Genomic DNA, 57,126 nt, shown 5'->3' with positions numbered 1-57,126 from the left:
AAGAAGGGAAAATGAATTTCGGACTGGTAGCTATCCGTATCGACAATACCGGCGACGATCTCGAATACTCCGTTCGGCCGATTGAGCGGCGGCACGAAAAGGCAACTCCAGCCGGGTGGCGTGCGGATGGTCCAATAGTTGTGAAACTTGCAGGGCGGTAGCGGCTCGCGGGGATTTCCGGCGACCTGATGGCTCGCGTGATTGCTGACCATGGTGCGATCGAAATCCCAGCCGCATTTCACCGTACTGCCGCTATCGGCGATTTCCATCCGCACCGTTGCGGCAAGACCGATCACCCAGCCGGCAGTCATGGCGTCCAGAAACGGCATGCAGCGCTTTACGGTGAGCCCACTGTCATTGGGCGAGACGTGATCTTCGCTGACGGGTGGCAGCTTGCGGAACCAGGTGGGCAGGGCAGTTTTTGCCTGCACGGGCGCAGGGATCACGCCCTCGTCCTCCTTGCGGCAGAGGAAGGTTATCATCGGCTGCGGCTTTTTCAGCAGAGAGAGCTTCATCGCGGTCTCCTCACATGTTCAATGATGAGGGAAACGGCAGGGAGTTGAGATTATTCCCGTGGATATGTAAATTTTCAGCGAAGGGCAGCGAGCGCCGCCCGCTCTTCCTCAGGGGTGAGCGGGGCGCCTGCGTGGATGGAAGAAAGATAGGCGTCGATCGTTTCCTGGGCGGAAGCCGTGGTATAGCCCTCCGCATGCGGAGCAGACAATGCCAGCCGGGTTACCCACGTACCGGCTTCGCGGCATGCAATCGAGACCGTACTTACGCCGTGACGCACGCGTTCGTATTCTCGGCAGAGATCACCATGCTCGTCCCGGAAACTGGCAACCACACGCAGCGTTTCATTTGAGCCGCTGAGCGTCACGTCATTCCCCGAAGTTTCACGGTCGAGCGCAGCGGCAAGTGCAGCATCGGTGCCCGCTCCTGTGACGCCGATTTCTCGCCCGAGCATGAACCCCCCAAAACCTGCAATGACAGCCACCAGCGATGCGGCGATCGGAATGAGCCAGGGACGATGAATGGGCCGCGACGGCGCCGTTTGTTTCTGGCGGAATGCGATGACCTTCCTCTCCAGCCCGTCTTCAACCGGCCCGGCCTTTTCAGCCATGCGCCTGACGGAGGTTAGAAGCGCTTCGGGAACCGGTTCATGAATCAGCGGCTTCAGCGCAGAGGCGACTGTGGCCCGGCTGTCGAGAAAGACAGCAAGGCGGGCAGCGAGGGCTTCATCGGTTTCGAGAGCGGCTTCAAGCCGGGCGGTGGTCTCATCGCCTAGCTCGCCATCGGCATAAGCCATCAATGTCTCGTCGTCGAATTCCGGTTGTTTCATGCTACGCCGCCTTTCATGCCTGACGAACGTTTTCCTTCGATGCTTATTCCCATCAGATCGGCGAGATTCTTGCGGGCTCGCGCAAGGCGACTCATCACCGTACCGATCGGAATTGACAGGACCTCGGCGGTATCGCGATAGCTCAACTCCTCGACGCATACGAGGACCAGAACTTCCCGTTGTTCTTCCGGAAGCTTTTGAAGCGCTTCGGTGACCTCCAGAAGAGCCATGCGGGCATCCGAGGCTGCTTCGCCGGAAGGAGTGGAGACCTCACTCGCCTGGTCGAGATCCTCCTGCGGTCCGGCCGTCTTGGCGCGCCGCAGGTGGTCGATCCAGAGGTTCCGGAGAATTCTGAACAGCCACGCGTCGAAGCGGGTGCCCGCCACGAAAGTGTCCGCCGCGGCAATCGCGCGCTCGCAGGTGGATTGCACCAGATCGTCGGCAAGCTCACGCGAATGGCAGAGCGAAATCGCGAACCGCCGAAGATTCGGCAGAAAGGCGACCAGCCGTTCGGGCACGGTGAGCATATCGTTCGTCATCGGAAATCTTTGGCACGGCGCGGAATATTCTGTCGAGTCATCCGTCTACTCGCAGTAGCATGGAACGCGTTAGCGCCGCATGAATCGACATGATCTCAATCGGAGATGGTGAAATGACCTGTTCGCTTGCAAGCTTTGCCAGCCGGTTGGCCGCACTCCTCTGCCTCATTCTTGCAGGGGAACTGGCGCTGCCTGCTGCCCAACACATCGGCTTTTCCGGCGCCTCCGCCGCCTATGCGGATGACGATGACGATGATGGGGGAGACGATGATGACGGCGGAGACGGCGACCGGGGCGGCGGGTACTACCGCGATGATGACGATGATAGGCGCAGGGACATCCGCTCGCTATGGCGTGCACCTAGGCGTGAATCACGGCCGGCCCCGGTCCGGCGCCGGGTCGTCGTTCCCGATCGAGCCCCGAACGAAATCGCTGCGCTCGGACTGGACGAAGCGTCGATCGCCAGCCTGGTGCAGACCGGCTTTGCGGTGGACGATCGCCAGCAGATTGCGCTTGTCGGGAGCGAACTTGTGCGGCTGACAATCCCACAGGGCATGACGCTCGATGCTGCTCGTCAGATGGTCGCGACGCAGGCTCCTTCAGCGTCGGTGGATTTCAACCATTACTACAGGCCCGAACAGGATGGCTCATCGGCTTGCGGCAAGAGTGGCTGCGCGTTGGTGCGGTACATGGTTGGGTGGCCGGTCGAACCAGGCAAAAGCCATACTTGCGTCGCCCCGCAGCCGATCGGCCTCGTCGATACGGCCATCAACGCGGATCATGCCGCTTTCGACAGCGCCCGCATAGAGGTGATCCGTCTCGGTAAAGAGAGCTTGCCCCGATCGGGCGAGCAGCATGGCACGGCGGTCGCCGCACTTCTCGTCGGCTCGCCCGAAGGCCGAACCCCCGGATTGCTTCCCTCATCCGAACTCATCGCTGTTGATGCCTTTCACCGCTTCGGCAATACGACCGATATCGCCAGCGCATATGATCTCGTGCGAGCGCTGGATCTTCTTGCTCGGCGTGGGGTGAGGGTGGTCAATCTGAGCCTTACGGGCCCGCCGAACCTGCTGCTCGAGCAAGCGGTCCGTACCTCGGTCGGGCAGGGTGCCATCCTGATCGCTGCCGCCGGCAATGATGGCCCCAATGCAAAACCGGTTTATCCTGCAGCCTATGAAGATGTGATTGCTGTCACCGCGGTGGATCGCGCGCGAAACCCCTATCGCCGCGCGGTGCGCGGGCCGCATATCGATATCGCCGCTCCAGGCGTCGGTGTCTGGACAGCGGCTTCGATCTCCGGTGCGCGGCAAAAGAGCGGCACATCATTTGCCGCTCCATTCGTTACCGCGGCTGCTGCGGTCCTGCGGGCCACCCGCCCGGAACTCACCTCGCGGGAGATCGAGACGGAATTGATGCGAAGCGCTGCGGACATGGGAGCGCCAGGCAAGGATGTGATTTATGGATGGGGACTTCTGAGCGCTGCTACTCTGTGCGCGAGATAGCCAAAGCTCGTCTCGACCGGCCGCACGTCGATAATATTGTCTCGGAATTAGGAGGAAACGCGTCTAGATCGTGACCGCGTTGACGAGCAGCCATACCGGAAAGCCCGCAACCATGATTGCGGCCACCCAGGCCATGAGCATCTTGATAAGGTAAGCGTCCCACTCGAAAAACACGGCTCGTCCCCTCGCACGCACTGTCCGCCAATCGATACATGCGGCCTGCGGAGAGTCGAGTGCATACATGCAACATCGCCAGAATTAAAAGTCAGATCTCCGGCCGTTGCTGTCGCCATCGGCTGGAACAACATTGCTGGCTCCCTGTTCGTCTTTCAGTTCCATTGGAAGGAGAACTACATGAAAAAGATCGTTGTCATGGCCGCCATGCTGGCGGCAACATCAGCTCTTGCGCAATCCGCGGCGGAAAAATCCGGCGTGAACACGCTGATGGGCGTGGCTCCCAAGACCGAGGATTTCGTGAAGGAGGCGGCATCGAGCGATATGTTCGAAATTGAATCGAGCAAACTCGCGGCCGAACGTAGTGATGCCGCGACGAAAACTTTCGCGCAGCAGATGATCCAGGATCATCAGAAGACGACGGCCGAGCTCAAGCAATTGGTTGACGGCGAAAAGGTGAATGCGGCCCTACCGACAGCCATGACGACGGCTCACCAGGAATTGCTCGACAAGTTGAACAGTCTGCAGGGCGACGAGTTTACCCAGCAATATCGATCGGACCAGGTCGAGGCGCATGAGGAAGCTGTGGACTTGTTCAAGCGCTACGGCGAAGAAGGTGAAAACGCGGAGCTCAAGTCCTGGGCCGCCAGCAAGGTCTCGGCACTGGAGCACCATCTTCAAATGGCGAAAGAGCTCAATGAATAGCTCGAAAGATATTCGGCAAGCGAAGCCGGGAGAATGACCGGGGCTTTCGCCCCGGTCTTTCAGCTCTTATTTCTTTGCAGCCTGGGCCGCATACATGTAGCTGTCGTAGCTATATTCGGCGACACGGAACCATTCGAAGGATTCATCGCGGAACTTTTTCCAGCCAGGATAGATCTTCGCCCAAGCCGGGTGCTTCTCGGCATATTCGCCGTAGAGTTCGAATGCTGCCTTGTAGGCGGCATCCATCACGTCGCGGGGTAGAGGACGCAACTTCACGCCCTTGCCCACAAGCGATCGGATCGCCGTCGTGTTCTTGACGTCGTAGAGCGCCTGCATGTTGACGTTGGCCGCCTTGCAGGCCGTGTCGAGAGCCGCCTTGTAGGCTTCCGGCAGGCTTTCATACTGCGCCTTGTTGATGAAGAAGTGGATCGTCAACCCGCCTTCCCAATATGCCGGATAGTAGTAGTTCGGGGCGATCTGATAGAAGCCGAGCTTCTCATCGTCATAGGGTCCGATCCATTCGGCCGCATCTATCGTCCCACGCTCCAGCGCCGGGTAGATGTCGCCGCCCGGTAGCTGCTGCGGGACGACGCCGAGGCGCGACATCACCTCGCCGGCGACACCGGCAATACGCATCTTAACGCCCTGGAGGTCGGCCGCGCTCTTGATCTCCTTGCGGAACCAGCCGCCCATCTGAGCGCCCGTGGCACCGCCCGGAATGCCGACGACGCCATAGTCGGCCAGGAACTCGTTATAGGCTTCGTTGCCGCCCCCATGATAGAGCCAGGCGTTCTGCTGACGTCCGTTGAGACCGAAGGGGATTGTGGAGCCGATCGCGAACGTCGGATCCTTTCCGGTGAAATAGTAGCCGCAGGTGTGAGCCAGTTCGACGGTGTTGGCCTTCACTGCATCGATCGCCTGAGCACCGGGAACCAGTTCGCCGGCCTGGAAGACCTGGATCTGGAACTTGCCCTCGGTGATTTTGGAAAGCGCCTCGGCCATGACGACGGCGCCGCCGTAGATCGTGTCGAGGTTGTTGGGAAAGCCGGATGTCAGGCGCCAGCGGAGCGTGGGAAGCTCCTGGGCGATGGCCGGGGCGGCAAGCGAGGCGCCGGCCGCCGTGGCGGCGCCTGCAAGCGCGCCCTTCGTCAGGAAGCCGCGACGGCTTAATGTATCGGTCATGTCTGTCCTCCTCATTTGGGTTGGATCACGGTCAAGTGCCTTGGCCGGATAATGGCCACGCCCGTGATGTCGGGCGCGGATTTGTCGATCAGGGGCTGTTTGCGCCCGACTGGGGTGCTCCGAAACTCGGGGTGGGAGAACCGAAATCCGGTGTGGGCGAGCCGAATGCCGGCGGCGGTATCTCGCCTTCCGAGGGTTCGGCGCCGAAAGGCGGTGCGGGCGTGCCGAACGGGTTGCCTCCGTCTTCGCCCGGCATCGGCACATTGAGCTCGATGGTGGCCGGATCGACGGCAGTTTGACCGGACTTATAGTGCGTCACCAGCTGCGGGAAGGTGATCACCAGGGCCACCATGACGAGCTGTATGGCCAGATAGGGGAGGGCTCCCATGTAGATCTGCCCGGAAGTGACCGGCTGGATGGTCTGGCCGGTCACCCTGTCCTTATAGGCCCGGTTGGGAGCGACAGAGCGCAGGTAGAACAGCGAGAAGCCGAACGGCGGGTGCATGAACGAGGTCTGCATGTTGATCGCCAGCATCACGCCGAACCAGATGAGGTCGATCCCAAGGCTGTCCGCGACCGGGGCCAGTAGCGGAATGATGATGAAGGCGAGCTCGAAATAATCCAGGAAGAAGGCCAGGAAGAAGACGAGCAGGTTGGCGACGATCAGAAAGCCGACTTCGCCGCCGGGGATGGACGTCATCAGGTGCTCTACCCAGATATGGCCGTTCACGCCGTAAAAGGTGAGTGAGAAAACGCGAGCGCCGAGAAGGATGAAGATGACGAAGGAGGAAAGCTTCACGGTCGCGTAGAGCGCCGACTTGATCATGGCAATGGTTAGCCGGCGATTGATCGCAGCAAGCGCCAGCGCGCCGACGGCCCCCATAGCGCCGCCTTCCGTCGGTGTTGCCAGACCGATGAAAATCGTGCCGAGCACCAGGAAGATCAGCACCAGCGGCGGCACGAGGGAAATGATCACGCGCTGAAAGAGCTTCCAGCCCTTGAGTGTCCTCGCTTCCAGCGGAAGTGCCGGCACGCTTGCGGGCTGGATCAGAGACATCAGGATGATGTAGCCGGCATAGGCGGCGACCAGCAGAAGACCGGGAACGAGCGCGCCCTTGTACATGTCGCCGACCGAGCGGCCGAGCTGGTCGGCGAGGATGATCAGGACGAGGCTGGGTGGGATGATCTGCGCGAGCGTTCCGGAAGCGGCGATGGTGCCTGAAGCGACTTTCCGGTCATAGCCGTAGCGGAGCATGATGGGCAGCGAGATCAAACCCATGGAGATGACGGAGGCTGCGACCACGCCCGTCGTTGCGGCAAGAATGGCGCCGACGAAGATGACGGCGAAGGCGAGACCACCTCGAACCGGCCCGAAAAGCTGCCCGATCGTGTCGAGTAGATCCTCGGCCATCCCGCTTCTCTCCAGGATCAGACCCATGAAGGTGAAGAAGGGGATAGCAAGCAGGGTCTCGTTCGACATCTGCCCGAATATCCGGTCCGGGATCGCGCCGAACAGATTGGCCGGCAGGAGGCCCATTTCGATGCCGACGAACCCGAAGACAAAACCCACGAAGGCAAGGGCAAAGGCGACCGGATAGCCGATGAGCAGCACCACGATCAGCGACAGGAACATGATCGGTGCGAGATTTTCCGCGAAGAAAGCAAACATCTATGGAATTCCCTCAAAGGGCCTTGGCTTCGGCATCGGCGAGCGCCACCGAGTCCGGCAGATCGCCCCGCAGGATCGCGATGCGCTTGATGAGTTCGGAAAGGCCCTGCAAGGCGAGAAGACCGAACCCGAGCGGAATCATCGCCCAGACCGGCCAGAGGATAAGGCCCCCTGTATTGTTCGAAACTTCACCGGTCGAAAATTTCTCGATCACCGTCGGCCAGGATAGGTAGATGGTGACCAGACAAAACGGGAAGAGGAAGAAGATCGTACCGAGAATTTCAACCCAAAGCTGTGCCTTGCGTGGCAGATTGCCGTAAACGAGATCCACTCTCACATGCTCGCTGGACAGAAGCGTATAGGCGGCGGCAACCAGGAAGGCGGCGGAGAAGAGGTACCACTGCGCTTCGAGCCAGGCGTTGGAGCTGAGATTGAAAAGCTTGCGTGTGGTGGCGTTTACCGCGCTGATGATAATGGCCAGCAGCAGCAGCCAGGATACGGCCTTGCCAAAAAACGTATTGATCGCGTCGATCGCGCGCGAGAGCGATAACAGCCCTGTCATGAAATATCCTCCCCGATGGCCGCTTGGACGACCGTCGGATTGGACCTACGTGCTGCGGACTTGCCTCACAATATAGCTGCGAAGGCAAAAGGAATGCGGCTACCCACTTCTGGGTATGCCGATCACGCTTCGGCGATCAGGCCTCGCTCCAGCGCGAAACGCGTCAGTCCTGCCGTTGTCGAAATACCCAGTTTCTTCTTGATGCTCTTGCGATGGGTCTCGACCGTAAACGCCGAAATCGCCAAGACCGTCGCGATCTCCTTGTTGCTTTGCCCCGCGGCAAGGAGGATCAGGATTTCCCGCTCGCGCGAGGTGAGGGGAAGGATCGCCGCGTCCTCGGATTCCCGCCGCTGAAGGAGGGCCTCCGGAACACCGGAGGAGAAATAGGTGCCTCCCCCTGCGACAGTCTCGATCGCAGCGACGATCTCTTCGTTCGGTACGTCCTTGAGGACATAGCCCGCAGCGCCCTGGAGGACGGATGCCGAGATGTATTCCCGGCTGTCATGCATCGAGAGCATGAGGATCTTCGCATCGGGAACTTCGCGCTTGAACAGCTCGATCGCGTCTATTCCGTTCAGTTGCGGCATATTGATATCCATCAGCACGACGGTGGGGCGCGTGCGCGCCGCCAGCTCCAATCCCTGCCTGGCGAGATGCGCCGTGCCGACAACCATGATATGCGCGAAGGTCTCCAGCACGGCCTTCAGACCCTCGAGCACGAGCGGGTGGTTGTCTATGAGGAGGACCTTAATCTTTTCGCGCTCGCTCATGCGGCCTCGCGGGAGATGATTTTGCCGAGATTGGCTGATTTTGGAAGCATCGCGGTCAGGACGGTGCCTTCGCCGGTCGATTTCGCCAGCAGCACGCCGCCGAAATGGGCAAGACGCTCCTGCATGTTTCTAAGCCCAAGCCCGACCGATCTCGAACCGTTTCGTCTGGAAGACTCGTCGAAGCCTATTCCGTCGTCCGAGATCGTCATCCTCACACGCCCTTTCGTGCTCCAGATGCTGATTTCCACCTTCGTCGCACCGGAGTGACGCTCGACATTCGTCAGCGCCTCCTGGGCGATACGATAAAGCGCCGTGTTCGCTTCCGGATTCAGCACTTCCCTCGAGGTGGATTCGATCCTCGTTTCTATACCTGTCCGTTCCGTGAACTGCTCTCCGAGCGAGGTGAGCGCGGCGGTCAGTCCCAGGTCGTCCAGCATGCGCGGTCTGAGCTGATGGGAAAGATTACGCACTTCCTTGATTGCCCCGTTCAGGGCCTCGATGCCCCGGTCGATCGCCATGCCAGCTTCCTCGCCCTTGGCGCTGACCTTCCTGCTGGCAAGGTCGAGCACGTAACGGACACCGATGAGGTTTTGGGAAATTCCGTCGTGAAGCTCCCTTGCGAGCCGCATCCGTTCCTCTTCCTGGGCGTCAACGATGCGTTGCGTCAACTGTTTCAGCTTGCCGTCGGCCATCCGGCGCTCGTGAAGGGTGATCCACAGGCCCGTGGCAAAGACGATCAGCACCGAAGGAACGGCGATCAGCATCACGATCAAGAATGTTCGGCGGATGTTGTCGCGCAGGTCGGCCTTCGCCGCCGCTGTCTGCGCGAAGACGTCGTCAAGATAGACCCCGGTGCCGATCATCCACCGCCATTTGTCCAGGCCTACGGCGAATGAAAGCTTGTCCGCCATCTCGCCGGTCGAGGGCTTTTCCCACTTGTACTGGTGGAGCCCACCGCCGGCTTCGGCCTTTTCGATGAGGTTGGCGATTACCCTGTCGCCGTCAGGATCCACGAGATTCAGCCAATTGTGTCCGGGTCGGAACGTCTGGCGGGGATGCACGACATTGTTGCCGTTATAGTCGTAGACGAAGAAATAACCGTCCTGGCCATAATCAAGGGAAGTCAGGATGCGCTGGACTTCCTCTTCGGCCGCATCGTCGTTTTCCCCAGCCGACTGATATACCTCGGCGATCGCGGAAAGTGCGAGATTCGTCAGGTTCAGAAGCTCGGTCTCCTTGGCCTTCAGCATGTTCCGCTCGAACGTGTCTATGCTCGTCTGGACGAGTGTCGCGGACTGCCATGTGATGAAGGCGGTGATCGTCAGGATAGCGATTATCAGCGGAACGATGGCCAGGGCAACGATCTGATGACGCAGGTGCACGGGCGGCTGCCTTCTGTTTCTTGGAAACTGCCCCTTCTTATCTTCGGAAATACTCTCGCGCTCAAGCGCTCCTTACGTCGCCGTCATCCGATGGCGGCCGATTGGCAGCATGATAGGTCGGCCGGAGAGAGGGTCGGCGATGATGCGGCTTTCGAGGCCGAAGACATGGCGCACGTTCTCTTCCGTCAGCACGTCTTCCGGCTTGCCGCAAACATGCAGCCGCCCTCCCGCCATCGTGACGAGGTAATCGGCGTAACGCGCGGCAAGGTTCAGGTCATGCAGAACCATCACGATCGTGGTCCCACGCGTCTGATTGAGGTCGGTGAGCAGATCAAGCACCTCGATCTGATGGCTGATGTCGAGGAATGTCGTCGGCTCGTCCAGCAGCAGAAGATCGGTCCGCTGAGCAAGCGCCATGGCGATCCAGACACGCTGGCGCTGGCCGCCGGATAGTTCATCCACGGGGCGGCTGGCCAATGCCGCGGTCTTGGTTGCCTCCAGGGCGGCCGCCACGGCTTCGTCATCGCCGCGGGTCCAGCGGGACAGCACGCCGTGATGAGGGTGACGCCCGCGGCTGACGAGATCGGCGACAATGATTCCCTCGGGCGCGATAGGGGACTGGGGCAACAGACCCAGCGTGCGCGCCAACTGCCGCGGCGGCATGCGATGGATCGACTTGCCGTCCAGCAGGACATGGCCCTGGCGCGGCGACAAGAGCCGTGACATTGCCCGTAAAAGGGTGGATTTGCCGCAGGCATTGGCGCCGACGATGGTGGTGATCCGGCCGGGCGGCACCTCCAGGTCCAGCCCCTCGAGGATAACCGTGTCGCCATATCCGGCCGAAAGCTGGCTGGCGGTCAGGGTATGGGCGGTCATAGGGAACCTCCGCTTCGGTTGACGCGAATGATGAGGTAGATCAGGTAAGGCGCTCCCAATGCGCCGGTGACGACGCCCACGGGGTAGCGGCTGGGCAGCAGGAACTGGCCGACATAATCTCCGAGCAGCACCAGCAGGGCCCCGACCAAAGCAGAGGGGATCAGCAAAGATCCGTTTCCGCCGATGATGCGGGCGGCGATCGATCCGGAAAGGAAAGCCACGAAGGAGATCGGGCCGGTCACGGCCGTCGCGACCGCGATCATGCCGACCGCAGTGACCATCACGACAATACGGGTGAGGGCGACGTTGGTGCCCAGCGCTGCGGCGGTATCGTCCCCGAGTTTCAAAGTGTCGAGATCGCGGGCGCGGCTTAACAAAAGCCCGCCAAAGACCGCAAGCGACAACAATACCGGGACAGCCTGATCGAGCCGCGCGCCGTTGACGCTGCCGGTCAGCCAGCGCATCGCCTCCTGCAGGTTCCAGGCGGGGGCCTGGGAAAGGGTGTAGGAGATGAAGCTTTCCAAGATGGCAGCCACACCAATCCCAACAAGGATCAGCCGGGTGCCTGCGACGCCATTGCGGAAGGAGAGCGCATAAATCAGGAGCGCTACGCTCAAACCCGCGATTACGGCGAAGACGGACACAGCGGAGCCGTTCAACGACAGCACAACGATGGCAAAGACCGCCGCTGCGCTGGCGCCGAGATTGATGCCGATGATATCCGGGCTGGCAAGCGGGTTGCGCAGCATGATCTGGAATGCAGCTCCCCCGAGCCCGAAACTGAGCCCTGCCAACAGCGACAGGACCGCGCGGGGTAGGCGTAGTTGCCCGACGGTGAAGGCGGCGCCCGGTACGTCCTCACCCAGCAGCACACGCATGACGTCGCCGGGCGGCGTATAGTTCTGGCCGATCACCAGCGTCAGCGCGAAGATTGCTGCAAGCAGGATCAGCAGAAGCGCGATCACCAGACGGCGCCTATGCGCGCGGCTGCGGCGGCCATGGATGACGATATCGACGGGTAGAGACTGTATCATCAAAGGTCACGAACCCGCTGGCGTCTGACGATCCAGATGAAGAACGGTGCGCCGACAAAGGCGGTGACTATGCCAACCTCAAGTTCGTTCGGACGGGCGATGATGCGGCCGACGATATCGGAGGCGAGCAGCAGGCAAGCGCCGGCCAATGCGGAGAACGGCAATAGCCAGCGATGATCGACCCCGACAAGCAGGCGGCAGAGATGCGGCACGATCAGCCCGACGAAACCGATCGGCCCGCAAACCGCGGTGGTCGCGCCGCATAGAAGGATCGCACTGAGTGCTGCCATTGCGCGCGCCAACTCGACACGCTCCCCCAACCCGGCTGCGAGTTCGTCGCCCAGTGCAAGCGTGTTCAGCTTTTGCGCCGACATCAACGCAAGCAGGAAGCCCGCCGCGAGGAAAGGTGATACATGCGAGACGGCATTGAAGGTCGCCCCTCCGACCCCACCGATCTGCCAGGAGCGGATGCCGCCCGCGATATCGGCGCGAGGCAAAACGACGGCAAGGACAAGTGACGAGAAGGCGACAGACGTCGCCACTCCGGCCAGCGCCAGTTTCAGCGGCGTCGCGCCGCCGCGGCCGAGCGAGCCGATGGTATAGACGAAGATGGCCGAGACACCGGCTCCCAGCACCGCCGTCCAGATATAGGCGTTGGCCGAGGCGATATTGAACCAGACGACCCCGATAGCGACGGCCAGCGAGGCGCCAAGATTGACGCCCAAGATCCCGGGATCGGCGAGCGGATTGCGGGTCACCCCCTGCATGATCGCTCCCGCAAGCCCGAGCGCCGCGCCGGCCAGCCCTGCAAGCAGGGTTCGCGGGATGCGCGCGGCCACCGCCGCTTGATCGATGCTGTCGACCTTGCCTTCGAGCGCAGTCATGATGTCGCCCCATCCGACGGAGCGCGTGCCGACTGCGACCGACAGAGCGAGCAGGACGCCGACACTCGCGACCACCGCAAGCAGCCACAGCAGCCTGAGCCCGCTTGCCCGATAGGAAGGGGCCCGTGCCGAGGGTATGGTGCGCACCATCATTCGTTTCTTGCGGCAGCTTTGGCCAGTAGATCCACGTAACCGTTCAAAACCCATGGAATCGACAGTGGCGTCGGATTGGCCGCCGTACCCAGCGGATCGCGGCCGAGCATGACCACCGCGTCATGCTTGACGGCAGGCATCCGCGACATCAGAGGATCGGTGGCCAGCGCGGCGCGCAAATCCTGGCCTCCATAGGTCACGACTATGTCCACATCGTCGAAGGCATCGATCCGTTCGGCGCTGATCGCGCCCGAATATTGTCCCGGCTTCGATGCTTCGATCACGCTCTGCGGCGAGCCAAGTCCCAGATCCTGAAAGAATTTTACCCGCGTGTCGTTGGTCGTGTAGAAATTGACGATGCTAAGGTTGGAAGTGTCCAGATGAGTGATGAACATCGCCGACTTGCCCTTGAGTTCGGGGTGCCTGCCGACAGCTTCGGCGATTTCACCCTCGATCCGCTTGATCAACGCATCGCCCTCGGCCGCCATGCCGAGCCCGGCACTGTTGAAACGGATCATCTCGCGCCAGTCGGTCCCCCAGGCGGATGAGGGATAGGCGACGACCGGAGCGATCTGGCTGAGCGTGTCGTAATCCGATTGGCTCAACCCGGAATAGGAGGCCAGGATCACATCGGGCCGGGTCGCGGCGACCGCCTCGAAATCGATGCCGTCGCCTTCATCGAAAAGCACCGGCTTTCCGCCCCCGAGTTCTGCAAGCTTTTCCGCAACCCATGGCAGAAACCCGTCGCCATCATCGTCGCCGAAGTTGGCTGCGGCGATTCCGACGGGAACGATACCGAGCGCCAGTGGCACTTCGTGGTTCGCCCAGGCGACGGTCGCTACCCGTTGAGGCTTCTTGGTGATGGTCGTCGTACCGAGCGCATGCTTGATGGTGATGGGGTAAGAGGTGGTTTCATCTGCCCATGCCCCGCCGAAGCCCGCAATTATGAGGCATATCGCGGCCAATGGCACGGGAGAACGAAAGAACCGCAGCATCGGCAAGCCCTCCATGGTTTGAAGTGGACTTTCCGTTTCAGGTTTATCATGCAACGTCAACTCCGATGCCCGCGCATCACCTAAAGCGCGGCGAAGTTTCCGTAGATTTGTACAAAAACGGGGAAATCTACAATACTGGACAAATCGTATCAAGTTAGTGGAGAGGCGAGGGGCATGAAATCCATCTGACGGGACCGGCAGTCCAAGGGAGATCTCGGACGTATCGGGCCCGCAGATGCGCGCGGTGATGCTTCCCGGCAAGCCTTTAGACAATGCCGGTGCTCATCATTGCCGAGTGCCTGCGACAGCAACATCAGTTTGGAATTGATCTATGGACATCGAAAAAGCAGGCGGCAAGAACAGGCAGACACTGGCGGGTTGCCGGAGAGCGGTACTTCTCGGCTGCACGGCGCTCGTCGCCTTCGCGCCGGTTTCCTTGCGGGCTCAGGAGGCCGAAGATACGGGTGCCGGCACCGTCCTCGAGACGATTACCGTTGAAGGTGCCGCTCGCGACGACGATGCGAATTCGATTGTCGCGACGCGCAGCACAGGCGCCGGCAAAATGCCCACGGACATCCTTGAAACGCCTGCATCCGTCTCGGTCATCACTTCCAAGGAAATCGAGGAGCGTGGCGCCACCAGCATCGAGCAGGTCGTGCAATATACCGCCGGCGTGGTGACCGACTTCTACGGTTCGGATGATCGTTATGACTATTTCGACATCCGCGGCTTCACCCCTTACACATATCGCGACGGCCTGGCCATCGGCAGGACTTTCGGTGGAGTTCGCGAAGAGCCTTACGCCTATGAGCGCATCGAGGTGCTGAAGGGCACCAGTTCCGCAGGCTTCGGGGCGTCCGAACCCGGCGGCTCGGTGAACTATGTTACAAAGCTGCCAAAGAGCGAACGCTTCGGCGAAGCCTACGTCACCGGCGGCTCCTTCAATCACAAGGAAGTCGGCCTGGATTTCGGTGACAACATCACCGCAGACGACACCCTGTCCTATCGCCTGACCGGCAAGCTTCAGGGCGCGGACGCCGAATACGACTATTCGCGGGATGACGAGAAGTTCATCATGGGCGGCCTGACATGGCGCCCCACCGATGTGACCAGCCTTTCATTCGTCTTCGATCATCTGAACAAGGATGGCGTTCCCGGCAGCGGTGGCCACCCGCTCGGCACGGACTTTGACAGGGATCGCTTCTTCGGAGAGCCGGACTATTATTTCAGAACAACAAACCGCAATTCGTACAGCCTCATGTTCGACCATGATTTCGGCAATGGGTTGAGCTTCGGTTCCAACGCCCGCTACAGCAGGTCACGCGATGCGTTCGGCGGCGCCTATCTCTCCACGACGCGGACCGATGGTTCTAACCTGGCCGACCGTTATTATTTCGGCAGCGACAAGTCGACCGAGCAGTTCATCATCGATGCGAATCTGATTTACGAAACGAGCATCGACAATGTCGACAGCCGCACGCTTGCCGGTATCGAATACAACAATTTCAATTCGCAAAATTACGGCCTTTATATTCCTGGCGCTCCTGCCATCAACTGGGAGAACCCGATTTATTCGGGAGGCCCCATCTCGACGGCGCCTAATTCCGGAACGAGAAACGACCAGAAGACCAAGGCAATCTATCTGCAGCAGGATCTGACCTTCTCCGACAGGCTGACCGCAAGCGTCGGCCTGCGCAATGACTGGCTTGATCTGAGCGAAACGGACCTGTTCTCGGGCGCCACGCAGGCGAATGACCACAGCGAGTTCACCAAGCGGTTCGGTTTGAGCTACAAGATCACCGAGGAACTGGCGGCCTATGCAAGCTATGCCGAATCCGCGGCACCTCCTGGTATCGGGAGCGATCCCACGACCGGCAAGCAGTATGAAGCCGGCATTAAGTATCGGCCGGATGCATTCCCTGCTTTGTTCACCGCTTCCGTCTACGACCTGACGAAGGGGAACATTACCGTCTATGACAGCGTCTCGTATCTGCCGACATCGGTCGAAAAAGTCCGGCATCGCGGCATCGAGCTTGAGGCCAAGGCCGAGCTGTCGGACAATATCAGCCTGATCGCAGCCTATAGCTATATCGATTCCAAGATCGAAGAGCCGGGCGGAGCAAACGATGGCAACCGTCTCATGCGCGTTCCCAAGCAGTTGGCTTCGGTATGGGGCACCTATACGCTGCCAGGCAACGGCATGCGCGGGGACATGACCTTCGGGATCGGGGCTCGTTACACGGATTCCTATTATATGAACATCGGCAACACGACATCTTCGGACAGCGCCGTCGTTTTCGATGCTGCCTTCACCTACAAGATTCAGGAGAACACGACGTTCCAATTGAACGTCAGCAACCTGTTCAACGAGAAGCATGTCGCCAGTCAGGATAGCGGCGGGATCTACTATAATCCCGGTCGCGCGATTTACGCGACGCTGCGCCAGACTTGGTGAGACAATTATTCCGCCCGCAGCATCTGCGGGCGGAATAATCCTTCGTTGTCAGAGAATCCGCTGTAGACGGCGCCAGGCGGCGGGCGTTTCTCCCGCGATCTGCCGGAAGGCCTTCGTCAGGTGGGCCTGATCGGAGAACCCGAGCTGGGCCGCGATATCCGCCACGGTGAGATCGCTTTCCGAAAGCAGCTTTTGCGCAAGCTCGATACGCCTTCCGAGCTGCCACTGCAGCGGCGTCTTGCCTGTCGTTTGCTTGAAGACATTAGCAAACCAGCTCTCGGACAAGCCGACCGTCCCGGCCATCTCGGCGACAGTGAGACGGCAATCGGGGCGGTCGTTGACGCGCGAGATCAGCTTCTTCATCTGCGCCTGCGTCAGCCTGCCGTTTATCTGTTCTGCGCCGCGCTCGGGGATATCGAGAAGACCGGCAACGATGCTGCCGACGAGGCTTTCGGCAAATACTGGATGTTTGGAGGGGTTTGAAACTTCATCGACCACCAGGTTCGCAAGCGTCTCGATGGCCCGAACATCCTGGATTTCCACTGGGCGGCGCAAGGCTGCGAGCGCGGCTGACGTTCCCACCGAAGGTGAGAGGAACCTTAAGAGCCGGTCCTTGTGCAAATGCAGGTCGAGATGCGAGAAGCGATGCGAGGATGTGAAATTCGTCCACAGGGGAACGCCAGCGGGCACGTAGAGCGCGCGGGTCATCGGCCGGTCATGTTCACCGAAACCTCCCTCCCGATTGGACATCCGGATATGGGGCGACACGTCGTTGAAGAAGATCACGATCCGTGGGTCAGGTGACAGGTAGTAGGCCTTTGCCCCGGATTGACCTTCTGCGTCCCAGAAAACGCCCATGACACCGTCGAGCCCACGCCATTTAACTGGAGCGATCGGTCGAATGCCTTCCGTATAGCAGGTCATGGAGTGCCGGTAGTTCACGGTCGCAATCCGTCCGTGCCTGAGGTGGCGGAGGGTATCGATACCGGTAAAACATTGCGATGGAACATGTGGTCAGTTCCTTCAACGGCATTTAGGAGATCATGGCCGTGCATTCGGCCTGCCAGCCATTAAACTTGAGACTGAGTAGCATGTTTGTTTTTTATGGCAAGGCAATTTGCGACCGTGCCGATCCGAATGCCACCAAGGCGCCCCATCAGCCCTCGGCGTTCCCTTCCGCGGAGATGGGAAGAGTGACGTAGCTAAGGACGAATTGCTTTATGTGGTCCAGCCTTTCCAATCGAGCCTCTTCGCTAAGAAGATTTCTCCCGAAGATTGCGGAGAGCGTGTAGTTGTTCGAGAGATAGAAGTACGATAGCGCAGCGATAGAGATGTATAGCTGGATCGGGTCGATATTCTTCTTGAATGTGCCTTCTTCCTCTCCGCGCTTGAGAATAGACCCCAACATCGAGACAAGGGGGGAGTTGAGGTTCCGGATGTTTGGCAGCGTCTGTATGTGCCGTGCCCGATGCAGGTTCTCGCTGTTGAGAAAGGTGATGAATTCTGGATTCTTGACGTAGTAATTCCAGGTGAATTCGGCCAGACGGCATACCGCTTCCGAAGGATCAAGTTCTGTCAAATGGAGTTCGGATTCCGCCTTGCGGATCTTTGCATAGGCATCGGCGAGGACCTCCGTATACAACCGTTCTTTGTTGTCGAAGTAATAGAAGATCAATTTCTTGTCGATGTTCGCCCGCTCGGCAATCCGCGCCATGCGTGCGCCGCCGAGCCCGTGCTCGGCAAACTCAAGCCCGGCCACTTCGAGAATTAGTCTCTTCGATCGATCGGCATCGCGGAATCTCGTGAAGGCGTCCGCCTGCATTGCGTCCTCTGAACCGAATGCGTTCAATTTACCTCGCGCCATTGGGCGTCAGCCTTTCACTAAAATAGAGCCGGTCACGGGATTTTCGTCGGAGCGCGCGATTCCAACCGCAGGCCGCGTCCTCAAATAACTTTCCCAAATCCACTATAGTCCAGACATTGAGGACGACCAGTGAGCAAGTTGCGCGTTCGCGTAGCTCCCGCACGAGCCCTGTTTCGCAGATCAGAATTGCGAAGCAAAGGAAGACTTGGAGAGCGCGTGGATGTTCCGATTGCCGATCGTCCAGATATGGTCCTGCGACATTCCTGCCGTGTCGAATGATCGAAGGGTCTCTCGGACGAGATACGAGCCGCCCTCGGCATCGAACGGGAAATCGGTGGCAAAGACCACATGATCGAGGCCGAAGAAGTCGATGCCGCACCGAAGCGCGCCAGCCGCTCCCGACAGGGAGGTGTCGCCATAGAATGCCTTGAAATACTTCGATACGGGGTGCTTCAGGTCGTTTGGGAGCAGGTGCGCATCGGAAGGGGGCGTTCGTGCTCCCATCTCAAGGCCTAGACCTTGCTCGATGCGTCCGGAGAAGAACGGGATCATGCCGCCCATATGATGGGTGATGATCCTGAGATGGGGATGGCGGTCGAACAGACCCGAAAGCGCGAGCCGTGACATCGCGACGGTCGATTCGTAAGGCCAACCAAAGCACCACCAGATCTCGAACTTGGACTTCTCCTCCGTGGGATAATCGGGCGTCGGCCCCTTGATCGGATGGAGCCAGATCGGCCGACCTGTGGCGGCGAGTGCGGCCCAGATGCCGGAGAACCGTTCATGATCGAGAGCGGTTCCCCTGACATGCGTAGGCAGCTGAAATCCGATCGCCCCGAGCTGGATCGCTCTTTCGATTTCAACGACCGCCGCGTTCTCGTTCGTCATCGCAATTCCTGCAACGAAGTAGGGGAAACGGTCCGGAAAGAGCTGTACCAATTTCGCCAGACCGTCGTTCATGAGCCGGGCCAGGGCTGTCGCCTCCTGGGCATCGGCGATCTCGTCGAAGGCGGGCATCGAGGGGGTCAAGACCTGCTGATAGCCTCCGAATTTGTCCATCAACCTGAACCGTTCATTGAGATCGAACAGAGGCTTCAGACTTACCCAGCGCTTGAGCGGTCCGGATGCGGACGAAACGGACTTGATCTTTTCAAAGTACTCCTCTGGGAAGATATGCGTCCATCCATCGATCAGGCTCGAAACCTCTTTCAGTCCGGGAACCAACGTCACGTCTCCTTGCGGTTTGGCAGCGCGCCGATCGGCTTCATCAATGGGAGCGGACGATCTGACGGCGGTGATGGATGTGGGCTCCGCTAGGGCTGCGACCCTCACAGCGATGAAATCAAATAATTCACCGGATGATGAATTGTCAACTTGCCAAACGCGCTGACGTCTGTAATAGAATTGGCAATTCTCCATTCGGTGAATTAAATTCTAAGGCAACTTTGAAGGACGGGCGTCCGACGAAACGGGGAGGCTAACCGTGGCTAATGACAGGAAGATCGGTATTGTAATGCACGGCGTGACGGGCCGGATGGGGATGAACCAGCATCTCATCCGTTCGGTGTTGGCGATCAGAAACCAGGGCGGGTTGGTTTTATCTGATGGCAGCCGGGTCGTGCCGGATCCGATCATCGTCGGCCGCGACGGCGCGAAGATCGAGCGTCTTGCCAAGGCTCACAATGTGGAGCGCTGGACCACCGACCTCGATAGTGCCCTGGCCGATCCCTATAACGAGATCTTCTTCGACGCTGCTTCCACCAAACTTCGTCCGACGCTTCTGCGCAAGGCCATCGACGCTGGCAAGCATGTCTACTGCGAAAAGCCTATCTCCGAGGGGCTCGAAGAAGCCATCGAGATCGCAAAATACGCGAAGGCAAGGGGTGTGAAAAACGGCATCGTCCACGACAAGCTCGATCTTCCCGGGCTGGTCAAGTTGAAGCGCCTGCGCGACAGCGGTTTTTTCGGCAAGATACTCTCGGTAAAAGGAGAGTTCGGCTACTGGGTGTTCGAAGGCGACTATCTCCCGGCGCAGCGCCCGAGCTGGAACTATCGGGCGGCAGACGGCGGCGGCATGGTCTCCGACATGCTTTGCCACTGGCGCTACGTCCTCGACAACGTCATCGCTCCCGTCAGGTCGGTGAGCTGCACGACGGCAACCCACATCGATAGGCGTTGGGATGAAGCCGGGAAAGAATACAAGGCTACCGCGGACGACGCTGCCTACGCAACGTTCATGCTCGAAGGCGATATCGTCGCTCACATCAATTCGAGCTGGTGCACCCGCGTCCGTCGCGACGATCTTGTGACTTTTCAGATCGACGGCACCCACGGCTCAGCCGTCGCCGGCCTCCACAAGTGCTACAGCCAGCATCGCGTCAACACGCCGAAGCCCGTCTGGAATCCGGACGTTCCGCAGCCGCTCAACTTCTACGAATCCTGGGAGGAGGTTCCGGATAATGTGCCGCTTGATAACGGTTTTAAGGTCCAGTGGGAGCAGTTCCTCCGCCATGTTCTGGAAGGCTCTGAATGGCGCTACACGTTCGCTGAGGGCGCGAAGGGGGTCCAGCTCGCCGAAGCAGGATACAAAAGTGCTCGCGAACGGCGCTGGATCGATCTCGAAGACCTGGGGCTGTGACGATGGCTTCGGTTATCCTTCCTACAAGAGATGGTGGGCTCGAGACTTTTGAGATCGGCGCCGCCGTTGCGGCCGCCCAGGGAGGCGCATGGAACCGCACCGCCTATGCGGCTGCGCATGTGGTCGTCGATCCCTATGCCGACAATGATCCATGGCTGGATTGTGCGGTTGACTGGGATAGGACACTGGCGTTTCGCGAACATCTATGGTCCAAGGGCTTCGGTGTCGCCGAAGCCATGGACACCGCGCAGCGCGGCATGGGCATGGACTGGCCAACCTCGCTCGAACTCATCAAGCGGAGTGTCTCGCTGGCAAAGTCGGGCGGCCATCTGATTGCCTGCGGTGCCGGAACCGATCACTTAGCGCCGTCGGATGCTTCTAGCCTCGACGACGTGATTGGCGCTTATGAAAAGCAATGCGAGGCTGTCGAGGCGGCAGGTGGTCGGATCATCCTCATGGCGTCGCGCGCCCTTGCCAAGGTTGCGAAGTCTCCGGAAGACTACGGCACAGTCTACGGCCGCATACTGGGATCGCTCAAGGAGCCTGCCATCCTCCATTGGCTCGGCGAGATGTTCGACCCCGCGCTCGAAGGTTACTGGGGTGACCGCGACCACATGGCGGCCATGGACACCTGTCTCGGCGTCATCGCCGACAATGCGTCCAAAGTCGACGGTATCAAGATCTCCCTGCTCTCGGCGGAGAAGGAAGTCTCAATGCGCCGTCGGCTCCCAAAGGGCGTACGGATGTATACCGGTGACGACTTCAACTATCCGGAACTGATCGCGGGAGACGAGCAGGGCTACAGCCACGCTCTTCTCGGCATCTTCGATCCAATCGCGACCGCCGCTGCCCAGGCGCTCAGCGCGCTGAACAGGGGTGACATGGCGGCCTATAATTCGGCCTTCGATCCGACGGTTCCGCTCTCCCGGCACATCTTCAAGGCTCCCACCCGCTTCTACAAGACCGGCGTCGTGTTCATGGCATATCTGAACGGGCACCAGGATCACTTCACCATGCTCGGAGGTCAGCAGAGCACGCGATCAGCCCAGCATCTTGCCGACATCGTGCGCCTGGCAAGCAAGGCAGGCCTGTTCGATGTCCCCGATCGCGCGGCCACCCGCGCGGCTCGTGTGTTCGCAACCTATGGGATCGGGATCTGACATGCTCGCGGCACAACATCTTTCCCTCAACACCGCGACCGTCCGGTCGCAGTGGAACCTCCGCCAGGCGATCGAAGGCTGCGCCCGGCACGGCTTCGGCGGCATCTCGCCATGGCGCGACAAGCTTGACGAGCTTGGCGCAGAAACGGCGGCAAGGTTGATCCGCGATGCGGGCCTCTCCGTGTCGGGACTTTGCCGCGGAGGCTGGTACACCATCGCGAACCCGCTCGATCAGAAGGCGATCGACGACAACAAGAAGGCGATCGACGACGCGGCAACCATCGGCGCGGAGTGCTTGGTCATGGTCGTCGGCGGTATGGTCCCCGGATCAAAGGACATCGCTGGAGCCAGGCAGATCGTCGAGGAGGGGCTCGCCAGGTCGCTGGAATATGCCCGTACCTGTGGTGTCAAGATTGCCATCGAGCCTCTGCATCCAATGTATGCCGCAGACCGCGCCTGTGTGAACACCATGCGCCAGGCACTCGATATCTGCGACAGGCTCGGCCCTGGAATCGGAGTGGCCGTCGACGTCTATCACGTCTGGTGGGACCCCGAAGTCGAGGCGCAGATCGACAGGGCAGGGCCCGAGCGCCTCATGGCCTTTCACATCTGCGATTGGCTGGTACCGACCACGGATCTCCTGCTTGACCGCGGCATGATGGGCGACGGGATTATCGATATTCCGAGGCTGAGATCGCGTGTCGAAGCCAACGGCTTCAAGGGCCTCAACGAGGTGGAGATATTCTCCACGAACAACTGGTGGAAGCGAGACGCCGACGAAGTGATGCGCACGATCGTCGATAGGGCAGTCGGCTGCTGACATATGTCTGGAGGGCGATACGAGAATTGGGCGCTACGGATCAGAGAACGGGAACTGATCCCTCGCGCGGATTTCACACCGGATCATTCAAATTGAAGGCGCGACTTATTGACTTTCGATGCAAATTTTTTCATTAATTCCCTAGATGGTGAATTAGTGAATCCGCCGAATTGCTGATCCCATACGGCTTGGCCGCGGCATGCCTGGGTTAGGGGACGCGGTATCTAGAACGCCAGAAAAGACAGAGTTCACAGACCCGACTGGCCGGCACCACAGAGCTCTCTAGAGGAGGAGAATGCGTGATGCGTCGTACCCACCAAACGGAAATCCGGAGGCCACGCTGATGCGTTCGATCAACTCTCCGATCGTGAGACCGGTGCTGCTGGTCCTCTTTCTGGTCCTCGTCTGGGATCTTGCCATTCGTCTATTCGACATCCCCGCCTATCTCATTCCGGCGCCGATCGATGTCGCGGTACAGATGTATGCGCAATGGCCCATGCTGCTGGCAGAGACCATTCCCACGCTGCAGGCGACGATCGGAGGCTTTCTGCTCTCCGTGGTGATCGGTGTGCCGCTCGCAATGCTCATTGCCTATTCCAGGACGATCGAGAGCTATGTCTATCCCCTGCTCGTCTTCTCGCAGAGCATTCCGAAGGTCGCGATCGCACCCCTATTCGTTGTCTGGTTCGGCTTTGGCCTCTTCCCGAAGGTCATCGTGGCATTCCTGCTCGGCTTCTTCCCGATCGTAGTATCCACCGTGCTCGGCTTCAAGTCGCTGGAATCCGACATGATCGATTTGGCCAAGTCCATGGGCAGCACCAAGCTGAAGATGTTCTACAAGATCAGCTTGCCGAACGCGCTGCCGGCGATCTTCGCGAGCATGAAGGTCTCCATCACGCTCGCAGTCGTCGGAGCAGTCGTCGGCGAGTTCGTGGGCTCGAATTCAGGGATCGGCTACGTGCTTCAGCGGGCGAACGGCAACTTCGATCTGCCTCTGATGTTCTCCGCGCTGATCATCCTGTCGCTCATGGGCGTGCTGCTCTTCGTGATTATCGACATCGCCGAGAAGCTGATGCTGCCGTGGCACATTTCCAACCGCTTGGCCACCGCCGGCGCGCATTAGAAGAATTCATCAAGGAGGAGGAAAGTCTGATGAAAATTTCTGCCCTGTTTCTCGGCGCAGCCGTCGCCGTCGCCAGTACCTTGTCACAACCGAATCTGGCCGTTGCGCAGGAGGCCGAGAAGGTCACGTTGATGCTCAACTGGTATGTCACGGGCCTGCATTCGCCAATCATTCTCGGCAAGGAGAAAGGGTTCTTCAAGGAGGAGGGCGTCGACCTTGAGATCCAGGAAGGCCGCGGCTCCGGCCCCACAGTTCAGGCAGTCGCGGCCGGCAACGTCACCATGGGCTTCGCCGACCTGACGACTATGATGGCGCTTGCAGTCAAAGGCGCCCCGGTCATCTCCATCGGCTCGGCGCTTCAGCGCAGCCCGTTCGCCGTCATCAGCCTCAAGGAGAAAGGCATCGATACTCCGGAGAAGGTGAAGGGGCTCACGATCGCCATGACAGCCGGGGACTCTCCGTCCCAATCCTGGCCTCTTTTCCTTGAGAAGAACAATCTCAAGGCGGGTGATTTCAAGACGGTCAACGGTGATGCCAAGACCAAGGTCAACTCCGTCATTACCGGCCAGGCCGATGCCCTTCTCGGCTTCGCGACCGACCAGGGCACGCAGATCGAAGCGGCCACCGGCAAGCCGGTCACGAACATGCTGTTCGCGGACTTCGGCGTCAACAGCATCGGATCATCGTTCATCGTGAACACCGAGACCGTCGAGGAAACCCCCGAGCTCCTTAGGAAGTTCATGCGTGCGGCTACGAAGTCGTTCGAATATGCGTCCGAGCATCCACAGGAAGCCGTTGACGCAGTCCACAAGGCGTATCCGAATTCCGGCACGCCGGAGAGCCTGATGACTGGGTTACAGACCGCCATCCCGCTCTTCAAGGCCAAGGGGACTGAGAACCTGCGGCCGTTGCGCGTTACGAATGCGCAGGTCGAAGAGACCATCGCAACGATGATCGCGGTCGGTACACTCCAGGCATCAGACAAAGCTGTCGGCAAGTACTACACCGATGCCTTCCTTCCGTGAGGTGTCGGCATGAGATCGCTCCGCGCATCCGAGGAAATGATGACAAATAGGTTCCCGAAGCAAGTGGACAGATCGACCCTCATCCAGTTGAACGGGGTCACGAAGAAATTCGGCTCCTTCGAGGCTCTCAAACCCATCGATCTCTCGATCAGGGAAGGGGAGTTCGTGTCGGTCGTAGGCCCGTCGGGCTGCGGCAAGAGCACGCTCCTTAAGCTGGTCGCGGGACTTGCGCCAATTTCTGACGGCGAGCTTCTGCTCGCTGGAAAGAAGATTTCGGGTCCTCAGACCGATGTCGGCATCGTGTTCCAAAGCTCGGTGCTTCTGGCCTGGCGGAACATCATCGACAACATCCTCCTCCAGGCGGAGATGCGCAACATGAACAAGGCGGAGGCGCGTTCACGCGCCGAAGCCCTGATCGCGATGGCTGGCCTGCAGGGCTTCGAGAAGAAGTATCCGTGGCAGCTTTCCGGCGGCATGCAGCAGCGCGCATCGATCTGCCGTGCGCTGCTCCATGACCCGCAGGTGCTCCTCATGGACGAGCCTTTCGGCGCGCTGGACGCGATGACGCGCGAGAAGATGAACGTGGAGCTGCAGCGGATCTGGCTCGAATCGAGAAAGACGGTTCTGCTGATCACGCATAGCATACCCGAAGCCGTGTACCTATCGGACCGGGTGGTCGTCATGAGCGAGCGACCCGGCTCCATCGCAGCGATCTACGACATCGATCTGCCGAGGCCGCGGGACCTGAGCGTCATGGCATCGACGCAGTTCGCCTCGTACACCAAGACAATCCGCCAGCATTTCTACGCTCAGGGCTCCCTCGACGACCACTAGCAGCGGGGCACGGAAGGGCTCCCATCTGCGCCGCAAAGGCAACTCGCTTCGGAACGAGGAGGTTCTATAGACACGATGGAAATGCCTCGCCAGAACGAGGCGCTCAAGTGCGCGACGTCCGGGCTGTGGAAAAGGTCGTCGGTCATGGCCGATGACCGGGAACATCCACTTCCATCCAACTAAAAACTTCGCGGCAGTGCCCCTAGGCGCGTGGGTGGCTTTGTCCTGGCCTGCGGTGAACGAATACCCCAGTGTCAACGGGGTCACCTTTTCAGCAGGCACCTTACGACATCGGGGCCGAGTGCGCGTTCGAGTGCTTTGACACCGTTCATGGGCAGTCTCGACAAGCCGCTAACGATGCCCTCCTTCCACGCGTCCCGCGCTCCCAGGCTTCTTCCCAGGCATCGCCAACTCGTCATTGTGGCGCCTCTCCGTGAGAGCTTCAAAGAGCAAGGCGGCTTGCGTTAGGTCTTTGTCGGCCTTCACACGGTCCAGCGCGTCCGAGTGCAGCGGCTCTCTGGGCGGCAAATTCCGCCACCGCGTTTTCGCAGTGCATCGTCGACGTAAGAAGCTATCTCCTACTCACCTCACCTCGTGGTTATAAGTCTCTGCCAAAACCTTATAACGGAGCGGTAGCGCGCGGACGACCATTCCGCTGGAGGACAGTTCGCCAAGCCTGGTGAAACTTCGGAGAGTCGTGAATCGCATCGATGCGGGTTTCGTCTTCACAGTCTTGACGAAAAGCGTGCGGGATTCTTGGCGCCAATCACCCCTTCAGGTGAATGCCGAACAAGTACGCCCTCATCAGCGCACGGCAGGAAATGTGCCGCTCGTCGAGGTCTGCTGTCGGCACAGCCGTGGCCGACAAGCGTCGTGAGGAAGAGCGTGGAAGGATTGGCAGAACATCATTGCAAAAAGGCTCGAATGACCAGGCCGACCGCTGTGACCGTACCAACGCCAGCCAACCACAGTCCAATGAACCACGCTGTCTTGCGGAAGCTGGTATTCATCAATGATAGCCCTCTCCATGATCAACCTTGCCTCTGAACACCCAGTAGGCGTAACCCGTATAGGCCAGGATCGTCGGCACGAGCACTGCAGCGCCAACCAATAGGAACTTGAGAGAGCTTTCCGGCGCTGCGGCATCCTTGATCGTTAGAACGCCGGGGATCATATATGGATAGAAGCTGATCCCAAGTCCTGTGAAGCTCAATACGAATAAGCCGAGCGCCGCCAGGAAAGGCTGTAGGTGCTTGTCGTGGGTGAGCCCATGCCAGAGCGCAATGGCGCAGACCGCCAGCAGCAGCGGAACGAAGGACGAAAAGAAGGCGGTGGGCCAGCGGAACCAGCGCTCGAAGTACATCTCGTTGATGAACGGCGTCCACAGCGATACGATGCCGATGAGCGCGAGAAGCAGGAGACTCAGAGGCCTAGCAAGCTTGGCAGATCGAGCTTGGATGTCTCCGCTGGTCTTGAGATTGAGCCAGGTAACGCCAAGGAGCGCGTAACCGACAAGAACCGCGACGCCGGTCAACACCGAGAAGGGGGTCAACCAATCCCACCATCCTCCCGCATACTGCCTGCCGCTCACGGTGATTCCCTGTACAAGAGCGCCAAGGGCGATACCCTGCATCAGAGCCGCGACGCTTGAACCTATCCAGAAACCAAAGTCCCACAGGTGGGACTCGTGATGGGTTCGCCAGCGGAACTCGAATGCCACGCCCCGGAAAATCAGGCTGATAAGCATCAGGATGATCGGCATGTAGAGGGCCGGAAGGATAATTGCGTAGGCGAGCGGAAAGACCGCCATCAATCCTCCACCGCCGAGTACCAGCCACGTCTCGTTGCCATCCCAGACGGGCGCGATCGTGTTGGTCATGACGTCCCGATCCCGACGGTTGCGGAAGAAGGGAAAGACGATGCCGATGCCGAGGTCGAAGCCGTCCAGCACGACATACGCCAGTACCGCGAAGGCGATGATGCCGGCCCAGATGAACGAGAGATCAATGTCCATAATGTCCTCCTTACGGATGATCCTGGGCAGGTCCCGGAGTGATGCCCGCAGTGCGGATTGGACCTGCCTCCAACTCGTGGTCTTCAAGCGGAGTCGGCGACCTGCGCATCAGCTTCAGGAGGTAGTAGACGCCTGCGCCGAACACGATGAAGTAGACGAGGATGAAGGTTAGAAGCGACGCGCCTACGGCTGGGGCCGAGACAGGCGACAGGCTCTCGGCTGTTCGCAGGTGGCCGTAGACGGTCCATGGCTGTCGTCCGACTTCAGTCGTGTACCAGCCGGCGAGGACGGCGACGAAGCCCGAACCTCCCATGGCGACCGCCATACGGTGAAGCCACGGCGTGTCGTATAGTTGCCCCTTCCAACGGGCCCAGAGCGACCAAACGCCGATGCCGAGCATCAGGAACCCGATGCCTACCATGATCCTGAACGTGATGAAGGGCATGAGCGCGGGAGGACGCTGGTCACGCGGCCATTCCTTCAGCCCTTTGATCTCCCCATCAAACTCGTGCTTCAGGATCAGCGAGCCAAGCTTCGGGACTTCGAGGGAGTAGTGGGTGGTTTCGGCTTCGTCGTCGGGGATGCCGAACAAGATTAGCGGAGCACCATCTTTATGAGTCTCGTAGTGGCCCTCCATGGCGGCGATCTTGGCGGGCTGGTGCTCCAACGTATTCAAGCCATGCAGGTCGCCGGCGAGTATCTGGATCGGCGTGACAATGGCTGCCATCCACATCGCCATCGAGAACATGATCCGAGCCTGGCGATTCTCGCGATCCCTGAGGAGATGCCATGCGCCCACCGCACCGACTGCGAAGGCGGTAGTCAGGAAGGCTGCCAGCACAGTATGGGTCATCCGGTACGGGAAGGAGGGATTGAAGATGATTTGCCACCAATCTTCCGGGATGAAGACGCCATTGGCGTCGATGCTGAACCCGGCAGGAGTGTGCATCCAGCTATTGGCTGAGGTGATCCATGTGGCCGAGATTAGAGTTCCTATGGCCACCATAGCGACGGCGACCATATGGGCAACATCGCCGACTCGCTTGCGGCCGAACAGGGCGATGCCGAGGAAACCAGCTTCCAGAAAAAAGGCGGTCAGGACCTCGTAGCCCATCAGCGGCCCGATGACTGGACCAGCCTTGTCGGAGAAGGCGGACCAGTTTGTGCCAAACTGGTAGCTCATGACGATGCCGGAGACCACGCCCATGGCGAAGGTAACGGCGAAGATCGTCTTCCAGTATTCGAAGAGCCTGAGGTAGGCTTCATCGCGCTTCCAGAGCCAGAGTGCGTTCAGAACTGCCAGATAACTCGCCGTCCCGATCGAGAAGGCTGGGAAGATGAAATGGAACGAGACGGTGAACGCGAACTGGATTCGCGCAAGCATCTCTGCTTCGAGGCCCATGAAGGTCATGACGGCTCCTTGAAACGACATTGGCTCTAACCACCGCAGTACTGCCGGGGGCAGTGTCTCTGACGAAATTCGGCGGCGCTGTCCCAGAAATAGAGGCGGCTGGATCCCAGCCAACCCTGTCCGATGTCGCGCGGCCGAATGCCACGCTGTTTTGTGATCGATGGCCAGCCTCCAACTCCCTGCGGATGTCCTAGGGATCGAAGTGGGCACGCTTCTCGCTGATCTTGCTATCCTTCAGCGCCAGAAGTTGAGCCCCTACGGGACGGCGGCGTATGTAGTGCAGGATCCAGTTACGATTTTTTTTATTCGCCTGTCGGCACGGGGCGCCGACAGGCGTCCTTGGAGTCGCTACACGATTTCAATGACCGTGAAGAATTAGGAGGCCGAAATGATGAAACTTTACGGGCTGGGCCCGACGCGCTCGCTTCGTGCACGTTGGGCTCTTCAGGAGCTTGATGCGGAGTTCGAGTTCGTGCCGGTCAATATAATGGCTGGCGAGAACCGGCATCCCGACTTCCTGCGCATTAATCCCGCCGGGAAGCTTCCGGTTCTGGTCGACGGCGACTTCGTCCTCACCGAATCCGCTGCGATCGTCATGTATCTGGCCGAGAAGTATGGCGACAAAGGTCTGATGCCTGCCGACCTGAAGGAGAGGGCGCTAGTCTATCGCTGGTCGCTGTTTGGGGTCACCGAGCTCGAGCAGCCGCTATGGCGGATGGCCAAGCATGGCTTCCTGTATCCCGAGGACAAGCGGCTGCCGGAAGACATCGCTCTCGCCAAAGAGGAATTTTTGGAGATGGCGGCTGTGCTTGAGCGCCACATGGACGGGCGTGAATTTATCGTCGGGGACAAGATCACGGTCGCCGATTGTGTTACCGCCTATGTTCTGGATTGGGGCGACGAAAACGGGCTGATCGACGGCTTCCCGAATCTTAAGGCGTATCTTGAGCGAATGTATGCACGCCCCAAAGCTCCGCAGCGGATCGCCGAGGCGTTTGCAAACCTCCAGCCGGTCCCCTGAGGATCCAAATCGTATCCCTGCGCGGCGTCGTTTTGGACAGTTGTCAAAGACGGCGCGCAAAGACACGAGTGCACTCAAAGTGGCAGGATTCAGTGACATCCAACATTCCATTTTGGATAAGCGGTGCTTCATAAGCCTTTGAGCTGCATTATATAATTTATAGTTCCATAAGCTATCTTATGTGATTTTTGGATGTAGAGGCTATTTAGTAATGCGACAGTTGGGCCAGTTAGAGATGCGACACCCTCGCCTCTCGACGTTCTGGTCAATGCCAACGTTGGGAGCAAGGATGACGACCTTCAGCCTGGTGGAGTGCGCCAATCAGACGCTGCAGGATCGCCTCGTGAAGGAATTACGGCTTCGCGGCATAGATACTATCGAGGCAGCCAATATCTATGCGTCAGAATTTATTGCGGATTTCAATTCCCGGTTCGGTAAACCGCCACGCAATCCGAAAGATATGCACCGGCCACTGGCCGATCATGAGAACCTTGACGGCGCCATGTGCCGCAAGGAAGTCCGCACGCTGTCGCAAGCCCTGACGCTGCGCTATGACAAGGTGCTGTTCATTCTCGATCCGACTGATCTTCCAGATCCATGGCGGGTAAGAAGGTCGTCGTTTGCGACTATCCGGATGGCCGTCTGGAGATCATGCACGAGAGCTTTGCCCTGCCCTATAGAACCTTCGACAAGTTGCGATCGGTGCATCGATCCGAAGTCGTTGAGAACAAGCGTTTGGACGACGTGCTGTCGATCGTCGCCGAGATGCAGGCCGGACGCCAACAGCAACGTAGCAAGAGCGGCCCTCGCCGCACTGGCCAGACGGATCATATGTTTGGGATACCGGATGGCAGTAAGAGCAATGGCTATCAGAAGCGCGGTCGCAAGCCCGGTCGGCGGAAGGATTTCATGAATGATCCAGAGGTGATTGCCAAAAGGCAGAAGGCGCTGGCGAGGATGGAAGCGGCGGAATGAACGGGTGTGAACATAGTCTCAAAGCTAAAGCCCAAGGGGCGCGTCCCACTCGCGCCCGACCACGCTTGCAACCCCGACCAGCCGCATGCTCGGGCGCTGATCGGCAGAGCCAGTGTCGCGTTTCTAGCTGGCTGGCGGCGCCGCACCTCTAACCAGCTTTGACATCGGAACTAGCCAGGTGGGTTCAAGGATGAAGTGCGACTTGCGAATGGTACCAATGGTTGTCACTCGCAAGGAAGCCGCAATGAGACACATATACTCCCATGCGGGCGCTCTGTGAACTGAACATCGAGGTCGCCTGCCCTGACGTCCGGCAACACTGCTTTCCGCGGCCTGCACCCGCCCTACTTTATCCCCATGTGCAACGACCACGAACAACACGTCCGCGACCCCGACTATCAGTCGATGATGCAGGACCTCGCACTGAAGATTCCTGATCACCAGACGGAACGTGACCTGCCCGAAAAGGACGACCTCAGGAGAGGAGGCAGCGGCTAAGGCATGGCAGATGAGGTGGCAGACTGCATCGTGATCGGTGGCGGACCGGCTGGACTGACTGCGGCGATCTACCTCGCCCGCTATCATCTGTCAGTCACGGTGTTCGATGACAACACGAGCCGCGCGGCGGTTATTCCTGTCTCCCACAATCATGCAGGATTTCCGGACGGGATCAGCGGCAAGGACCTTCTCGACCGGATGCGGAAGCAGACCATCCACTATGGAGTTGCCATCCACCGCTGGAAAGTTTCAGCTCTTGAGAAGAGCGGCGCCGTGTTCACCGCACATCATGACGGCGGCGCGGTCAGCGCACGGTCCGTCCTGCTGGCAACTGGCGTAATCAACCGCCGGCCGCAAATGCCTCAGGCGCAGCACGACGAAGCTGTGGCACGGGGTCTGATCCGCTACTGCCCCGTCTGCGATGGATTCGAGGTGACCGATCGGGCAATCGGGGTGATCGGCACCGGGACGAAAGGCTACAAGGAAGCGCTGTTCCTACGCAGCTACACCCGCGACGTTACGCTGATCTCACCGGAAGGCTCGCATGAGCTATCTCCGAAGCAGGAGCGGCATCTTGCCGAGTGCGACGTACGCACGGTGTCTGGCCCTGTGGCCAAGCTCGAACTCCAGGAGGAAACGATCAGCACCGATCTAGGTGGGATGAAGCTCTGCTTCGCATCTGTATATCCGGCGCTCGGTTCCGATGTTCGCTCGGAGTTGGTGAAGGGCCTGGGAGCGAGGCGATCTGGTGACGGCTGCGTCATAGTCGATGCCCACCAGCGCTCTACGGTGCCTGGATTGTACGCTGCCGGCGACGTCGTCGTGGGACTCGACCAGATCGGTCATGCCATGGGACAAGCAGGCGTAGCCGCGACCGCGATCCGAAACGACCTGTGCGAGTTGGCCACGCTCTTACGGTGACTTCACTCGTACCTTTGAATGCTGCTACGTCCCGGCAGATCGGACCTAGCATTCCAAACCTGCGTGTTAAACTACCTCGCGCGGGCCAGCCTCATTGCTTTCAGCTTCTCCGTCTTTGCGCGCCGCCGTTCGGTTTCCTCGTCGATTATCGATATGGCGACTTCGTGGGTCCGCTCGAAGCGGCGCCGCCTCTCATCCATCGGGCGAAGTTTCTCTTCTGGGATTGAAGGATTCTCTGTCATGCCAGCTAAATAGCGCCCAAAGTTTCATGAACAAGCTCCAGCGATGGCGTCCCGATGGCTGGTCGGCAAATCGGCGGAAGCCAACCCATTGTAATCCGCAAAGGCGGAAGCTGACTCACAAAGTGGCAGTGATCGTTCCATGTGATGCCGAGTGAATCCGTGACAGCGCAGGGCAAATTTCCAACCTAAGATGACAACCTTCTTGTTCTCGTGACATTTCTGCCGTTACATGCGTTTGGGCTGACCGGTTGTCGCTAGCCCGAAAGGCGAGCACTCGTTTGATCCAGAGTGCTTCACCTCATCTGTCTGTGAGGCCATTCTCCCGCATTGCGGTGGCCTCCAGCACAAGCATGCCTATGAATTGAGAGGCTGCGCCTCTCCTGCGTCGTCACGAATTCACGGTTCTAGGTTTATGTTCAGACAGTGAGGTGTACATGAGGTATCGCCCCGACGTGGATGGCCTGAGAGCCGTCGCCATTCTTCCGGTCCTGCTTTTTCATTCCGGTGTTTCTGGTTTCTCGGGTGGCTTCGTCGGTGTCGACGTCTTCTTCGTTATCTCCGGCTACGTGATTGCCTTGAGCCTGCTCAATGATCTCGAGAATGGAAAATTCTCGATCTTGCGCTTTTACGCCAAGCGCGTCCGGCGCATTTTTCCGGCTCTCTTCGTCACCGTCGCCATCACATGCGTCATCGCCTATCTTTTGTTTATCCCCTCGTACTTTCTTGATTTCTCAAAGAGTCTGCTTGCGACATCGATCTTTATGTCCAACATGTATTTCTGGAAGGCGTCCGGATATTTTGCCGCCGATTCAGTATTCAGTCCGTTGCTGCATACGTGGTCGCTCTCAGTTGAAGAGCAATACTATATATTCATGCCGATCGCGACGTTCATCATCTATCGCTTTTTCGGAAAGCGATGGCTGCTGACCTTGCTGCCTGTGATTCTCGTCAGCTTCGTGCTGAGCGTCTATGCGACCACCACCGCTCCGACCGCCAATTTCTACGTCCTGCCGACCCGGGCCTGGGAGCTGTTGCTCGGAGCAGCGCTCGCCCTGGGCATGATACCCATGGTGAGGTCCCGCTGGCTTGCCGAGGCGATCGGGTTTCTCGGTCTTGGCCTGATCGCCTTTGCGGTCTTCACGTTCGATGAGGCCACGCCGTTTCCGGGCTTGAACGCGCTTTATCCATGCCTCGGCAGCGTGCTTTTGATCTATGTCGGCAAATCGCCTGCCCGGCCCCTGGCGACATCGATCCTGTCGCTGCCTCCGATGGTCGGGATCGGCCTGATCTCCTATTCCCTGTATCTGGTTCACTGGCCAATCGTTTCCTTTTTCCGCTACCAGACCCTCGACCACCCGACCACAATCCAGGCATTCGCCATCGTCGCCGCCAGCTTCATCCTGGCCTACCTGTCATGGCGCTTTGTCGAACAGCCGTTCCGCACACCCAACCCGGCGATCACGCAGCCGCGGCTTCTGGCAGGCGGCGTGGCTGCGATCGTTGTTTTCGCGGCGGCCGGCGCTGTCGGCATCGCTTCCGGAGGCTTTCCCGGGCGCACTCCAGACTTTACCGAGCAGAAGATTGCCGGCCACGAGCAATGGAACCAGGGCAAGTGCTTCCTGTCCAACGACCCGGACTATCGCAAATGGAGTGCCGACGACTGCGCGATCACGCAAAGTGACGGGCCGGTGGCACTTCTGTGGGGCGACTCCTTTGCCGCTCAATACGTTCCGGGGATCGCAGCCAATTCCGCACGGATCCCGATGAAGATCCTCCAGTACACGGCCGCGGGCTGCCCGCCGATCATTTCCTACTATTCCTATGCCCGGCCGCGCTGCACCGAGTTTAATGCCAATGCTTTGAAGATCATCAAGGATCTGAACATCGACACGGTGATCCTCAGCGCCCGTTGGACGGACCTGCAATTGCGCGGGTTGGACCAGCTCGAAAGCACGCTCGCACAACTTAAGCCGCTTGGTACGAAGGTTTACGTCATCGGCCAGTCGCCGCAGTTTTCCACCAGCGTGCAGGTGATCGCCTATGCTAAGGGAAGCCGCGAGCCGGACGCCGTGGACAAATGGAAGATCTTCTTCGACCCGGCCATCAACGCTGAAATCAAGCACTATGCTGGCGCGGCTGCATTCATCGATCCGTTGCCTTCACTTTGCTCCGGCGTGGAATGCCCGTATCGCGAAAAAGGCCAGTATCTGTACGAGGACGCCGAGCATTTCTCGGTCGAGGGCAGCAAGCTGGCAGTAGCTGCCTACTTCCCGCTCGTAGGCCCAGCGCCCTTGCCCGCCGAGCCTTCACCTGCCCCGGTGGCAGCGGAAACCGTGTCAGATCTGCGGTAACCGATGAATGGATCTCGTTTCTTAATAGTTATGCTCAAAATATCATCCAGTTGAACAATCCATCGTTCCACGTCATAACCTGCCGACAGCGAGTGGAAAGATGTGAAATGGACCAGAAATTCGACATCGGCGCCCGCCTGAACGCCATGCGCGTCGCGGCGGGCCTTTCGCAGCGCCAGCTGGCCGAGCGCGCAGGCGTGCCGCATGCTCAGATATCGAACGTCGAGACCAACAAGGTCAGCCCTTCGGTCGCCACCTTGAGGAAAATCCTGAACGGCCTCGGGGTCGGCATGGGCGATTTCTTCGAGCCGGAAAGAAGCCCGCCGAAAGGCCCGTTCTTCTCCGCTCATGAACTGGTCGACCTCACCTCCAAGATAGCAGCCTCCCCGATCTCGGACAGCGACGGCACGCTGATTTTTCGACAAATCGGTGATGCTCGAGCCCATAACCTTCAGATTTTACACGAGATCTACGAGGCCAATGCCGATACGGGCGATACGCTTCTTCAGCATGCGTCTTCCGAAGGCGGCTTTGTCGTCGAAGGCGAGCTGGAGGTAACCGTGGGTGATGAGGTCCGGGTGCTGAAGGCGGGCGAAGCCTATCTCTTCGACAGCCGCGTGCCTCACCGCTTCCGCAATCTTTCCGACCGTCGCACCATCGTCATTTCGGCCTGCTCGCCACCTTATTTATGATTCTGGACGGCATCTATTGCTCAATATAATGAGCAGCATTATAGCTGAGTCATCGACAACAGGGGAGATTGTCATGACCGCCTCAGCAGATCTTCAAACACGCCAGAAATCCGCAGTTGCGGGCGGGGTCGGCACCCGCTCCATCTTTGCGGAGAAGGCGCTGAATGCCGAGCTATGGGATGTGGAGGGGCGCCGCTTTATCGACTTCGCGGCTGGCATCGCCGTCAATAACACCGGTCATCGCCATCCGAAGGTCATGGGCGCGGTCGCAGAGCAGGCCGAGCATTTCACCCATACCTGCTTCCACGTGGCGCCCTATGAGGGCTATATCCGGCTTGCGGAGCGGCTGAACGGGATCGCTCCGACCGGTGCGGAAAACCGTACCATGCTGGTGACGACCGGTGCCGAGGCCGTCGAGAACGCCATCAAGATCGCCCGCGCCTATACTGGCCGCTCCGGCGTGGTCGCCTTTTCCGGCGCCTTCCACGGCCGCACGCTGCTCGGCATGGCGCTCACCGGCAAGGTCATGCCCTACAAGAAGAACTTCGGCCCCTTCCCGGCCGAGGTCTTCCACGCGCCCTTCCCCAATCCCTATCTCGGCGTCTCGACCGATGAAGCAGTCGCCGGACTTGAGTGGTTGTTCGCAGCTGACGTCGACCCTCAGCGGATCGCGGCCTTCATCGTCGAGCCCGTCCAGGGTGAAGGCGGCTTCAACGTCGCGCCGAAGGAATTCCTGGTCCGCCTGCGCGAGATCGCCGACCGGCACGGCATCGTGCTGATCGCCGACGAGGTTCAGGCCGGCATGGCCCGCACCGGCAAAATGTTCGGCTTCGAGCATGCGGGCGTGAAGCCGGACCTCGTCACCATGGCCAAGGGGTTGGCCGGCGGGTTTCCGCTTTCGGCCGTCACCGGCAGAGCGGAGATCATGAACGCGGCGCATCCGGGCGGGCTCGGGGGCACCTATGCGGGCAATCCGCTCGCCGTTGCCGCCGCCAACGCCGTGCTCGACGTCATCGAAGAAGAGAGGCTCTGCGAGCGTGCAGCCGAGATCGGCCGCAGGATCAACGATCGCCTCACGTCCATCGCCGCGCGCCAGGGAATGGAGCGGATCGGCGATGTCCGCGGCCCAGGCGCCATGGTCGCCTTCGAGTTGGTCGAGGATCGCGTCTCCAAGGCTGCAGCACCGGCTATCACCACCCGCATCGTCGCGGAGGCGGAAGCGCGGGGCCTCATTCTTCTGTCTTGCGGAACGCGCCTCAATGTGATCCGCTTGCTGGCACCTCTCACCATTGAATGGGAGGTCTTGGAGGAAGGGCTGGATATCCTAGAGGCCTCGATCGAGGCCGCCTTCTCGGATACCGCGTCCGCAGCGGCCTGATCCTTGCTCTCCGAAAATGGACCGAACCCGGTTCGCTTCGCCACTCCCCTAGAAGAGGAAATGTCCATGAACGGCGCCGATATGCTTTGTGATGTCCTTTTGGTGAATGGCGTCGATGTCTGCTTTGCCAATCCGGGTACATCGGAGATGCACTTCGTCGCCGCGCTCGACAGGAAGCCCGCCATGCGCTGCGTGCTCGGACTTTCCGAAGGTGTAGTGACCGGTGCGGCGGATGGCTATGCCCGCATGGCGGACAAGCCGGCTGCTACCTTGCTGCACCTTGGCCCAGGTCTCGCAAACGGGTTGGCAAACCTTCACAATGCCCGCCGCGCCCGCACGCCGATCCTCAATGTCGTTGGCGATCATGCCTCCTATCACCTGCAATATGACGCGCCACTGACGAGTGATATCGAGAGCCTCGCACGACCGATGTCGCATTGGGTCGGGCGCGCCGCCGGCGCCCAGGACATCCGCCGTTGCACGGAGGAGGGTTTCACGGCCTCCATTGCCCGGCGGGGCGTCTCCTCCATGATCCTGCCCGCGGATGCCGCCTGGGGCGAGGTTTCGCCCGTGCAGCTTTCGCCCGTCGTGGTTCCCTCCCCTTCCTCTATCGATCCCGAAGCGCTCAAGGCTTCCGCCGATGCACTTCGCAGCGGCAAACGTGTCGTCATCCTCCTTGCAGGCCAGGCCATGCGGGAAAAGCCGGTGAATACCGCCGGCCGGATCGCCGCCGCGACCGGTGCGGCTCTCTTCTCCACCTCCTCCGCGAGAAGCGCGCGCGGGGCAGGTCGTGCCCTTGTCAGACCGGTGCCCTACAATATCGAGCTGGCAATCGAGGCGCTGAAGGATTTCGAGGTGGCAATCTGCATTGGCGCCTCGCGGCCGGTGACATTCTTCGCCTATCCGGGAAAGCCGAGCACCACGCTGCCTCCCGGCTGCGATGTTATCCAACTGGCCGGACATGAACACGATCTTGCCGAAGTGCTGGAGCAGTTGGCCGATGAACTCGGCATCGCGCCGAATGCCGCGTTCGTAGAAAATCCGTTCCGGCAGAACGACATCCAGGTTCGCAGAGGCGCCTTGACGCCCGATGCAATCAGCCTGGCCATCGCCCGCCATCTGCCCGAAAACGCGATCGTCATAGACGAAGCGCTGACCTCGATCGGCCAGCACAATGCCCTAGCGCCTTGCCTTCATCCGCATGACCATCTGCCGATCACCGGCGGTTCCATCGGCATCGGCATTCCGCTGGCGACCGGCGCTGCGATCGGCGCCTCGGATCGCAAGGTGATCGCCATGCAGGCAGATGGCAGCGGCATGTATACGGTGCAGGGATTGTGGACGCAGGCGCGCGAACAGCTCGACGTCGTCACCATCGTCTTCGCCAATAGCGCCTACCGCATTCTGCAGGGCGAGATGGTGAATGTCGGGGTCAATTCCTACGGCGTGAACGCTCGCAAAATGCTCGATCTCGACCAGCCTAAGCTTGATTGGTGCTCGCTCGCCAAAGGGCTCGGCGTCGAATCCGGGCGCGCCACGACGACGGAAGAGTTCGTGAAGCTCTATGAGAGGGCGCTCGGATGCAAGGGACCGTTCCTCATAGAAGCCGTGATGGCCTGATCAACCTTGGTCCGGAGGCCATGACATCCGCAGCGGACGACCTCCCTATGCTGCCCTGGTCGCTGCGACCATGATCATCTCGACTTTCATGTCGGGGCTTGCGAGTCGCGCCTCGAAACAGGCGCGCGCCGGCGGGGCGACGTCGGTGACCCATTCGTCCCAGACCTCGTTCATGGCGGCATAGTCGTCCATGTTGGCGAGCATGATGGCACAGAAGATCACGCCCTGCTTGGCCGAGCCGATCTCGGCCAGCCGCCCTTCCGCCTTGGCGAGCAACTGACGGGTCTGTTCGGCCGCACTAAGCGATCCGTCATAAGGCGCTTGCGGCGTGCAGGCGAAATAACCGGTACCCTGGTGAACGACGGCGAGGCTGCCGCGCTTGCCGATGCCGAAGCGGTGGATGATGGAGGAGAAATCTTGCGTCATGAGATAGATCACCTGATTACTTCGTGATGACGAATACGGAATCTGGCGTCCAGCTTATGCAGCATTCCTCGCCTTCCTTGATGATGACGACATCGGCGCCGAGCACACGTACCCGCATGGTGAGATCCCCTGCCCGGCCGATAACGAGTGCATTGTCGCCGTAGTTGACGATCGTCTCGACCGTCATGCGCACGTTCTTGCGGCCTTCGATTGGACTGCGGGAAAGCTTGATATGTTCGGGACGGATCAGCAGCGTCACCGGCTGGCCATCGGAGAGGACCTCCGTGCCCGCATAGTCGAAGGAATCGAGTACCGGGTTCTCGGCTATCCTGGCGCTCGCATTCGTCACCGTTGCGGGAATGAGATTGCTCTCGCCGATGAATGCGGCGACGAATGAGGTTTGCGGGCGATGATAGATGTCGAGTGGCGCTGCAGCCTGCTCGATGCGTCCCTTTTCGAAGACGACGATGCGGTCGGACATGGACATGGCTTCCGACTGGTCGTGGGTCACGAAGATCGTCGTGACCCCAAGGCTGCGCTGGATGCGCTTGATCTCGATCTGCATCTGCTCGCGCAAATTCTTGTCGAGCGCGCCTAGCGGCTCATCGAGGAGGAGCAGCGACGGCTCGAACACCAGTGCACGCGCCAGCGCCACACGCTGCTGCTGGCCGCCTGACAGCTCCTTCGGATGACGGTGGCCGAAACCCTTCAGGCCGACGAGCGAGAGCATGTCCTCCGCCTTTTTCAGCCCCTGGCTGCGGCTGACCCCGCGCATCTGTAGCGGAAAATAAACGTTCTCCACCGCCGTCTTGTGCGGAAAGAGCGCGTAGTTCTGGAAGACGATGCCGATGTTGCGCTCATGCGGTGCAAGCTGCGTGATCGACTGGCCGCCCACCTGAACAAGTCCGGACGTTGCCTTTTCGAATCCGGCGATGATCATCAGTGTCGTCGTCTTGCCTGAGCCGCTTGGGCCCAGGAAGGTCACGAACTCTCCTTTTTCGACCGAAAGATTGACGTCGCTGAGCGCCGTGAAATGCCCGTAGGTCTTGGTGATGCTGGAGAGCTGCAGATAACTGGTCATGGGAATTCCTTGGAAATCACTGTGCGCCGACGGGTTTGCTCGGCTTCGGAGCGCGGCTGCGCAGCGCGCTGATGAAATAGGGAGCCACGATGCCGACGAGGACTATGGCGAACAGAAGCGTGGAGATGACCGCGATCACCGGATCGGCTTCCTGGCGGATGCTGTCGAACATCTTGCGTGGCAGGGTCTCCGCGCCGCGGCCGGAGATGAAGATCGCCACCACGGTTTCGTCGAAGGATTGGACGAAGGCAAAGAGCGCACTGATGATGAGGCCCGGCCTCAGGATCGGCAGCGTCACATGGATGAAGGTTCTTGCCGGGTTGGCGCCGAGGCTTTGAGCCGCCCGCTCAAGGTTCCTGTCGAAGCCCTTCAGATTGGCCGACAACACCAGGAACGCGATCGGGACCGACAGGCAGGTATGGGCCAGGATGACACCGAAATGGGTGTGCACGAGCCGTAGCTGACCGAAATAGGAATAGTAGCCCACCGCCATTACGATGTGCGGCACGGCAAGCGGCATCAGCATCATGAGGTCGGCGAAACCTTTGCCGCGGAAGCGGTGCCGTACCAGGGCAAAGGTGGCCGGCACCACCAGAAGCATGGTGAGGATCATCGTCGCCGTGGCGATCAGGATGCTGTTCCAGGTGGGGATCAGCCAGCTCATGTCCGTGAAGTAGGCCCGGTAATAGCCGAGCCAATAGCCTGGTGGCGGAAACTGTAGCGATCGGGCGTCGGAGAACGACATCGGCACGACGATGACGAGCGGTGCAGCGATGAAAAGAACGACAAGAAAGCCGGCCCAGCGCATGAATGTGTTCATGGACGATCACCCCCAGAGTTTGTCGAGGCCGAAGCGGCGGTGATAGATGGTGAGGATAACGAGGGTGACCGCGAGCAGCACCATGGCCATGGCCGAACCGAGGCCGAAGGCGAGGAACTCTTCGATCTGGTGCCCAATCAGGCCGGCGATCATCTGCTCGCGCGGGCTGCCGAGCAGAACCGGCGTCACGTAAAAGCCGAGGCAGATGACGAAGACAAGCACTGAGCCGTTTGCAATGCCCGGCGCCGTAAGCGGCAGGTAGACGTGCCGGAACAGGGAAAAGCCCTTGGCGCCGAGACTTTCGGCCGAACGAATGAGCGCCGGATCGATCTTTTTCATCACCGAATAGATGTTCATGATCATGTAGGGCGCCAGGATATGGATCATCGCGAGCGTGGAGGAGAAGCGCGTGAAGAGAAGCTGTGGCGGGCTCTCGATGCCGATCATCTGCAGGAAGGCGATCAACGGCCCGTTATTGCCGAGCAACACCATCCAGGAATAGGTGCGCACCAGGAAGCTGGTCCAGAAACTCATGGTCACCAGAAGCAGGATCAGCATCGCGGTGCGAGGCTTGGAATGGGCCATCAGGTAGGCGAGCGGATATCCCACCAGAAGGCAGCATGCAGTGACGAAAGCTGCCGTCAGAAAGGTGTTCAGGAAGACACGCTGGTAAAGCGCTCCGGTCAACACCTTCGTATAGTTGGCGAGCGTGGGGCGCGGCTCCGTAAAGCTCATGATCGCCACGTCGGCGAGCGGAACCACGAAGAAGATGAGCATATAGATGCCCAGCGGCGCCAGGAGAAGCCAGGGCCAGATGTTAGGCTTTTCTGTGAGTTTTGAAAGACTTGTGCCCATTGCCGCTCCCCTTTTCTAGTTTCGGCATGTCGCATGGCATCGCGCGGTGATCCGCGCGATGCTTTTAAATGGATGATGCAGGCGATCTTGAAGAGCGGATCAGCTCGCGATCCATTCTTCGAAGCGCTCGGCAATCTCTGCCGGATCGGCGCCAAAGTTCGCCATGTCCTGCTCGAAGGTCCGGGAATAGTTCTCCGGCGACGTGGGCATGCGCTTGGCTTCCTCCGCGGTGACGAATTCACCGGAAGCGGGGTTCAGTGGCCCATAGTCGGCCGCCTTGCAGAACCCGGCCAGCGGCTTGGCGCTGGTTGCGAATTGGACGAATTTCTTGGCGTTCTCGAGATTCGGCGTGTCCTTGGCCACCACCCAGTAGGAGCGATCGATTTCACCCTGGTCCCAGGTCATGGCGACCGGTGCTCTTGCCTTTTCCGCCTCGAAAAAGCGGCCGTGCCAGATGCCGATCATGTCGACTTCGCCGTCGCGCAGGATCTGGGTCGATTGGGCTCCGGCCGTCCACCAGACCCGGATGTGAGGCTTGATCTTGTCGAGCGAGGCGAAGGCCCGGTCGACGTCAAGCGGATAGAGGTCCTTCACGGCGACACCGTCGGCGAGAAGCGCGATCGGCAGAACACGGGCGGCATAGCGTTGCAGCGAACGCCCACCGGGAAACTTCTGCATGTTCCAGAAGTCCGCCCAGGTCTTCGGCGCCTCCTTGTATTTGTCGGAACGCCAGGCAAGCACCGTGGCAAACGCGTGCGAAGCGATGCCGTTCTCGAACAGGCCGCCCTCATAAGGGGCTTCCAGCTCCTCGATGATGCCCGCGTCGTTGGCGCGCACGAGTTCGCCGGCACCGAGCGTCGTCACGTCGAACTCGTAGATGCCGGTGTTCACCTGCTGGGCGAGCTTGGCAAAGGAGACCGGAGAAACGGTCTTCACCTGAATTCCGGTCTCTGCGGTGAATGGGTCGATCAGATGCGCCTTGGCCGCCTCTTCCCAAGGTCCGCCCCAGGTGTTGACGTAGAGTACGTTTTCCTGGCCGCGCGCGATATAGGGTGCGGCGAGCGAAGCACTCACGGCCGCACCCGCCGTCTTCAGAAACGTGCGCCGATCCGGCATGAGGAAAGCCTTCCTTGCAGGCATGTCTGTTCTCCTCCTATGCTTTTCTGAAAGTGGCCTCATAGAGCCGAAGCCAGTTCTTGTGGGTTATCTTCGCTACCTCTTCTTCCGAGAATCCCACTGTACGGAGACCGTCGGGGATTACCCGGATGTCCTCGACTTTCTGGAACCATTCCGGCGGCGCAGCCTTGAGCGGCTTGCCGGCGGCGCTTGCGCCGTAGTCTTCTCCGCGGGTCCAGCGGCCTTTGCGCATCCAGGCATAGTCGGGCGCGGTAAAATTATGGCTCTTATCCGTGCCGATCGCGACGGAATCGATACCGGCGATATCGACGGTACGAGCGACCATTGTGCACCAAGCCTCGATCGAGGCGCAGAATTCGTCGCCAGTGATGTTGCGATAGGCGGCGCAGCCGATCACGCCACCGGTATCCTTCAGCGCCCGAATGACGTCGTCCGACTTGTTGCGCTTATGGAAAAATAGCGACTGGGCATTGGCATGGGTCACGGCGATCGGCTTTTCGGAAACCTTGATCGCGTCCAGCGTCGTGCGATCGCCCACATGGCTGCAATCGACCAGAATGCCGGCCGCGTTCATCTCGCGCACCACTTCCTTGCCGAAGCGGGCAAGGCCGGAATCCTCCGCTTCGTAGCAGGAACCGCCGAGTTCGTTCTGGTTGTTGTAGGTGAGCTGCACGACGCGCACGCCGAGTTCGGCGAACATTTCGACGAAGCGGATCCGGCCCTCGAACAGATTGCTGTTCTGGAAACCCATGATGATGGCGAGCCTGCCCGTATTGGAAATGCGGGTGATGTCGCTTGCCGTCAACGCGATTTCGGCAATGTCTGAGTTCTCGCGCACCAGGTCCCGCCAGCGGCCGATCGAATCGAGGGATTCCACCGTGCCTTCCCAGAAACCACAGGTGTTTACGACGCCGCCAACCGTTCCCTTGAGCAGGGTTTCAAAGGCGCCGCGATCGAAATGTCCACATTGCAACCCGTCGATGATCATGCCTTGGCGCCTTCCCTTTCGCGTTCGGAGAGCTTGGATGCAAGGAAGCTCACATCCGTTTCGTCGTCATTGTCCTTGCGACCGATAACCGTGCCATCCTCGGTGATGATCATCGGCCCGGCATGGCGGCGGGAAACGACGCTGTCGGTCGCAAGCGCCTTCTTGGCCAGATGGTAGATGCGCCACCAGAGATCGGCTTCGACCTCCACTCCGCCCTCGAACAACGCCCAAAGCAGAGGATCGTCCTGCCGGACGTCCCCGGTAACCGGTGCAGCCACTGCGTTCAGTACATTGCCGGAAACGGTGATCGCGAGGCCCGTGCGCCCCCCGAGACTTGCAGCAACCGCAAGTTCGGCCGGGTCGACGGCATCATTGACGGTCAGCTCCGCCGCATCGAACTTCTGAACGAGTTCTCCGAGGAGATCGATCACTGCCGGAAGCACGAACCAGGCATGCTGCCCGGCGCCAGCAAGCACGATCCGTGCCCCCTCCTCCGAGGTAATCGAAATACGGGACGGATCGGCCGAGCCGAAGCTTTCGAAGCGTTCCTCGAACAGCCGAAAACCGCCGAGCCCAAGCTTCTGCGAATACATCGGGAAATCACCGACGACGAGAAAGAAGCCCTTGGGCAAGCTGGTGAGCGAAAAGATGCGCTCGGACATCATCCGCATCTCGCGGGGCATGACGCGCATCGTGGTCTGGGTCGATGAAGAAGTCATAGGACAGGCTCCGACGGGTAGTACCAGGTGCCGGTATAGCCGGCGCGAAGATCGTCGGGCGTCGGAGCCCCGTGATAGAGCACCCCACGCAGGTTACGGCTGAGGAAGTCGCGGGTCTTGTCGATGCCGTGGATGCCGACATTCATCAGCCGCACCAGATCGATCGGCACGAATTGCTCGGCGTTGATGTTGGCGAGCGGCGTGTGATAGCCGTGCCCGCGCAGGCTCTGGATGCGCGCGACGATGTAGCGGTGCTCGGGATGCCTCATGAGAAAGCGTGCAATAGTGAGCGAGCTTTCAGCCCCGCCGAGATCAGCGGCAAGCGCCTGTATTTCACCGCATGCATCGAAGCCGAGATCGAGCGCATCGGGCACCTCCTCGCGGGCACCGCGCCTCGGCTCCTCGGCAGTTTCCGACTTGTACCACACATATTTATAGGCTTCCGGACCGGACATGTCCGTCTCGAGCGCCCACTGGTATTCCTCGCGCAGAAGGCGGGAGACGTGCTCCACGGTCTCGGCGGGAGAGACGTTGAGTTCGTCGGCTCCTGATATCGCCTCGATAAGCCGGTCGGCGTCTTCCGGCACGAGCTCGATCATCAGGGAAAGGAATGTTTCGTAGGCCTCGGGTGAAAGGTCGCCGTCGAATTCGCAGGCCAGAATGTCGAGCGGTTGGTCGGCCGCGCGGCCGTTGACCGTGCCGTTCGCCTGGAATTCTTCGAGGGCGGTGACCACCTGTTCGAGATCGCCGGCAATCTGGTCGCTGGATGTGAATGTCTCGTAGAGCATCTGGTCCTGTTTGCGGAAGACGATCGCCTGTCGCAGGAGCGCGATGAGGCGGGAAACCCGCCCATCGCCTGCGGCAAGCTTCAGCCCTCTGGCCTTTGCGATCGCCGTCTCGCGGGCACTGAGAAGCGCACTGATCAGCTTCGGGTGCTTATGCACGAAGAAGATGAGACCCAGCGCCGAACCGTTGCCTACACCGATATAGCGGCGGAGTTTCGGATCGAGTTTGACCGCTTTGTCGGATTTCTTGGCGGCAAGATTCTCGACGAGGTCGCAGGAGAATTCCCGCATGAGATAGGCGGTGAGAAGCTGAGCCTGCAGAACCCCGCCGAGCGCATGGCCGGCACCGAGCGAAGGAAAAGAGCGCGTGCCGAACGTGCCGTTGCCGTCGAGTCCGGTATTGCGCATCAGGTAGCAGACCTTGGCAAGGTCGGCGACCTCGGGCTGCCGCCCTTCGGCAAGCGCTTCGAGTGTTTGATTGAAGACCCGCATGGAGCGGTTCGACCGGCACCAGATCAGTGTTCCGGGGGTTGCGCGCCCCATATAGAGCTTTGGGATCTCCCGCCGCGCAGTCTCGACGTCGGCCTCCGTGGCCGCTCCTTCGATCAGGGCGCCCATCATGTCCCAGGCCTGACCTATGATGCGGCCGGTGCGGGCCGTCGAGCTCGGCGGACGCGAAAAGCCGATGAAGGAGAACTCCTGTCCGGGCGTCTTGATGGAATAGACCACCGTACCCTCGGCATTGGCGTCCACATCGAAGAGCAGGTTGGAAATGTCCCAGCGCTCGCGGATCATCTTGTTCATGAGTGCCCGGGTGATGCTCAACCGGCTCGGCTGGATGGCGGCGAGCCGGGAGGTCTTCATCACCTCGTGTCCGGGTCTTGGAAGCGGCATCGCCGCCTGTTCGGAAGTCGCGGTCATGACCGTCAACGTTCTCCCTGCTGCATTTTGGTGATGGTCTTGGCCGCTTCCAGCAGCGGCTCGCGGAACGTCTCTATGTCGAACCGGAACTCCGGCATGACGAGCGAAAGGGTCGCGGTGCACTTGCCGTTGAGATCGAAGATCGGCGCGGCGATCGCGATCACGCCGCTTTTGGTATAGCCGCTGGAAACGGCATAGCCGTCGGCCTGCGTCGCCGTCAGGATGTCTTCGGAAGCGAGCGGTTCACCGCTCTCTTTCAGCTTGCCGAGCGTCATCTCGTCGGCGAACGCGGTCAGTACGCGGCCTGAAGCCGAGCCTTCGAGCGACATCGTCGTGCCGATCTTCTGTTCGGCGCGCAGCACGCTCTCGGATTCGACACGCGATACGATGCAGGGAAGCCCGCGGTCGAGCACCGCCAATGAAGCCGTCTCCTTCACCCGCTGCACCAGCATCTCGATGATCGGCTGGACACGCGTGCCGAGATCGGCCTGCTCCAGGGCCGAGGCCGCGATACGGCAGGCGTGCATGGAGAGACGGTAGCGCATCTCCTTGTCCTGTTCGACCCATCCCGCCTCGATGAGCGTCAGCAGCCGTTGATAAGCGGTCGGCCGGGAGAGCTGCATGGCCGAGGCCACCTCCGGCAGCTTCATCCCCCGTGGGCTTGCCGCCAGCACGTCGAGCACCGCCATCGTCTTCAAAACGGTGGAGAGGGGGCGGACTCCGCTTTCCTCTTGTATTCTATTTGAATATGTCGTATCCATGTAGAATACATTCGCGAAGAAATTGACCGTTGTCAACCGAGTTGACGGCGATCGTGCGTCGTTCGAATGGTCGGGAGGGCAGTGCACCCTTGAAAGCGGGTAGCCGTGTTCGCGAGACTATTTCAAGGCCAGGAAGGCATGGGCGGAGCGATTAATCCTCTAGCTTCCATCATGCCAGCAGGTTTTCGGCCGTCAGCGCGTCGGTTATCAGGCCATTGATCAAACGCCCCCTTAAGGCGCCATAAAGAGCCGCAAGCTTTCTCTCGCCCTTGGCGACACCGATGACCAGCGTCCTGTCGCATGAGGGTATGGGCGCGCTGGCGACCCGATCGTTTGTGATGCCTTTGATGAGCCTTCCGTCTTTGTCGAATGTCCAGCCGACGATCTCCCCGACGGCCCCGGCACTCTGCAGCAACGCCAGCTCATCCTTGGCGATGAAGCCATCTATGAAGAGCGCTGCTTGAGGCCCTACGTCACCGACGCCGACGAAGGCAACGTCGGCCCTGGCCGCAAGCCCCAGCGTCTGACGAATGCCCGGCTGGCTGTGAAGCGTCGCCCGCTCCTGTCGGGAAGAGGCGATGACGGGTACCGGCATCGGAAAACACTTGGCGGTGATGAGATCGGCCATCTTGAAGACGACGTTATAGAACCAGACGGAACCCTCGCGGGTGATATTGCCGGTCAGCGATACGATCTTGTGATGCGGGGCATCCAACGGCACCATCTCCTCAATCGCCGCCTTGAGCGTATGGCCGGTTCCGATCGCGATGACGAGAGGCTTTTCCGATGCCAGCCGGCGTTCGATCTCGGCTGCCGCCGCCTGTGCCAATCCCGCGGTTGCGGTCTGCACCTGGGGGTCGGACGGGATGACCTCCACGAACTTGAGCCCATATCTTGCACCAAGTCTGGCGCCCAGTTCCATGCAATCGCCGACAGCATGGTCGAGCCGGATCTTGATCAATCCCTGTGAAACGGCGCGGGATACAAGCCGCTGCGCCGTCTGACGCGAGACGCCCAGCTTATGAGCGATCTCGTCCTGGCTATTGCCGGCGATATAGTAGAGCCAGCCTGCCTTCGCCGTGAAGTCGAGACGGCTGCTGTTAACATCCCTTTTGACGACCATGGTGATCCCTCCCCTCTTCATCCCGGCATCCAAGCCGGAGGCGTGACCTCGATGCGCGACGTGCGCTGGATCGCGCGATACTGGTCAATTTCCAAGCCCTCCGAGCGAGGTCTGAATCGGTTGGCGCTCGTGGGCGAATTCGCCGAGCAACTTGTGCAGCTCAACGGCACCGAAAGCCACTGCCTGCGCCCCGGCCTCCAGCAGGAGTTTGCGCCTGCCCGGCCGAGGATCGCCAGGCGCGACAAAGCCGATCGCCCTTACGCCTGCCGTCCGAGCAGCGGCGATGCCGGCCGGACTATCGTCGATGAGAAGGCTATTCGTGTCCGCAACGCCCATCTTCGAGAGGCACAGTTGAACGAGATCGGGCGCCGGCTTCGGGGCAGCCACCATTTCCGCGCTGTACACGTGAGGCGCGAAGTCGTCCCATATGTCTAGAAGTCCGAGGCTGGCCTTCAGCCGCGTCACGGAACTGTTCGAGGCGACGCATTTGGCGACATCGAGCGTCCGCAGTACCTCCGCCATGCCGGGCATGACCTTCAGTTCGCGTCTGAAGGCCGAGAATATCTCCGCATGCCAGGTCGAAAAGACGGCTTCAGTGTTTCCCAAGCCCCTCGCTTCGAGAATCGCACGTATTTCAGGCTCGGACTTGCCGGTAAACTCGACAAGGACGTCGTAGGCTGTCATGGGTAGCCCGCCTCGCGTTACGGCCTGTGCCAGGGTGCGCGCCGCAAGCGGTTCGCTATCGATGAGGACACCGTCGCAGTCGAAAATAAGAAGATCAATGCTATTCATGAGCCCGTTGTTCACTTTGAAATCTCTATGGCGGAAATGCCGTCCTTGATCGTGAAAGTTGCGAAGACCTCGATCGTCGCCTCCGGATCGTTCTTGTCTGACACGGCGACGAATTCCACGATGCAGCGATCTTGCGTCAGCGTAGCGAGGGCATAGCCGTGGGCTCCGCCCCTGCCGAAGCGGAGACGCGGATTGGCGCTAAGCGCCTTGTCTAGGGCTGCCTGAGAAGGACCGTTCGAGGTGATGGAGCCGACGACGAATTCTGTCGCCAGCGGTTTTGCGGCCGGCATATCGAACATCTCTGGGATCTGTGCGGCATAATAGGAGTGAAGGTCCCCGCCGAGCAGAACCACATTGCGCAAAGCAGCCTTGTCGATCATGGTCATCAATCGCCTGCGCGCAACCTGATAACCGTCCCACCCATCCAGAATATCCTTTTCGCGGCTGTATCCTCCTACCCGCTCGGAAAGCAGTGTCGGCTGGGCTAGCAGGGTCCACTTCGCATGCGCCTGGCTGAGCCGCTCCTCGAGCCATTTCTCCTGTTCGGATCCGAACATCGTCCGTTGGGGTTGTGCAGCTTCGGCGAGATTAGCCGCGACATGGGAGCGATATTGGCGAGCGTCCAGAAGTAACAGGTCCAGCATCGATCCGAAGGCGAAATGATCGTGGATGCGCAGGTTCCGGAAATCCGGCGCGAGATGCGGTGGCACTGGCATATGCTCGTACCAAGCCTGATAGGCGGCCTGCCGCCGTGTCAGAAAATGTGGCTCGTTCGTAGCGGTGGGAGCCGACGTCGAATGATAGTTGTCGACCACTTCATGGTCATCCCAGATGACAAGCCAGGGAAAAGCCGCATGTGCGGCCTGGAGATCGGCATCCGATTTGTATGTCTTATAACGGGCTCGATACTCGTCCAGCGTCGTCGGGATACCCGCTTCGTGAGAGCGAACCTTGCCGCTTCTGGAGCCACCTTCGTAGATGTAGTCGCCCAGATGGAGCACGAAATCGATCTCACGAGCGGCCATGTCGCGGTAGGCTGCATAGAAACCTTGCTCGAAGTGCTGACAGGAGGCGAATGCGAAACGCACACGCGTCTCGGCATTGGCGGTCGGAGCGGTTTTCGTCCTTCCGATCCTGCTTGCCGCTCCATTACAGGAAAAGCCGTAGTAATAGGTGGTCGCCGGCGTGAGTCGATCAATTTCCACGTGGACGGAGTGGCCGAAATCCGCCGATGCGACAGTGGTCCCGCGCTGCACCACGTCCGTCAGCGCCGCATCCCGTGCAAGGGTCCACTCCACCTCGCAAGGGGCGTATTCTTGCTGCTCTAAAGGAGTAAAGGAGAACGGGTCTGCCGGAGTTTCGGGAAAGACAAGTCGAGTCCACAGGACGATGCTTTCCGGGCGTGGGCAACCGGAGGCCACGCCCAGGGAAAATTCCGGCTGAACCTGCCTGGCGCCTTTTGCCGGAGAAAGCTTCAACACCGCAACTGAAGCCAATCCCCCACCGAGCGCCGTGCGGCGGTTAATGGATGGCATCGAGCGCCTCCGCCCGAACCGACAATGACGCGGCCGGATCGTCGCTGGTGATCCAGCCGACACCGTGCGCAAGCCAGGTCTCGAGCCCCTCGCGGTCGTTCAACACCCAGGCGCACAAGCGCGTTCGGGGAATGATGGCGTTGATTTCCTCGAAGGCGGTCGCGAGCACTGTCTTCTCCACGGCGACGATCTCGACCAGCGCCGCCGCCCTTCTGACCGTTGCCTGGACGCCCAGGGCTTCCGCGGACCTCGCATCGATCGAGCATAGACGGCCGATATCCGGCGCCACGCGCCGGCACTCGGCAAGCACGTCGAAATTGAAACTGGTCAGCAGGCTTCGGCCGGTCAGGCCATGACGCCGGATTGCCTCTGCGGCAAGAGCCTCCAGCCCCGGATAGGGAACGCTGTGCGCGTCCGCCTTCAGTTCCACATGCAGGTCGACGGGATGCGAGGATGCGAAGAGCGCCAGCACTTCGTCCAGTGTCGGGATGCCCTCAGGCGAACCCTTGAGGCGGATGGCCGACCGATCCTTCGGAGACAGTGCCCTGACGGAGCCCGTTGCTTCGGTTGTCCGGTCGAGCGTCGCATCGTGGATTACGACCAGCTCGCCCGCATCGGTGAGATGCACGTCGAACTCGATCGCATCGACGCCCAGTTCAAGCGTCCGACGGAAGCCCTCCATGGAATTCTCGGCCCAGAGGTTTCTGGCGCCACGATGTCCTACGATTTTCGTCATGTCATACCTGCATGTCTTGGGTGGAATTATTTGCTGGCGTCGACCAGTCCCTTGGCGAACCAGCGTTGTAGGAAGAGAATGACCAGCGTCGGCGGCAGCATGACCAGCAGGGAAGCGGCCATCGCCACTTCCCAACCGCCTTCGGAATCGCCGACGGGAACAAAGTTCTTGAGCGCGACGATGACCGTTCCCATTTCCTTTTCCGTCGTGAACAGCAGCGGCCAGAGGTACTGGTTCCAGCCGCCGATGAAGAGGATGATGGCGAGCGCGGCCATGTTCGGCACGGAAAGCGGCAACAGGATCGTGAACAGGAATTTGAGCGGGCCGGTATTGTCCAGCTTGGCTGCTTCGCAAAGCTCATCCGGCACGGTCAGGAAGAACTGGCGGAACAGGAAGACGGCCGTCGCTGATGCGATGATCGGAAAGATCAGGCCGGAATAGGTGTTCACGAGGCTCCAGTTCATGGCCGCGTCGATGCTGATCCCAGCCAGCCATTGAAGGGCCGGACCTATACCGAGCGCATTGAGCAGCCAGCGAAGCGGCCCGGCCGCATCCGCCACCGCCTCGTAGGTTGGAATGATGCGCACTTCGACCGGCAGCATCAGGGAAATGAAGATCAGCCAGAAGGCGGTCATCCGGAAGGGAAAACGGAAATAGGTGATCGCGAAGGCCGCGATGATCGAAATGGAGATTTTCCCGAAGACGATGCCCAGGGTGACGAAGAGCGAATTCAGGAAGACCCTGGTGAAATCGCCCTTCTCCCACGCGATGGACAGGTTCTCGGTAAAATGATCGCCTGGCAGTAATGGAAACGGAACCTGATGCATTTCGGCGGGCGTCAGCGAGCCGGCGACGAAGGTGAAGTAGAGCGGCAGGCCCACCATCAGCGCTCCGAGGATGAGTATCAGATGGCAGATGACGGAAAGCAGCGGATTTCGCTCGACCATGCTCAGACCTCGTAGTTGACCTTGCGCTCGATTGCCCGGAACTGCAGGACGGTGAAGAGGATGGCGAGCACCATGAGAACGATGGATTGGGCCGCCGACGAGCCGAGGTTCAGGTTGACGAAGCCATCCTGGTAAACCTTGTAGACGAGCGTGGTGGTCGATCCGGCAGGGCCTCCGCGTGTGACCGAGTCGATGATGCCGAAGGTCTCGAACAACCCATAAACGAAGTTCATGATGAAGAGATAGAAGACCGTCGGCATGATCAGCGGTACCGAAACGGTGGCGAAACGCCGCCATGGTCTGGCGCCATCGATGGCGGCGGCCTCCCGCAAGGATTGCGGAACTGCCAGCATGGCCGCGGTCAGGAAGATGTAGTCGTAGCAGACGTGCTTCCATACCGAGGCCAGCGTGATGAGAATGACGGCATCCGTCGTCCTGAGGTTCGGATCCCAGGGATAGCCCATGCTCTGCAGCCAGGTCGCGATCGGGCCGACGGACGGATTGAACAGGAATGCCCAAATGGTGCCGGATACGACCGGCGCGATGGCATAGGGCAGCAGAATGACGGTACGATAGCCGTAGCGGCCGCGAATGACATGGTCGGTCGCGAAAGCGAGCGCGCCGGCGATCACCAACGTCAGGACGTTCTGTGCGAGCGTGAACCAGAATGTCAGCCAGGCGCTGTAACGATAGGTTTCGTTTGTGAAAAGCTCGATGAAGTTCTGCATGCCGACGAACATCGCCTTGCCGCCAAACGGATCGATCTGCACGAAAGCGAGCGAGAGCGCCTTCCAGGAGGGCACGAAGAAGAAGAACAGCAGAATGATGAGCTGAGGCGAAATCAGCGCTGCGGCCAGCCCCGCTCCTCGAAAGTGAGCGCGCTTCAGGCCGCTTTCGCTGGGCGCCAGCCATTTGCGGACGGCACCCCGCCGAGCGGGAAAGGAGGAGCGGGACCGCCCCTCCTCCACCATGCCTAGATCAGTTGCCGCCATTGAGAGCCTCGTATTGGCGGAGAACCTGGTTGCCGCGCGCGATGGCGGAGTCGAGGGCTTCCTGGGGCGTCTTCTTGCCGGTCCACACCGCCTGCAGTTCCTCGACCAGAATGGCCGAGCTCTGGTTGCTGTTGCCGAAGCGGAAGCCGCGGGAATTGACCGTCGGCTCGCCACGGGTGAGCTGAAGGATGGCGATTTCACGGGTCGGATGCTTCTCGAAGAAGCCATCCGATTTCATCTTTTCGTAAGCAGCGTTCGTCACCGGCACATAGCCCGTCCACTCGGCCCAATAGGCCTGCGTCTCCGGCTTGGCGACATGGTTGAGGAAGGCTGCTGCCGCCGCGCTTTCGGCTTCGGACTTGCCCTTGAGCACCCAGAGCGCTGCCCCGCCGATATTGCTATTGCGCGGCGAGACGTCGGTCTCATGCGGCATGTAGGTCGCCGACCAGTCGAACTTTGCATTGGTCTCCACCTCGGCATGGGCCGCTGTGGAGGTCACGATCGTCGAGCAGGTGCCGGAGGTATAGAGCTGCTTCGGCGAAAGACCCTGCCCGGCAAGCTGGATGATGCCGTCGTCGATCCAGCGCTTCAGCCGTTCGACCTGCTTTACCACAGGCGTCTTGTTGTAGACGTATTCGGTGTCGAGCCCTTCGAAGCCGTTGCCCTTGGTGCCGAACGGATAGTCGTTAATCGATGCATAGCCCTCGATCAGGCTCCAGTAGAAATCGCTGTCCAGCACCATGCCGCATTTGGCGACACCCTGATCCTTGATGGCATAGAGTTGCTTTTCGACCTCGTCCCAAGTTTCGCCGGGAGCATCGAAGCCGGCCGCCTTGAAGTGATCCGCATTGTACCAGAAGATCGCCGTCGAGGAGTTGAACGGCATGGCCGCGGGCCTGTCGCCTTCAAGATAATAATCAGCGACAGGTTTGACGAAATTGTCCCAATCGATCGAATAGTCGTATTTCGTCATCAATTCGCTGACGGGGACGATAGCGTTGGAATCGATCATCGTGAGGAAGGTGCGTTCGCTCGATTGTATGATCGTCGGATGTTTCCCGACGCGATATGCGGCGATCATGGCCGCGAAGGTTTCCTCGTAATTGCCCTTTCGAATGCCGACCACCTCATAATCGTCCTGACTTTTGTTGAAGTCGGCGATGATCTTTTGGATACCCTCCTCGATGCGGCCGCCATTGGCATACCACCACTCGATGGAGGTCTTGGCCTGCGCCCATGCCGGCATGGCCATGACGGCAAACATGGAAACGGCAGCTAACGTGCTTTTACGGAAACGGATCATCTGAACAAATCCTCTGACACTGTGGGAAGGCCGCTGGAAACAACAGGCGTCGCAAGCCTGCGCCTGTCCCCGTTCTAAGGAGAGCTCATAACCGCCATGTGACATTTACCTCCAAGCGTGAGCATATGCTCACGCGGGCCAGTCCGGCACCAGCGCGGCTTTGCCGCCGCTCGGCCATTGACGGGCGCTGCCCATGACATAGGTATGAGCGCTGAACTGAAACGTGGCGATACATCTTGTGCGGCTAGACAGACTACTTGCGTACTGGCGCTCCCAGTCACTGGCTAGGCAGTTCCTGTTCACGGGCGGACTGGTAGCCGTTGCGGCGATGCTGCTGATCGGCGCATTCGTTTCGGATCTGATCGAGCAGGCGGTAACCCGGAATTCGGCGGCGTCGACAGCGCTCTACGTCGACAGCGTGATAGCGCCCATCCTTCCGGACATGACGACCACCGAGACGCTGGATGAATCGGTAGCGCGGGCGCTGGACGAGACGTTGACGCAAGGCACGCTGGGAACACGCCTTTTATCGTTCAAGCTCTGGCGGAAAGACGGGACGATACTCTATTCGAAAGACAAAAGCCTGACGGGGAAGCGTTTCGAGCCGGGTGAAGACCTGCGCACGGCTCTTTCGGGACAAATGGTCGCCGAATTCGATCAGATCGACAATACCGCCGACATTCCCGAGCAGGCGAGAGACCTGCCGCTCCTGGCAATCTACAATCCCGTGCTCCAGCCCTGGTCGGGCGAAGTGGTCGCCGTCATAGAATTCTACGAAGTCGCGAACGACTTCGAGCGGAGCCTGCGAAACGCCAGGCTGCATAGCTGGCTTGCCGTGGCAGCGGCGACTTTCGCATTTTTCCTCGCCCTTTCCTTCATCGTTCTTGGCGGTAGCCGCACGATCGAAAAGCAGCGGCACATGCTGAACGATCGCGTCAACGAGCTTTCCGCTCTCTTGGCCCAGAACCAGGCGCTCAATACCCGGGTGCAAAGGGCGTCCCAGCGGACCGCGGCATTGAACGAACGTTTTCTACGCCGGGTCGGCGCCGACCTCCATGATGGCCCGGCCCAGCTGGTGGCTTACGCCTCCCTGCGGCTGGATAGCGAGGCGGTGCTGGATCCGCAGACGCCCGTCGATAGACGTGAGCGCGAGATTGCCTCGATCAAGGGCAGCCTGAACGAGGCGATGCGGGAAATCCGCAACATCTGCGCCGGGCTTATCCTGCCGGACATCGAATCGACAGGATTGGCCAAGATGCTGGAGAGAGTCGTTCAGGCGCATCGCGACCGAACCGGGACCGAGGTGCAACTGTCTCTCACCGATCTGCCGCAGGATATCTCCCACGCAGCCAAGATCTGTATCTATCGCTTCGTGCAGGAAGCGCTCAACAATGGCTGGCGCCATGCAGGCGGCATCGGTCAACGGGTGGTGCAACGTTTGGAGGACAATTGCGTTGTTGTCGAAGTCATCGACACCGGGCCGGGCTTCGACCCCGCTCAGGTCAAACCGGCGAGCCTGGGTCTTGCCGGTTTGCGTGAACGCGTCGAAAGTCTTGGTGGCCGATTCGAGATCAACTCATCGAAACGCGGAACGACGGTGACGATGTCCTTGAATATCTGTGAAACGGAGCAAGCATGACGAGAAACCTGCGTATAGCTGTCGTCGACGATCACCCGCTGTTCAGGGAAGGTGTTTCGCGCAGCTTGTCGGAACTCGGGTTCGAGATCGTTGCGGAAGGCAGCACGGGCGACGACGCGGTGGTGATCGCCGTCACGCAACGGCCTGATATCCTGCTCATGGATATTTCAATGCCGGGAGGCGGGCTGGATGCCCTCGCCCCGATCCTCGACGAATGCCCCGATCAGAAAATCGTCATGCTGACGGTATCGGAGACCGGCGAGGATATCCGGCGCGCCCTGCAGAGCGGCGCCAAGGGCTATGTGCCGAAGGGCGTCGGCTCAAGGGATCTGGCCGATGTCCTGCGTTCGATCGCCGGCGGAGAAAGCTATGTTTCGCCAAGCCTTTCGGCCAAGATCCTGGCGGATACCGGCACAGCCTCGAACGAGAGCAGCCAGGCCGAGCAATTGGAAGAACTGACATCGCGCGAGCGGGAGGTCCTGGATCTCGTCGCGATCGGTTTGAGCAACAAACAAATCGCACGCCAGCTCGATCTCCATGAGAAAACCGTTAAGCATCACATGACGCGTATCTTCGCGAAACTGCAGGTCAGCAACCGGACGACCGCTGCGATCATATGGAGGGAAGCGGCCCAGAGCAGGACTTCCGGCAATCTCGAGCCGGCTTCTTTGATGGCTTCGGCGGCAGTGCCCTCACCTTTTCTGCAGGGATCTTAGCCGGTCCTTGTCTGCTGTGGTGGCCGCACGGTTGATGAT

50 protein-coding genes and 2 pseudogenes (1 of these 52 cut by a window edge) are annotated in these 57,126 nt (G+C 59.9%); 18 read left to right on the top strand and 34 right to left on the bottom strand.

Going from position 1 to position 57,126, the window contains the following annotated elements; all coding sequences use genetic code 11:
• The 3 genes from ACE04I_RS18655 to ACE04I_RS18645 all read right to left on the bottom strand — a co-directional run.
• Nucleotides 1-515, bottom strand: the 5' portion of a protein-coding gene (locus tag ACE04I_RS18655; protein WP_046793484.1) for a DUF6065 family protein. The gene continues 202 nt to the left of window position 1, outside the view; 515 of the gene's 717 nt are visible here — the first part of the coding sequence; it begins with the start codon at nt 513-515; the stop codon falls past the left edge of the window.
• Between the two features lie 74 nt (nt 516-589).
• A complete protein-coding gene (locus ACE04I_RS18650; protein WP_046793483.1) occupies nt 590-1,342 on the bottom strand; it encodes an anti-sigma factor family protein in 753 nt (250 codons plus the stop codon).
• Nucleotides 1,339-1,881, bottom strand: coding sequence for an RNA polymerase sigma factor (locus ACE04I_RS18645; RefSeq protein WP_046793482.1), 543 nt, complete (start codon nt 1,879-1,881; stop codon nt 1,339-1,341). Before ACE04I_RS18645 ends, ACE04I_RS18650 begins: the two co-directional genes overlap by 4 nt.
• Before the next feature lie 113 nt (nt 1,882-1,994).
• Here ACE04I_RS18645 and ACE04I_RS18640 point away from each other — a divergent pair, with 113 nt between their 5' ends.
• Both ACE04I_RS18640 and ACE04I_RS18635 read left to right on the top strand, forming a co-directional pair.
• Nucleotides 1,995-3,383, top strand: coding sequence for a S8 family serine peptidase (locus ACE04I_RS18640; protein WP_487207463.1), 1,389 nt, complete (start codon nt 1,995-1,997; stop codon nt 3,381-3,383).
• Between the two features lie 354 nt (nt 3,384-3,737).
• Nucleotides 3,738-4,262, top strand: coding sequence for a DUF4142 domain-containing protein (locus ACE04I_RS18635; protein WP_046793480.1), 525 nt, complete (start codon nt 3,738-3,740; stop codon nt 4,260-4,262).
• A gap of 66 nt (nt 4,263-4,328) precedes the next feature.
• Here the strand turns inward: ACE04I_RS18635 and ACE04I_RS18630 are convergent, their stop codons facing one another.
• The 9 genes from ACE04I_RS18630 to ACE04I_RS18590 all read right to left on the bottom strand — a co-directional run bounded on the left by ACE04I_RS18630 (nt 4,329) and on the right by ACE04I_RS18590 (nt 13,769).
• Entirely contained in the window at nt 4,329-5,444 is a 1,116-nt protein-coding gene (locus ACE04I_RS18630; RefSeq protein WP_046793479.1) for a TRAP transporter substrate-binding protein, read from the bottom strand.
• An 88-nt stretch (nt 5,445-5,532) separates the two neighbouring features.
• Nucleotides 5,533-7,113: a TRAP transporter large permease gene (locus tag ACE04I_RS18625; protein WP_137326740.1), complete on the bottom strand. Its 1,581-nt coding sequence runs from the start codon at nt 7,111-7,113 to the stop codon at nt 5,533-5,535.
• Between the two features lie 13 nt (nt 7,114-7,126).
• Nucleotides 7,127-7,675, bottom strand: a complete 549-nt coding sequence (locus ACE04I_RS18620) for a TRAP transporter small permease subunit (protein WP_046793477.1) — start codon at nt 7,673-7,675, stop codon at nt 7,127-7,129.
• A gap of 122 nt (nt 7,676-7,797) precedes the next feature.
• Nucleotides 7,798-8,445 (bottom strand): two-component system response regulator MctR, encoded by a 648-nt coding sequence (gene mctR, locus ACE04I_RS18615; protein WP_046793476.1) that lies wholly within the window; start codon nt 8,443-8,445, stop codon nt 7,798-7,800.
• The gene (gene mctS / locus ACE04I_RS18610) at nt 8,442-9,827 is read right to left on the bottom strand and encodes a two-component system sensor histidine kinase MctS (protein WP_487207462.1); all 1,386 of its coding nucleotides are present in this window, start codon (nt 9,825-9,827) and stop codon (nt 8,442-8,444) included. The genes mctR and mctS overlap by 4 nt, the downstream gene beginning before the upstream one ends.
• Nucleotides 9,828-9,899: 72 nt before the next feature.
• Complete coding sequence (locus tag ACE04I_RS18605; protein ID WP_487207461.1) at nt 9,900-10,703, bottom strand: ABC transporter ATP-binding protein; 804 nt, start codon at nt 10,701-10,703, stop codon at nt 9,900-9,902.
• Nucleotides 10,700-11,737: a FecCD family ABC transporter permease gene (locus ACE04I_RS18600; RefSeq protein WP_487207460.1), complete on the bottom strand. Its 1,038-nt coding sequence runs from the start codon at nt 11,735-11,737 to the stop codon at nt 10,700-10,702. The genes ACE04I_RS18605 and ACE04I_RS18600 overlap by 4 nt, the downstream gene beginning before the upstream one ends.
• Nucleotides 11,737-12,774 carry a FecCD family ABC transporter permease gene (locus tag ACE04I_RS18595; RefSeq protein ID WP_487207459.1) on the bottom strand — a complete coding sequence of 346 codons (1,038 nt, stop codon included), beginning with the start codon at nt 12,772-12,774 and terminating at the stop codon, nt 11,737-11,739. The genes ACE04I_RS18600 and ACE04I_RS18595 overlap by 1 nt, the downstream gene beginning before the upstream one ends.
• A complete protein-coding gene (locus ACE04I_RS18590) occupies nt 12,771-13,769 on the bottom strand; it encodes an iron-siderophore ABC transporter substrate-binding protein (protein WP_487207458.1) in 999 nt (332 codons plus the stop codon). Before ACE04I_RS18590 ends, ACE04I_RS18595 begins: the two co-directional genes overlap by 4 nt.
• 331 nt (nt 13,770-14,100) lie before the next feature.
• On the opposite strand from ACE04I_RS18590, the gene ACE04I_RS18585 reads away from it, so the two are divergent.
• A complete protein-coding gene (locus ACE04I_RS18585) occupies nt 14,101-16,224 on the top strand; it encodes a TonB-dependent siderophore receptor (RefSeq protein WP_046793472.1) in 2,124 nt (707 codons plus the stop codon).
• A gap of 48 nt (nt 16,225-16,272) precedes the next feature.
• Here the strand turns inward: ACE04I_RS18585 and ACE04I_RS18580 are convergent, their stop codons facing one another.
• The 3 genes from ACE04I_RS18580 to ACE04I_RS18570 form a co-directional block, all read right to left on the bottom strand.
• On the bottom strand, nt 16,273-17,166 hold the full coding sequence (locus ACE04I_RS18580; RefSeq protein ID WP_487207457.1) for a helix-turn-helix domain-containing protein: 894 nt from the start codon (nt 17,164-17,166) through the stop codon (nt 16,273-16,275).
• A gap of 214 nt (nt 17,167-17,380) precedes the next feature.
• Complete coding sequence (locus ACE04I_RS18575) at nt 17,381-18,046, bottom strand: TetR family transcriptional regulator (RefSeq protein ID WP_487207456.1); 666 nt, start codon at nt 18,044-18,046, stop codon at nt 17,381-17,383.
• A gap of 222 nt (nt 18,047-18,268) precedes the next feature.
• Nucleotides 18,269-19,318, bottom strand: a complete 1,050-nt coding sequence (locus ACE04I_RS18570; RefSeq protein ID WP_487207455.1) for an amidohydrolase family protein — start codon at nt 19,316-19,318, stop codon at nt 18,269-18,271.
• Nucleotides 19,319-19,601: 283 nt separating this feature from the next.
• Between ACE04I_RS18570 and ACE04I_RS18565 the strand changes: the two genes are divergently transcribed.
• From ACE04I_RS18565 to ACE04I_RS18540, 6 genes are all read left to right on the top strand, one after another.
• Nucleotides 19,602-20,726, top strand: a complete 1,125-nt coding sequence (locus ACE04I_RS18565; RefSeq protein ID WP_046793469.1) for a Gfo/Idh/MocA family protein — start codon at nt 19,602-19,604, stop codon at nt 20,724-20,726.
• A 2-nt stretch (nt 20,727-20,728) separates the two neighbouring features.
• The gene (locus tag ACE04I_RS18560; RefSeq protein WP_487207454.1) at nt 20,729-21,886 is read left to right on the top strand and encodes a dihydrodipicolinate synthase family protein; all 1,158 of its coding nucleotides are present in this window, start codon (nt 20,729-20,731) and stop codon (nt 21,884-21,886) included.
• 1 nt (nt 21,887) lies between these two features.
• Nucleotides 21,888-22,706: a sugar phosphate isomerase/epimerase family protein gene (locus ACE04I_RS18555; RefSeq protein ID WP_046793467.1), complete on the top strand. Its 819-nt coding sequence runs from the start codon at nt 21,888-21,890 to the stop codon at nt 22,704-22,706.
• Nucleotides 22,707-23,049: 343 nt separating this feature from the next.
• Nucleotides 23,050-23,829 (top strand): ABC transporter permease, encoded by a 780-nt coding sequence (locus ACE04I_RS18550; protein ID WP_046793466.1) that lies wholly within the window; start codon nt 23,050-23,052, stop codon nt 23,827-23,829.
• A gap of 29 nt (nt 23,830-23,858) precedes the next feature.
• Nucleotides 23,859-24,854 carry an ABC transporter substrate-binding protein gene (locus ACE04I_RS18545; protein ID WP_487207453.1) on the top strand — a complete coding sequence of 332 codons (996 nt, stop codon included), beginning with the start codon at nt 23,859-23,861 and terminating at the stop codon, nt 24,852-24,854.
• A 63-nt stretch (nt 24,855-24,917) separates the two neighbouring features.
• Nucleotides 24,918-25,688 (top strand): ABC transporter ATP-binding protein, encoded by a 771-nt coding sequence (locus tag ACE04I_RS18540; RefSeq protein WP_046793721.1) that lies wholly within the window; start codon nt 24,918-24,920, stop codon nt 25,686-25,688.
• Between the two features lie 263 nt (nt 25,689-25,951).
• On the opposite strand, the pseudogene ACE04I_RS18535 reads toward ACE04I_RS18540, so the two are convergent.
• From ACE04I_RS18535 to ACE04I_RS18525, 3 genes and pseudogenes are all read right to left on the bottom strand, one after another.
• A pseudogene (locus tag ACE04I_RS18535) lies at nt 25,952-26,192 on the bottom strand (GSU2403 family nucleotidyltransferase fold protein); the annotation flags it as partial.
• Nucleotides 26,193-26,697: 505 nt separating this feature from the next.
• Nucleotides 26,698-27,702 carry a cytochrome d ubiquinol oxidase subunit II gene (gene cydB / locus ACE04I_RS18530; protein ID WP_046793464.1) on the bottom strand — a complete coding sequence of 335 codons (1,005 nt, stop codon included), beginning with the start codon at nt 27,700-27,702 and terminating at the stop codon, nt 26,698-26,700.
• 10 nt (nt 27,703-27,712) lie between these two features.
• A complete protein-coding gene (locus ACE04I_RS18525; RefSeq protein ID WP_280950043.1) occupies nt 27,713-29,113 on the bottom strand; it encodes a cytochrome ubiquinol oxidase subunit I in 1,401 nt (466 codons plus the stop codon).
• Between the two features lie 388 nt (nt 29,114-29,501).
• On the opposite strand from ACE04I_RS18525, the gene ACE04I_RS18520 reads away from it, so the two are divergent.
• The 7 genes and pseudogenes from ACE04I_RS18520 (at nt 29,502) to ACE04I_RS18490 (ending at nt 38,811) form a co-directional block, all read left to right on the top strand.
• Nucleotides 29,502-30,134 carry a glutathione S-transferase family protein gene (locus ACE04I_RS18520; protein ID WP_082118272.1) on the top strand — a complete coding sequence of 211 codons (633 nt, stop codon included), beginning with the start codon at nt 29,502-29,504 and terminating at the stop codon, nt 30,132-30,134.
• Between the two features lie 307 nt (nt 30,135-30,441).
• Nucleotides 30,442-31,109, top strand: a pseudogene (locus ACE04I_RS18515) (ISNCY family transposase); the annotation flags it as partial.
• A gap of 501 nt (nt 31,110-31,610) precedes the next feature.
• The gene (locus ACE04I_RS18510; RefSeq protein ID WP_046793461.1) at nt 31,611-32,528 is read left to right on the top strand and encodes an NAD(P)/FAD-dependent oxidoreductase; all 918 of its coding nucleotides are present in this window, start codon (nt 31,611-31,613) and stop codon (nt 32,526-32,528) included.
• Nucleotides 32,529-33,204: 676 nt separating this feature from the next.
• A complete protein-coding gene (locus ACE04I_RS18505; RefSeq protein WP_487207452.1) occupies nt 33,205-35,121 on the top strand; it encodes an acyltransferase family protein in 1,917 nt (638 codons plus the stop codon).
• A 107-nt stretch (nt 35,122-35,228) separates the two neighbouring features.
• On the top strand, nt 35,229-35,813 hold the full coding sequence (locus tag ACE04I_RS18500; protein ID WP_487207451.1) for a cupin domain-containing protein: 585 nt from the start codon (nt 35,229-35,231) through the stop codon (nt 35,811-35,813).
• Nucleotides 35,814-35,886: 73 nt separating this feature from the next.
• Nucleotides 35,887-37,191 (top strand): 4-aminobutyrate--2-oxoglutarate transaminase, encoded by a 1,305-nt coding sequence (gabT, locus tag ACE04I_RS18495; protein ID WP_487207450.1) that lies wholly within the window; start codon nt 35,887-35,889, stop codon nt 37,189-37,191.
• Between the two features lie 66 nt (nt 37,192-37,257).
• Nucleotides 37,258-38,811: an acetolactate synthase large subunit gene (locus ACE04I_RS18490; RefSeq protein ID WP_487207449.1), complete on the top strand. Its 1,554-nt coding sequence runs from the start codon at nt 37,258-37,260 to the stop codon at nt 38,809-38,811.
• A gap of 45 nt (nt 38,812-38,856) precedes the next feature.
• On the opposite strand, the gene ACE04I_RS18485 is transcribed toward ACE04I_RS18490, so the two are convergent.
• From ACE04I_RS18485 to ACE04I_RS18410, 16 genes are all read right to left on the bottom strand, one after another.
• Entirely contained in the window at nt 38,857-39,237 is a 381-nt protein-coding gene (locus ACE04I_RS18485) for a RidA family protein (RefSeq protein ID WP_046793718.1), read from the bottom strand.
• Between the two features lie 16 nt (nt 39,238-39,253).
• Nucleotides 39,254-40,318: an ABC transporter ATP-binding protein gene (locus ACE04I_RS18480; RefSeq protein ID WP_046793458.1), complete on the bottom strand. Its 1,065-nt coding sequence runs from the start codon at nt 40,316-40,318 to the stop codon at nt 39,254-39,256.
• 16 nt (nt 40,319-40,334) lie between these two features.
• Nucleotides 40,335-41,138: an ABC transporter permease gene (locus ACE04I_RS18475; protein ID WP_487207448.1), complete on the bottom strand. Its 804-nt coding sequence runs from the start codon at nt 41,136-41,138 to the stop codon at nt 40,335-40,337.
• Between the two features lie 6 nt (nt 41,139-41,144).
• Nucleotides 41,145-41,993 (bottom strand): ABC transporter permease, encoded by an 849-nt coding sequence (locus ACE04I_RS18470; RefSeq protein WP_487207447.1) that lies wholly within the window; start codon nt 41,991-41,993, stop codon nt 41,145-41,147.
• Nucleotides 41,994-42,092: 99 nt separating this feature from the next.
• Nucleotides 42,093-43,133, bottom strand: coding sequence for an ABC transporter substrate-binding protein (locus tag ACE04I_RS18465; RefSeq protein ID WP_487207446.1), 1,041 nt, complete (start codon nt 43,131-43,133; stop codon nt 42,093-42,095).
• 13 nt (nt 43,134-43,146) lie between these two features.
• The gene (locus ACE04I_RS18460) at nt 43,147-44,118 is read right to left on the bottom strand and encodes a membrane dipeptidase (RefSeq protein ID WP_487207445.1); all 972 of its coding nucleotides are present in this window, start codon (nt 44,116-44,118) and stop codon (nt 43,147-43,149) included.
• Nucleotides 44,115-44,837 (bottom strand): hypothetical protein, encoded by a 723-nt coding sequence (locus ACE04I_RS18455; RefSeq protein ID WP_487207444.1) that lies wholly within the window; start codon nt 44,835-44,837, stop codon nt 44,115-44,117. The genes ACE04I_RS18460 and ACE04I_RS18455 overlap by 4 nt, the downstream gene beginning before the upstream one ends.
• Nucleotides 44,834-46,543 (bottom strand): hypothetical protein, encoded by a 1,710-nt coding sequence (locus ACE04I_RS18450; RefSeq protein ID WP_487207443.1) that lies wholly within the window; start codon nt 46,541-46,543, stop codon nt 44,834-44,836. Before ACE04I_RS18450 ends, ACE04I_RS18455 begins: the two co-directional genes overlap by 4 nt.
• A 5-nt stretch (nt 46,544-46,548) precedes the next feature.
• A complete protein-coding gene (locus tag ACE04I_RS18445) occupies nt 46,549-47,304 on the bottom strand; it encodes an IclR family transcriptional regulator (protein WP_487207442.1) in 756 nt (251 codons plus the stop codon).
• Between the two features lie 169 nt (nt 47,305-47,473).
• Nucleotides 47,474-48,427 carry a sugar-binding transcriptional regulator gene (locus tag ACE04I_RS18440; protein WP_487207441.1) on the bottom strand — a complete coding sequence of 318 codons (954 nt, stop codon included), beginning with the start codon at nt 48,425-48,427 and terminating at the stop codon, nt 47,474-47,476.
• A gap of 84 nt (nt 48,428-48,511) precedes the next feature.
• Nucleotides 48,512-49,219, bottom strand: coding sequence for an HAD family hydrolase (locus ACE04I_RS18435; protein ID WP_487207440.1), 708 nt, complete (start codon nt 49,217-49,219; stop codon nt 48,512-48,514).
• An 11-nt stretch (nt 49,220-49,230) separates the two neighbouring features.
• Nucleotides 49,231-50,754 (bottom strand): alkaline phosphatase D family protein, encoded by a 1,524-nt coding sequence (locus ACE04I_RS18430; RefSeq protein WP_487207439.1) that lies wholly within the window; start codon nt 50,752-50,754, stop codon nt 49,231-49,233.
• Complete coding sequence (locus ACE04I_RS18425; protein ID WP_487207438.1) at nt 50,741-51,490, bottom strand: glycerophosphodiester phosphodiesterase family protein; 750 nt, start codon at nt 51,488-51,490, stop codon at nt 50,741-50,743. Before ACE04I_RS18425 ends, ACE04I_RS18430 begins: the two co-directional genes overlap by 14 nt.
• 26 nt (nt 51,491-51,516) lie before the next feature.
• Nucleotides 51,517-52,437, bottom strand: coding sequence for an ABC transporter permease subunit (locus tag ACE04I_RS18420; protein WP_487207437.1), 921 nt, complete (start codon nt 52,435-52,437; stop codon nt 51,517-51,519).
• Nucleotides 52,438-52,439: 2 nt separating this feature from the next.
• Nucleotides 52,440-53,429 (bottom strand): ABC transporter permease subunit, encoded by a 990-nt coding sequence (locus tag ACE04I_RS18415; RefSeq protein ID WP_487207436.1) that lies wholly within the window; start codon nt 53,427-53,429, stop codon nt 52,440-52,442.
• Nucleotides 53,416-54,693: an extracellular solute-binding protein gene (locus ACE04I_RS18410; protein ID WP_487207501.1), complete on the bottom strand. Its 1,278-nt coding sequence runs from the start codon at nt 54,691-54,693 to the stop codon at nt 53,416-53,418. Before ACE04I_RS18410 ends, ACE04I_RS18415 begins: the two co-directional genes overlap by 14 nt.
• A 262-nt stretch (nt 54,694-54,955) precedes the next feature.
• On the opposite strand from ACE04I_RS18410, the gene ACE04I_RS18405 reads away from it, so the two are divergent.
• Nucleotides 54,956-56,371 (top strand): sensor histidine kinase, encoded by a 1,416-nt coding sequence (locus ACE04I_RS18405; RefSeq protein ID WP_245282051.1) that lies wholly within the window; start codon nt 54,956-54,958, stop codon nt 56,369-56,371.
• Nucleotides 56,368-57,087, top strand: coding sequence for a response regulator (locus ACE04I_RS18400; protein WP_082118270.1), 720 nt, complete (start codon nt 56,368-56,370; stop codon nt 57,085-57,087). The genes ACE04I_RS18405 and ACE04I_RS18400 overlap by 4 nt, the downstream gene beginning before the upstream one ends.
• Nucleotides 57,088-57,126: the final 39 nt, after the last annotated feature.

This window comes from Rhizobium moroccans, from assembly GCF_057559155.1.
The sequence above is the reverse complement of the archived record's forward strand: the minus strand, read 5'-3'. Positions and strand labels throughout refer to the sequence as shown.

What these genes read in the sequence shown, in the direction of transcription:
- ACE04I_RS18650 (WP_046793483.1), bottom strand. Translation starts at nt 1,342, where the DNA reads ATGAAACAACCGGAATTCGACGACGAGACATTGATGGCTTATGCCGAT.
- ACE04I_RS18645 (WP_046793482.1), bottom strand. Translation starts at nt 1,881, where the DNA reads ATGACGAACGATATGCTCACCGTGCCCGAACGGCTGGTCGCCTTTCTG.
- ACE04I_RS18640 (WP_487207463.1), top strand. Translation starts at nt 1,995, where the DNA reads ATGACCTGTTCGCTTGCAAGCTTTGCCAGCCGGTTGGCCGCACTCCTC.
- ACE04I_RS18635 (WP_046793480.1), top strand. Translation starts at nt 3,738, where the DNA reads ATGAAAAAGATCGTTGTCATGGCCGCCATGCTGGCGGCAACATCAGCT.
- ACE04I_RS18630 (WP_046793479.1), bottom strand. Translation starts at nt 5,444, where the DNA reads ATGACCGATACATTAAGCCGTCGCGGCTTCCTGACGAAGGGCGCGCTT.
- ACE04I_RS18625 (WP_137326740.1), bottom strand. Translation starts at nt 7,113, where the DNA reads ATGTTTGCTTTCTTCGCGGAAAATCTCGCACCGATCATGTTCCTGTCG.
- ACE04I_RS18620 (WP_046793477.1), bottom strand. Translation starts at nt 7,675, where the DNA reads ATGACAGGGCTGTTATCGCTCTCGCGCGCGATCGACGCGATCAATACG.
- mctR (WP_046793476.1), bottom strand. Translation starts at nt 8,445, where the DNA reads ATGAGCGAGCGCGAAAAGATTAAGGTCCTCCTCATAGACAACCACCCG.
- ACE04I_RS18605 (WP_487207461.1), bottom strand. Translation starts at nt 10,703, where the DNA reads ATGACCGCCCATACCCTGACCGCCAGCCAGCTTTCGGCCGGATATGGC.
- ACE04I_RS18600 (WP_487207460.1), bottom strand. Translation starts at nt 11,737, where the DNA reads ATGATACAGTCTCTACCCGTCGATATCGTCATCCATGGCCGCCGCAGC.
- ACE04I_RS18595 (WP_487207459.1), bottom strand. Translation starts at nt 12,774, where the DNA reads ATGATGGTGCGCACCATACCCTCGGCACGGGCCCCTTCCTATCGGGCA.
- ACE04I_RS18590 (WP_487207458.1), bottom strand. Translation starts at nt 13,769, where the DNA reads ATGCTGCGGTTCTTTCGTTCTCCCGTGCCATTGGCCGCGATATGCCTC.
- ACE04I_RS18585 (WP_046793472.1), top strand. Translation starts at nt 14,101, where the DNA reads ATGGACATCGAAAAAGCAGGCGGCAAGAACAGGCAGACACTGGCGGGT.
- ACE04I_RS18575 (WP_487207456.1), bottom strand. Translation starts at nt 18,046, where the DNA reads ATGCAGGCGGACGCCTTCACGAGATTCCGCGATGCCGATCGATCGAAG.
- ACE04I_RS18565 (WP_046793469.1), top strand. Translation starts at nt 19,602, where the DNA reads ATGCACGGCGTGACGGGCCGGATGGGGATGAACCAGCATCTCATCCGT.
- ACE04I_RS18560 (WP_487207454.1), top strand. Translation starts at nt 20,729, where the DNA reads ATGGCTTCGGTTATCCTTCCTACAAGAGATGGTGGGCTCGAGACTTTT.
- ACE04I_RS18555 (WP_046793467.1), top strand. Translation starts at nt 21,888, where the DNA reads ATGCTCGCGGCACAACATCTTTCCCTCAACACCGCGACCGTCCGGTCG.
- ACE04I_RS18550 (WP_046793466.1), top strand. Translation starts at nt 23,050, where the DNA reads ATGCGTTCGATCAACTCTCCGATCGTGAGACCGGTGCTGCTGGTCCTC.
- ACE04I_RS18545 (WP_487207453.1), top strand. Translation starts at nt 23,859, where the DNA reads ATGAAAATTTCTGCCCTGTTTCTCGGCGCAGCCGTCGCCGTCGCCAGT.
- cydB (WP_046793464.1), bottom strand. Translation starts at nt 27,702, where the DNA reads ATGGACATTGATCTCTCGTTCATCTGGGCCGGCATCATCGCCTTCGCG.
- ACE04I_RS18525 (WP_280950043.1), bottom strand. Translation starts at nt 29,113, where the DNA reads ATGACCTTCATGGGCCTCGAAGCAGAGATGCTTGCGCGAATCCAGTTC.
- ACE04I_RS18520 (WP_082118272.1), top strand. Translation starts at nt 29,502, where the DNA reads ATGATGAAACTTTACGGGCTGGGCCCGACGCGCTCGCTTCGTGCACGT.
- ACE04I_RS18510 (WP_046793461.1), top strand. Translation starts at nt 31,611, where the DNA reads ATGGCAGATGAGGTGGCAGACTGCATCGTGATCGGTGGCGGACCGGCT.
- ACE04I_RS18505 (WP_487207452.1), top strand. Translation starts at nt 33,205, where the DNA reads ATGAGGTATCGCCCCGACGTGGATGGCCTGAGAGCCGTCGCCATTCTT.
- ACE04I_RS18500 (WP_487207451.1), top strand. Translation starts at nt 35,229, where the DNA reads ATGGACCAGAAATTCGACATCGGCGCCCGCCTGAACGCCATGCGCGTC.
- gabT (WP_487207450.1), top strand. Translation starts at nt 35,887, where the DNA reads ATGACCGCCTCAGCAGATCTTCAAACACGCCAGAAATCCGCAGTTGCG.
- ACE04I_RS18490 (WP_487207449.1), top strand. Translation starts at nt 37,258, where the DNA reads ATGAACGGCGCCGATATGCTTTGTGATGTCCTTTTGGTGAATGGCGTC.
- ACE04I_RS18485 (WP_046793718.1), bottom strand. Translation starts at nt 39,237, where the DNA reads ATGACGCAAGATTTCTCCTCCATCATCCACCGCTTCGGCATCGGCAAG.
- ACE04I_RS18480 (WP_046793458.1), bottom strand. Translation starts at nt 40,318, where the DNA reads ATGACCAGTTATCTGCAGCTCTCCAGCATCACCAAGACCTACGGGCAT.
- ACE04I_RS18475 (WP_487207448.1), bottom strand. Translation starts at nt 41,138, where the DNA reads ATGAACACATTCATGCGCTGGGCCGGCTTTCTTGTCGTTCTTTTCATC.
- ACE04I_RS18470 (WP_487207447.1), bottom strand. Translation starts at nt 41,993, where the DNA reads ATGGGCACAAGTCTTTCAAAACTCACAGAAAAGCCTAACATCTGGCCC.
- ACE04I_RS18465 (WP_487207446.1), bottom strand. Translation starts at nt 43,133, where the DNA reads ATGCCTGCAAGGAAGGCTTTCCTCATGCCGGATCGGCGCACGTTTCTG.
- ACE04I_RS18460 (WP_487207445.1), bottom strand. Translation starts at nt 44,118, where the DNA reads ATGATCATCGACGGGTTGCAATGTGGACATTTCGATCGCGGCGCCTTT.
- ACE04I_RS18455 (WP_487207444.1), bottom strand. Translation starts at nt 44,837, where the DNA reads ATGACTTCTTCATCGACCCAGACCACGATGCGCGTCATGCCCCGCGAG.
- ACE04I_RS18450 (WP_487207443.1), bottom strand. Translation starts at nt 46,543, where the DNA reads ATGACCGCGACTTCCGAACAGGCGGCGATGCCGCTTCCAAGACCCGGA.
- ACE04I_RS18445 (WP_487207442.1), bottom strand. Translation starts at nt 47,304, where the DNA reads ATGGATACGACATATTCAAATAGAATACAAGAGGAAAGCGGAGTCCGC.
- ACE04I_RS18440 (WP_487207441.1), bottom strand. Translation starts at nt 48,427, where the DNA reads ATGGTCGTCAAAAGGGATGTTAACAGCAGCCGTCTCGACTTCACGGCG.
- ACE04I_RS18435 (WP_487207440.1), bottom strand. Translation starts at nt 49,219, where the DNA reads ATGAATAGCATTGATCTTCTTATTTTCGACTGCGACGGTGTCCTCATC.
- ACE04I_RS18430 (WP_487207439.1), bottom strand. Translation starts at nt 50,754, where the DNA reads ATGCCATCCATTAACCGCCGCACGGCGCTCGGTGGGGGATTGGCTTCA.
- ACE04I_RS18425 (WP_487207438.1), bottom strand. Translation starts at nt 51,490, where the DNA reads ATGACGAAAATCGTAGGACATCGTGGCGCCAGAAACCTCTGGGCCGAG.
- ACE04I_RS18420 (WP_487207437.1), bottom strand. Translation starts at nt 52,437, where the DNA reads ATGGTCGAGCGAAATCCGCTGCTTTCCGTCATCTGCCATCTGATACTC.
- ACE04I_RS18415 (WP_487207436.1), bottom strand. Translation starts at nt 53,429, where the DNA reads ATGGCGGCAACTGATCTAGGCATGGTGGAGGAGGGGCGGTCCCGCTCC.
- ACE04I_RS18410 (WP_487207501.1), bottom strand. Translation starts at nt 54,693, where the DNA reads ATGTTTGCCGTCATGGCCATGCCGGCATGGGCGCAGGCCAAGACCTCC.
- ACE04I_RS18400 (WP_082118270.1), top strand. Translation starts at nt 56,368, where the DNA reads ATGACGAGAAACCTGCGTATAGCTGTCGTCGACGATCACCCGCTGTTC.